General features: G+C 73.9%; 43 protein-coding genes and 1 pseudogene (2 of these 44 running past the window's edge). 19 read left to right on the top strand and 25 right to left on the bottom strand.

Annotation, left to right across the window (positions count from 1 at the left end; translation table 11 throughout):
• A protein-coding gene (locus NQZ70_RS19125; RefSeq protein ID WP_165374043.1) for an AraC family transcriptional regulator crosses the window boundary here: on the top strand, positions 1-600 show its 3' portion. The gene continues 477 nt to the left of window position 1, outside the view; only the last 600 of its 1077 coding nucleotides appear in the window; the start codon falls outside the window, past its left edge; the stop codon is at positions 598-600.
• 84 nt (positions 601-684) lie between these two features.
• Positions 685-1839: a hypothetical protein gene (locus NQZ70_RS19120; RefSeq protein ID WP_129575491.1), complete on the top strand. Its 1155-nt coding sequence runs from the start codon at positions 685-687 to the stop codon at positions 1837-1839.
• A 43-nt stretch (positions 1840-1882) separates the two neighbouring features.
• Here the strand turns inward: NQZ70_RS19120 and NQZ70_RS19115 are convergent, their stop codons facing one another.
• The 4 genes from NQZ70_RS19115 to NQZ70_RS19100 all read right to left on the bottom strand — a co-directional run bounded on the left by NQZ70_RS19115 (position 1883) and on the right by NQZ70_RS19100 (position 6575).
• Entirely contained in the window at positions 1883-3916 is a 2034-nt protein-coding gene (locus tag NQZ70_RS19115) for a rhamnogalacturonan lyase (protein WP_129575490.1), read from the bottom strand.
• A 246-nt stretch (positions 3917-4162) separates the two neighbouring features.
• On the bottom strand, positions 4163-4498 hold the full coding sequence (locus tag NQZ70_RS19110) for a ferredoxin family protein (RefSeq protein ID WP_129575489.1): 336 nt from the start codon (positions 4496-4498) through the stop codon (positions 4163-4165).
• Positions 4495-6156, bottom strand: a complete 1662-nt coding sequence (locus NQZ70_RS19105) for an FAD-binding protein (protein ID WP_272828754.1) — start codon at positions 6154-6156, stop codon at positions 4495-4497. The genes NQZ70_RS19110 and NQZ70_RS19105 overlap by 4 nt, the downstream gene beginning before the upstream one ends.
• A 272-nt stretch (positions 6157-6428) precedes the next feature.
• Positions 6429-6575, bottom strand: a complete 147-nt coding sequence (locus tag NQZ70_RS19100; protein ID WP_165374042.1) for a hypothetical protein — start codon at positions 6573-6575, stop codon at positions 6429-6431.
• A 227-nt stretch (positions 6576-6802) separates the two neighbouring features.
• Here NQZ70_RS19100 and NQZ70_RS19095 point away from each other — a divergent pair, with 227 nt between their 5' ends.
• From NQZ70_RS19095 to NQZ70_RS19080, 4 genes are all read left to right on the top strand, one after another.
• A complete protein-coding gene (locus NQZ70_RS19095; protein ID WP_129575488.1) occupies positions 6803-7528 on the top strand; it encodes an alpha/beta hydrolase in 726 nt (241 codons plus the stop codon).
• Between the two features lie 38 nt (positions 7529-7566).
• Positions 7567-8511, top strand: coding sequence for a hypothetical protein (locus NQZ70_RS19090; protein ID WP_129575487.1), 945 nt, complete (start codon positions 7567-7569; stop codon positions 8509-8511).
• A gap of 383 nt (positions 8512-8894) precedes the next feature.
• Positions 8895-9614, top strand: a complete 720-nt coding sequence (locus NQZ70_RS19085; protein ID WP_165374041.1) for a hypothetical protein — start codon at positions 8895-8897, stop codon at positions 9612-9614.
• On the top strand, positions 9608-11020 hold the full coding sequence (locus NQZ70_RS19080; protein ID WP_129575485.1) for a hypothetical protein: 1413 nt from the start codon (positions 9608-9610) through the stop codon (positions 11018-11020). The genes NQZ70_RS19085 and NQZ70_RS19080 overlap by 7 nt, the downstream gene beginning before the upstream one ends.
• Before the next feature lie 59 nt (positions 11021-11079).
• Here the strand turns inward: NQZ70_RS19080 and aroA are convergent, their stop codons facing one another.
• On the bottom strand, positions 11080-12363 hold the full coding sequence (aroA, locus tag NQZ70_RS19075; protein WP_237245429.1) for a 3-phosphoshikimate 1-carboxyvinyltransferase: 1284 nt from the start codon (positions 12361-12363) through the stop codon (positions 11080-11082).
• 227 nt (positions 12364-12590) lie between these two features.
• Between aroA and NQZ70_RS19070 the strand changes: the two genes are divergently transcribed.
• The gene (locus NQZ70_RS19070; protein WP_129575483.1) at positions 12591-14420 is read left to right on the top strand and encodes a PEGA domain-containing protein; all 1830 of its coding nucleotides are present in this window, start codon (positions 12591-12593) and stop codon (positions 14418-14420) included.
• Between the two features lie 47 nt (positions 14421-14467).
• Complete coding sequence (locus NQZ70_RS19065; protein WP_129575482.1) at positions 14468-17647, top strand: kelch repeat-containing protein; 3180 nt, start codon at positions 14468-14470, stop codon at positions 17645-17647.
• Positions 17648-17837: 190 nt separating this feature from the next.
• Here NQZ70_RS19065 and NQZ70_RS19060 read toward each other — a convergent pair whose 3' ends face one another.
• The 3 genes from NQZ70_RS19060 to NQZ70_RS19050 all read right to left on the bottom strand — a co-directional run bounded on the left by NQZ70_RS19060 (position 17838) and on the right by NQZ70_RS19050 (position 20851).
• Positions 17838-18752 (bottom strand): isoaspartyl peptidase/L-asparaginase, encoded by a 915-nt coding sequence (locus tag NQZ70_RS19060; RefSeq protein WP_129581442.1) that lies wholly within the window; start codon positions 18750-18752, stop codon positions 17838-17840.
• A gap of 54 nt (positions 18753-18806) precedes the next feature.
• Entirely contained in the window at positions 18807-19370 is a 564-nt protein-coding gene (locus tag NQZ70_RS19055) for a hypothetical protein (protein ID WP_165374040.1), read from the bottom strand.
• Positions 19371-20350: 980 nt separating this feature from the next.
• The gene (locus tag NQZ70_RS19050; RefSeq protein WP_129575480.1) at positions 20351-20851 is read right to left on the bottom strand and encodes a hypothetical protein; all 501 of its coding nucleotides are present in this window, start codon (positions 20849-20851) and stop codon (positions 20351-20353) included.
• Between the two features lie 570 nt (positions 20852-21421).
• Here NQZ70_RS19050 and NQZ70_RS19045 point away from each other — a divergent pair.
• From NQZ70_RS19045 to NQZ70_RS19030, 4 genes and pseudogenes are all read left to right on the top strand, one after another.
• Positions 21422-23242, top strand: coding sequence for a hypothetical protein (locus NQZ70_RS19045; protein WP_129575479.1), 1821 nt, complete (start codon positions 21422-21424; stop codon positions 23240-23242).
• A gap of 80 nt (positions 23243-23322) precedes the next feature.
• Complete coding sequence (locus tag NQZ70_RS19040) at positions 23323-24699, top strand: pyridoxal phosphate-dependent aminotransferase (RefSeq protein ID WP_207217887.1); 1377 nt, start codon at positions 23323-23325, stop codon at positions 24697-24699.
• 70 nt (positions 24700-24769) lie between these two features.
• Positions 24770-25591, top strand: a pseudogene (locus tag NQZ70_RS53390) (serine/threonine protein kinase); the annotation flags it as partial.
• A 505-nt stretch (positions 25592-26096) separates the two neighbouring features.
• Positions 26097-26981: a hypothetical protein gene (locus NQZ70_RS19030; RefSeq protein ID WP_272828749.1), complete on the top strand. Its 885-nt coding sequence runs from the start codon at positions 26097-26099 to the stop codon at positions 26979-26981.
• 71 nt (positions 26982-27052) lie between these two features.
• Here the strand turns inward: NQZ70_RS19030 and NQZ70_RS19025 are convergent, their stop codons facing one another.
• The gene (locus tag NQZ70_RS19025) at positions 27053-27610 is read right to left on the bottom strand and encodes a response regulator (RefSeq protein WP_237245428.1); all 558 of its coding nucleotides are present in this window, start codon (positions 27608-27610) and stop codon (positions 27053-27055) included.
• 307 nt (positions 27611-27917) lie between these two features.
• On the opposite strand from NQZ70_RS19025, the gene NQZ70_RS19020 reads away from it, so the two are divergent.
• From NQZ70_RS19020 to NQZ70_RS19010, 3 genes are all read left to right on the top strand, one after another.
• Positions 27918-28424, top strand: coding sequence for a DUF2505 domain-containing protein (locus NQZ70_RS19020; protein WP_129575477.1), 507 nt, complete (start codon positions 27918-27920; stop codon positions 28422-28424).
• 218 nt (positions 28425-28642) lie between these two features.
• A complete protein-coding gene (locus NQZ70_RS19015) occupies positions 28643-29995 on the top strand; it encodes an NAD(P)/FAD-dependent oxidoreductase (protein ID WP_207217886.1) in 1353 nt (450 codons plus the stop codon).
• Positions 29996-30109: 114 nt separating this feature from the next.
• On the top strand, positions 30110-30832 hold the full coding sequence (locus tag NQZ70_RS19010) for a hypothetical protein (RefSeq protein WP_207217885.1): 723 nt from the start codon (positions 30110-30112) through the stop codon (positions 30830-30832).
• A 24-nt stretch (positions 30833-30856) separates the two neighbouring features.
• Here the strand turns inward: NQZ70_RS19010 and NQZ70_RS19005 are convergent, their stop codons facing one another.
• The 3 genes from NQZ70_RS19005 to NQZ70_RS18995 all read right to left on the bottom strand — a co-directional run bounded on the left by NQZ70_RS19005 (position 30857) and on the right by NQZ70_RS18995 (position 35294).
• Positions 30857-32347: a tetratricopeptide repeat protein gene (locus NQZ70_RS19005; protein ID WP_129575476.1), complete on the bottom strand. Its 1491-nt coding sequence runs from the start codon at positions 32345-32347 to the stop codon at positions 30857-30859.
• A 77-nt stretch (positions 32348-32424) separates the two neighbouring features.
• Positions 32425-34593: a serine/threonine-protein kinase gene (locus tag NQZ70_RS19000; RefSeq protein WP_129575475.1), complete on the bottom strand. Its 2169-nt coding sequence runs from the start codon at positions 34591-34593 to the stop codon at positions 32425-32427.
• Positions 34594-34637: 44 nt separating this feature from the next.
• Positions 34638-35294 (bottom strand): hypothetical protein, encoded by a 657-nt coding sequence (locus NQZ70_RS18995; protein WP_020735607.1) that lies wholly within the window; start codon positions 35292-35294, stop codon positions 34638-34640.
• 151 nt (positions 35295-35445) lie between these two features.
• Between NQZ70_RS18995 and NQZ70_RS18990 the strand changes: the two genes are divergently transcribed.
• Positions 35446-36678: a lipin/Ned1/Smp2 family protein gene (locus NQZ70_RS18990; RefSeq protein ID WP_207217884.1), complete on the top strand. Its 1233-nt coding sequence runs from the start codon at positions 35446-35448 to the stop codon at positions 36676-36678.
• 9 nt (positions 36679-36687) lie between these two features.
• On the opposite strand, the gene NQZ70_RS18985 is transcribed toward NQZ70_RS18990, so the two are convergent.
• Positions 36688-37506, bottom strand: a complete 819-nt coding sequence (locus NQZ70_RS18985) for a 1-acyl-sn-glycerol-3-phosphate acyltransferase (protein WP_129575472.1) — start codon at positions 37504-37506, stop codon at positions 36688-36690.
• 216 nt (positions 37507-37722) lie between these two features.
• The gene (locus NQZ70_RS18980) at positions 37723-38784 is read right to left on the bottom strand and encodes a hypothetical protein (protein ID WP_129575471.1); all 1062 of its coding nucleotides are present in this window, start codon (positions 38782-38784) and stop codon (positions 37723-37725) included.
• A gap of 182 nt (positions 38785-38966) precedes the next feature.
• Between NQZ70_RS18980 and NQZ70_RS18975 the strand changes: the two genes are divergently transcribed.
• Positions 38967-39404, top strand: coding sequence for a thioesterase family protein (locus NQZ70_RS18975; RefSeq protein WP_129575470.1), 438 nt, complete (start codon positions 38967-38969; stop codon positions 39402-39404).
• Positions 39405-39441: 37 nt separating this feature from the next.
• Here NQZ70_RS18975 and NQZ70_RS18970 read toward each other — a convergent pair whose 3' ends face one another.
• From NQZ70_RS18970 to NQZ70_RS18930, 9 genes are all read right to left on the bottom strand, one after another.
• Entirely contained in the window at positions 39442-40983 is a 1542-nt protein-coding gene (locus NQZ70_RS18970) for an AMP-binding protein (RefSeq protein ID WP_129575469.1), read from the bottom strand.
• Positions 40971-41981, bottom strand: coding sequence for a mandelate racemase/muconate lactonizing enzyme family protein (locus tag NQZ70_RS18965; RefSeq protein WP_237245427.1), 1011 nt, complete (start codon positions 41979-41981; stop codon positions 40971-40973). Before NQZ70_RS18965 ends, NQZ70_RS18970 begins: the two co-directional genes overlap by 13 nt.
• Positions 41982-42040: 59 nt before the next feature.
• Complete coding sequence (locus tag NQZ70_RS18960; protein WP_237245426.1) at positions 42041-42982, bottom strand: 1,4-dihydroxy-2-naphthoate polyprenyltransferase; 942 nt, start codon at positions 42980-42982, stop codon at positions 42041-42043.
• Positions 42983-43168: 186 nt separating this feature from the next.
• Positions 43169-45013: a 2-succinyl-5-enolpyruvyl-6-hydroxy-3-cyclohexene-1-carboxylic-acid synthase gene (gene menD / locus NQZ70_RS18955; RefSeq protein WP_129575466.1), complete on the bottom strand. Its 1845-nt coding sequence runs from the start codon at positions 45011-45013 to the stop codon at positions 43169-43171.
• A 33-nt stretch (positions 45014-45046) separates the two neighbouring features.
• Positions 45047-45778, bottom strand: a complete 732-nt coding sequence (ubiE, locus tag NQZ70_RS18950; protein ID WP_129575465.1) for a bifunctional demethylmenaquinone methyltransferase/2-methoxy-6-polyprenyl-1,4-benzoquinol methylase UbiE — start codon at positions 45776-45778, stop codon at positions 45047-45049.
• Positions 45775-47049, bottom strand: a complete 1275-nt coding sequence (locus NQZ70_RS18945; RefSeq protein ID WP_129575464.1) for a hydroxymethylglutaryl-CoA reductase, degradative — start codon at positions 47047-47049, stop codon at positions 45775-45777. Before NQZ70_RS18945 ends, ubiE begins: the two co-directional genes overlap by 4 nt.
• A gap of 80 nt (positions 47050-47129) precedes the next feature.
• Positions 47130-48206 (bottom strand): polyprenyl synthetase family protein, encoded by a 1077-nt coding sequence (locus NQZ70_RS18940; protein WP_237245425.1) that lies wholly within the window; start codon positions 48204-48206, stop codon positions 47130-47132.
• Between the two features lie 89 nt (positions 48207-48295).
• Positions 48296-48853: a GbsR/MarR family transcriptional regulator gene (locus tag NQZ70_RS18935; RefSeq protein ID WP_129575463.1), complete on the bottom strand. Its 558-nt coding sequence runs from the start codon at positions 48851-48853 to the stop codon at positions 48296-48298.
• Between the two features lie 209 nt (positions 48854-49062).
• Positions 49063-50811, bottom strand: coding sequence for a phosphoenolpyruvate carboxykinase (GTP) (locus NQZ70_RS18930; protein WP_129575462.1), 1749 nt, complete (start codon positions 50809-50811; stop codon positions 49063-49065).
• Between the two features lie 178 nt (positions 50812-50989).
• Between NQZ70_RS18930 and NQZ70_RS18925 the strand changes: the two genes are divergently transcribed.
• The gene (locus NQZ70_RS18925) at positions 50990-51847 is read left to right on the top strand and encodes a metallophosphoesterase (RefSeq protein WP_237245424.1); all 858 of its coding nucleotides are present in this window, start codon (positions 50990-50992) and stop codon (positions 51845-51847) included.
• A gap of 53 nt (positions 51848-51900) precedes the next feature.
• Here NQZ70_RS18925 and NQZ70_RS18920 read toward each other — a convergent pair whose 3' ends face one another.
• Both NQZ70_RS18920 and NQZ70_RS18915 read right to left on the bottom strand, forming a co-directional pair.
• The gene (locus tag NQZ70_RS18920) at positions 51901-53892 is read right to left on the bottom strand and encodes an FTR1 family protein (protein WP_129575461.1); all 1992 of its coding nucleotides are present in this window, start codon (positions 53890-53892) and stop codon (positions 51901-51903) included.
• 92 nt (positions 53893-53984) lie between these two features.
• Complete coding sequence (locus NQZ70_RS18915; protein ID WP_272828743.1) at positions 53985-55172, bottom strand: aminotransferase class V-fold PLP-dependent enzyme; 1188 nt, start codon at positions 55170-55172, stop codon at positions 53985-53987.
• A 496-nt stretch (positions 55173-55668) separates the two neighbouring features.
• Here NQZ70_RS18915 and NQZ70_RS18910 point away from each other — a divergent pair, with 496 nt between their 5' ends.
• Positions 55669-57671 carry the 5' portion of a serine/threonine-protein kinase gene (locus NQZ70_RS18910; RefSeq protein WP_129575459.1) on the top strand. The gene runs 1552 nt beyond the window's last position, so only the first 2003 of its 3555 coding nucleotides appear in the window; the start codon lies at positions 55669-55671; its stop codon lies beyond the right edge, outside the window.

The raw sequence follows: 57671 nt of genomic DNA, 5'->3' as shown, positions 1-57671 counted from the left end.
CTGACCGCGATGCTGCGCCAGTCGCGCGAGTTCACCGGCCAGCACGTCGTGCCCCGCCTCGTGCGCCTCGCCCACCCCCGCCCGCCCGACGTCGGCGAGATCGAGCGCTGGTTCGGCGCGGAGCTCTGCTTCGACAGCGGCGAGAACGCGCTCGTCGTCAGCGAGGCCGTCATGGCCCTGCCCCAGGTGGCCGCCGACGGCGCCCTGCTCGCGGTGCTCGACCAGCACGCCACGCGCATGCTCGACGAGCGCGCCCAGCGCCCCGACGACTTCCTCGCCCGGGTGCGCCGCAGCGTCCGCGAGAACCTGACCCACTCCGAGGCGCTCTTGCCGCGCGTCGCGTCGCTCCTGTCGTCGAGCCCGCGCACGCTCCAGCGCGAGCTGACCGCGCGCGGCACCTCGTTCCGGCGCGTGGTCGACGAGGTGCGGGCCGAGGCCGCCCGCGCCTACGCCGCCGAGGGCGAGCTCGGTGTCGGCGAGATGGCCTTCCTGCTCGGATACGCCGACACGCCGAGCTTCGTCCGCGCCTTCCGCCGCTGGACGGGCCAGACCGTCGGCGATTACCGGCGCGACGCCGCGCCCGCCGCCCCGCCGCGCTGAGGCTCCGCGGCGAGCTCGCTTGCAGTATCCTACGGGCGAGAGGCAGGGGGTCATTCGCCCCGGGTCTCCTCGGGAGGACTCGACATGCAGCATCGCCGCTTCGCCGCGTGGGCTCTCGCCGCCTCCGGCGGTTTGACCGCCATCGGCGCTTCCAGCCCGAGCTCCGCCTGCACGCCTCTGCCAGGGATTTACATCTCGGACGTCCCGTCGGCCGTGCCGCTCGACGGGGTCATCGTGGCCCGGGTGTACTGCGGCGTGGCCTGTCCGACGGGGCCCGTGCTCGTGGTGAAGGACAAGGAGGCGGGCGCGGTGATCGCCGGCGCTCAGGAGGTGTTCTCCTTCGAGCCGGTCGGCGCTGGCGAGCGCTTGCTCGTCTTTCGGCCCGCCGCGCCGCTCATCGAGGGTCACACGTACACGGTCGCCACCGCGGACCAGGACATGCACCTTCCGGTGTGGGAGCTCGTGGCGAGCGCCGATCTCGACATGGATGTAGGCGCCATCCCCGTCGAGGTCATCGTCACCGTGCACGCGCGCTGGCACGGGGAGCCGATCTGCTGCACCCTCGCTGCGGCGCCGGGCAGCTGCGGTCCACAGGAGTCCTGCGTGGCAGAGGAAGAGGAGCGCTACGCTGCCCTCGACCTCCGTGTCGCTGCGCAGGCGGTCCACGGGATAGAGCAGTACGTGCAGATCGTGACCTTCTCGCTCCCGAACGGGACGGAGCTCAGCTCGAGGACGGTCTGGGGCGGGAACGTGTTCGAAGGCTTCGACGTGGCGGCTCCGGAGTACTGCTACCAGCTCACGTACAGGAGCCTCGCCGACGGTACGACGATCGAGAAGGAGCGCAGCTGCATTCCGCACGGCGGCGCGGACACCGCCGGCGTGTTCCCGATCGACGCGGAGAGGCTCCGCCGCGCGATCGTCGCGTGCGCCGCCCCGCCCGAGGGCTTCGAGCGGATCTGGTGCGCCGCCAAGGAGGAGCGCTGCACGGAGGACGCCGACGCCTGCATCGACGATGACCTGAGCCTGTGCGAATCCATCGAGACGGGGGCTGGCGGCTCCGATGGCTCGGGCGAGGGCGGCAGCGGCGGTGGCGCCCCTGCGGAGCCGGTGGGCGAGTACGTGATCGAGGGTTGCTCGGTCAGCACGGGTCGCCGCGTCTCATCGGGCTGGACGCTCTCCGCGGTCGGGCTCGCGCTCGCCGCAGCGATCCGCGCGGGGCGGCGCCGTGGCCGCTGCTGAGCTGAGTCGTTGAGCGCCGCGACCCGCGCGCGCCCGGGGCGTGTCAGCGGACGTGGATGTCCGGCTTCGGCACCGGGGCCATCCCCTCCCCGATGTGGAAGCTCGGGTGAGGCGGCTGGTTGTAGGCGCCGTTTTGCCACGAGATGGCCACGCGGTACTGCGGATCGTGCATCAGCGTGTGGATCCGGTTCTTCGCGACCTGGTTCGTCGTGAAGATGCGAATCGAGTCGCCGCACCGGAAGATCACCTCTTCGCGCCAGTCGCCCAGGATGTCGGCGCTGAGCGTCGGGGTGCTCTTCGTGCCGTTGTTCGCGGCGCACCCGTTCGCCGTGAAGCCCGCGCCCTCGCCGTCGTACTGCTGGACTTTGTTGCCGTCGAGGAGCTCGCGGCTGAGATCCGCGTCCCACCAGATGAGGAAGTTGGACGACGAGGGGCGATTGCCGGCAGCGCCTCCGTCCGCGCCCCGCAAGAGCTGGCTGTTATTGACCCACGCCTCGCTCCCGGGGCTCCGCGGATCGATGTCCGCCGCCACGCCCCGGCCGGGGCCCTCCTCGCCGCCGTTGCCCGGCCCCTTCCAGATCACCTCGCACGTGCGGGCGTCGCGCATCGCGTACGCGGGCGACTCCCCGCCCTCGTACGGCATGAACACCTCGAGGCCGGGGCGGGACGGGATGTGATCCGTCACGTGCAGCGCGTCGCCGTGAGCGTAGTAGTCCACCGCGCAGAGGCCCTTGCCGTCGTTGTCGAACGTCGCGCCGCCGTTGATGATCTCCTGCTGCGGATCGTCGTCCACGTTCGCCACGCTGATGGAGTGCGCCCCCTTGCCGCCGTACGCCCCGTTCTCGCGGCTCGAGCTGGAGTCGAACGTCCAGAGGTTCGTGAGCGCGCCGTCGCGGTAGTTCCAGGCCGAGAGCGTGGTGCGCGCGTAGTAGCCCCGGCCGAACACCGCGCTCGGCCGGCCGGTGTCGTCGAGGAACGCGATCGTGCCGACGAAGCGGTCGACCCGGTTGCCGTAACACTCGTTGTTGCCCCAGCTGCACGGGTCGCCGCGCCCCACCTTGAACTCCGTCGTGGCGAGCTCGGCGCCGGTCTCTCCGGAGAACACGGTGAGATACTCCGGGCCGGTGAGGATGTACCCGTCGTTGTTGCGGTAATCTTTGGAGTCGTCGTCGGCGGCCGCGGGCCCCAGGCTGAGCGGCTCGCCCCTGCCGTCGCGCGTCCCCGGCGCGGTCTTGACCGCCACCTCCGCCTTCCCGTCGCCGTCGAGATCGTAGACGAGGAACGGCGAATAGTGCGCCCCGGCCCGGATGTTCACGCCGAGATCGATCCGCCACAGCCGCTTGCCTTCGAGCGTGTACGCGTCCAGGTAGGTCTTGCCGGTGCGGCCAGCCTTCGAGTTGTCCTGGAGGTTCGACGGATCCCACTTGACGACGATCTCGTATCGCCCGTCGCCGTCCAGATCTCCCACGCTGCCGTCGCCGCTCGAGTAGGTGTAGCCGTCCCCGGCCGGCGGCGGCGTCGTCGGGATGGACAGGGATCCATCCTTCCACACGGCCACGGGCTTCGACTCGCCTTGCTCGACGCCGCCGACGACCGGACGCACGCTGTAGACCGAGCTCGGGGAGCCGCCGCGGTCCACGAAGTTCGTGGAGTCCGTGATCGGCGCGTCGTTGACCTTGGTGCCGTCCCGGTAGACGTTGAAGGCGATGTCGTCGGGATCGTAGCCGAACAGGCGAAAGCCCACGTAGATGCCGCCGTCCGTGGGAACGGCCACGACGCCGCGGTCGAGGTCCTCCATCTGCGCGAACCCGGTCGGCGCGGGCACGCCCCCGCCGCCTCCCGCGCCGGCGCCCGCGCCGCCGCTGCCCGACGCAGGACCGCCGCCGGGGCCCGTGCTGGTCGCGTTGCCGCCGGAGGCCGTGCCGGTCGCGCCGCCGCCGGAGCCCGTGCCGGCCGCGTTGCCGCCGCCCGTGCCGGGTTCGCCGCCGCCGTCGCCGCCAGCGCCGGTTTCGCCTGAACCGCAGGCCACGAGCCCAGAAGCGAGCGAGAAACAGATCAAGAAAACAGGGGACCTCATCGGCGTACCTCGCGTTGCCGCTCCTCCTCCGGTCGGCGGCTCGCCCCCGGCCGTCAGCGGCATGGTGAGTTGGTTGCTCGCCTAGGTTGCGACACCAGCGCAGAACCAGTCACCTTCAGCGCGAAAGTCGTGCATTTTCTGGATGGACTGGAATTTTGATGCTCCACAGGAGAGCACATCGTTCGATGCCGGTGGGCTCGTCGGCCCGGCCGGCCGCGGGAGGAGATCGCGGCGGCGAGGCGGGCCTCAGCCCCGGCGCGCGGCCTCGAGGACGCGGAACGTCTGGTCGACCTCGGCGCCCGGCCTGCGCCGGCTCCCCCACCCGACCGCGGCCCGGTAGCTGCCGAGGAGCCCGGACGTCGAGAGCTGCTCCTCGTCGACCTGGACCGGTCGCTCGGCCTCCGGCGCCACGTAGAGCGCGTCCACCGGGCAGTAGGCCTCGCACATGAAGCACGTCTGGCAGTCGCGCTGCCGGGCGATCACCGGCGCGCCGCCCGGGACGCGATCGAACACGTTGGTGGGGCAGACCTCGACGCAGAGATCGCACCCGATGCACCGGACATCGCTGACGAGCTCGATCATGGCGCGTGCGCCTCCGCCGCAGCCGGGCTGACCGATGCCATCGGCGGCGATTCGGGGCGCACCCACACGCGATCGAGCCCGCCGGTGATCAGCCGCCGCTGCTGCGCCGGATCGAGCCCCGGGTGGTCCGTGTGCTTGTGCATCCCGCGCGTCTCGGTGCGCGCGCGCGCCGCGTTGAACATCCAGCGCGCCGTGGCCACCATGGCCGCGCCCTCGCGCGCCCGCACCGCCTCGCGCACCTCCGCCGTCGGCCGGGCCTGCCGCACGTCGCGCCACAGCGCGTCGAGCCGGTCGAGCGAGACCGCGAGCCCCCGCTCGGTGCGGAACAGGTTCTTGTCGTACGGGAACACCTCGTCCTGCACCGACCGGATCACCGCCTCCGCGTCGAGCTGCCGCGTGCCGCCCGCCGCCGGGAGCGCGGCGCGGCCGGCCCCCCGGGCGGCCCGCTGGCCGGCGCGGGGGCCGAGGCTGCGCGCGAACGCGGCGGCGCCCTCGCCGGCCCACTGCCCCGACGAGATGGCCCACGCGGCGTTGTGGCTGCCGCCGCCCGTGAACCCGCCGCAGATGAGCTCTCGCGTGGCGGCGTCCCCGGCGGCGTAGAGCCCCGGCGTCGACGTGGCGCAGCTGTGGCTCGTGATGCGGATGCCACCCGTGCCGCGCACGGTGCCCTCGAGCCGCAGCGTGACGGGGAACCGCTGCCGGAACGGGTCGATGCCGGCGCGGTCGAAGGGCAGGAAGAAGTTCGGCTGGGCCTTGCGCATCCAGGCCTCCAGTGCCTCGTCGGCCTTGTCGAGCTGGGCGTAGACCGGCTGCGTGAGCAGCGTCTGCGCGATCACGGAGCGGCCGCGCTGCGAGCCGGCGCCCTCGATGACGCGCCCGTCCTCGTAATAGAAGGTCGCCCAGTTGTAGAAGAGGGTCTTCGTGACCGACGCGAAGGCCGGGGCGATGGCGTAGGCGTTCGAGAACTCCATCCCCGACATCTCGGCGCCTGCCTCGGCGGCCATGAGGCCGCCGTCGCCGGTGAGCACGTTGGTGCCGAGGGCCTTGCTGAGGAACGCGCAGCCGCCGGTGGCGATGACCACGGCCCCGGCCTTCACCACCCAGCGCTGCCCGAGCTGCCGGCAGACGCCGGCCGCGCCGGCGACCACGCCGTCCGCGTCGACCAGGAGCTCGAGCGCGGGGCTGTGATCGAGGATGCGGACGCCCGCGAGCTTCACCTGCTTGCGCATGAGCCGCATGTACTCGGGCCCTTGCAGGCTGCGGCGGACGGGCTGCCCGCCGTCGTCGACCGGAAACGGATATCCCCAGGTCACGAGGTCGTTCACGCTGGACCACGTCCGGTCGAGCACGCGGTCCATCCAGCCCCGGTCGGCGAGGTAGCCGCCGAGCCCTTCCCGGCTGGCCTTGGCGGCCTCGCGCGCCTCGGGGGTCGGGGGCACGTACCACACGCCGACCCCGGACGGCGCGGTGGCGCCGCTGCTGCCGCAATAGCCCTTGTCGGCGAGCACCACGCGCGCGCCCTGCGCCGCCGCGGCGAGCGCCGCCCACGTCCCGGCGGGCCCGCCGCCCAGCACCAGGACGTCGGCCTCCAGCGCCAGCGTGTCGCTCCCGTCGAGGACGCGCCCGACCTCTCCCTCTGGCTCCCGTACCTCGCTCATGATTGGACGACTCCCTTGCTCAGGTCAGCTGCTCTGCCGAACGCTCGGCCGAGCGCCCGGCCCATCGCTCGCCGAGCGCCCGGCCCACCGCGCTTGCGGAGGCTCGGCCGTTCTCTTTGGATTGCAGCCGACATGCCACGGCCGGTTTTTCGGCCGCGATCTCGCGGGTGGCGCCCTCCCGTTGCTGGCGGCGCACCAGGGGCTGCTGCTCGGGTGCTGCTCCGCGCGCACCGGCGCGCCGCGCGCGGGCGCGCGACGGCCCGGCGCCCGGGCTACTGCAGCCGGAACCCCATCGCCGAGAGGGCCGCGCGCAGCCGGTCGCGCCCGCGCAGCGCCTGGGCCGACGCGACGCGCGCGGCCGAGTGGCGGCTCCAGCTGCCCTGCACGCCCATGCGCTCCCTGGCGTAGAAGCGCTCCATGATCCCAGCCTCGACCCGGCGGCGCCCCAGGGGCTGCCGGCGAGCCCAGCGGCGCGGCGCGCGAGGCGCGACGCTCATGGCCTCGGGTCAGCCGACCTCATCCAATAAAACGGATGATTATTCCGCTTCAACAGACATGTCAACCGCTTCGCGGTGGGCCGCTTGCGGTCGGCCGGCCCTGGCACCACGCCAGATTTATGAAGAATTCCGCTGTAGCTCTAGCAGGGTTGAGCCTCGCCGTGCTTGCGGCGGGGTGTGGCAAGGAGGAGCGTGCGCTCGCGGAGGAGCGCCCGGCGGAGCCGGCGGCGGTGGCCGCGCCGGAGCCGGCGGATCCGCCGCTCGTGGCGACCGAGATGGCCGTGCCCGGCGATCTGCCGGCGTTCGTGGTCACCGGGCGCGGCGGCGCGTGCCCGCGGATGGTGTTCCTCCACGGCATGTGCGGGCACGGGCTCGGCTACGTGCAGGCCATGCAGGGTGCGGCGCGCGAGCACGGCGGGGTGCTCGGGCTCCAGGGCGACGTGCCTTGCGGCGACGGCCCGTTCAGCAAGTACTCGCCCGACCCCGGGGAGCAGGAGCGGCGCATCCGGAGCGCGCTCGCGGCGTGCGGCGGCGAGGCCGAGGATCTCGTGGTCATCGGTTACTCGCAGGGGGCGTACATCGCGGAGCGGCTCGCGGAGCGCTGGCCGGAGCGATACTCGCGGCTCGTGCTGATCGGCGCGCCCACGACGCCCACCGCCGCGCGCCTCCGGGGCATCCGGGGGGCGGTGATGATCAGCGGCGAGCTCGACGCGAAGTACCGCATGAAGGAGGGCGCGGGCGGCCTCATGGCGGCGCGGATCCCGGCGCTCTATCGGGAGATGCCCGGCGCGCGCCACGGGGAGATGCCGGAGGCCGAGCGGGTGATGGATGAGGCGCTCGACTGGCTCGACGCGAACGCGCGGCCGCTCCCCTGACGCGGGCTCGGGCACGCGTGCTATGGAGCTCGCGACCCATGGTCGAGCGCGCGTCCTCCGCCGGGGCGCCGCGGGAGGTGAGCGCCGCGTTGGCCCCCACCGATCCGCTCGGCGCCCTCAACCAGGCCTTCCTCGACGCGTACGCCGCGCGCCGGGAGGCGGTCCTCGCCGGCATCGAGCCGATCATCGCCCAGATCGACGACAGCCTCATCCTGCGGCGCGGCGGCCGGCGGTTCGAGGGGCCGGCGCGCACCCGGCGCTACCACGAGCTCAAGGTGGTCGCGCACGCTCCGCTCGCGGTTCATGCGCTGCTCTCGGGCCGGCGCGGCGCGCTCGACGGCGCGGCGCGGGGCCGGCTGGCCGAGCTCCGACAGCGCATCGCCGCGGCCGCGGCCGACCTCGACGGCCGCGGCTTCACCCCGGAGCAGCTCGCCCGCCAGCGCCGGATCCTGGGCGCGTCGCTCGCGCTCCTCGACGAGGCGAGCGCGGCGGGCGGTGTCGCGCCCGAGGCGCTGTCCGCCTTCACCCGCGCGCAGACGCCGGATGTCCTCCTCAACGCCGAGGACGCGGCGCGCGACCAGATCGAGACGATGCACGCCACGGTCGAGGCCTGGAAGCGCGACATGACCCCGGACGAGCGCGAGCGACTCCGGGCCGTGGTCGCGGTCTCGCACATGGCCCGCCCGGGGAACGTGGCCGCGCAGTACTTCTCGATCACGCTGGGCGAGACCTGGCAGGGCCGCTTCGACCAGGAGGATCTCCGGCCGGGAAAGCGCGTGCTGACCGCCGAGGCGACGTTCGACGAGGCGGAGGCGTTCGCGCTCCTCGCGACGCACGCGCTCGACGCGGGGGTGGCGACGCGGTTCTTCGGCGAGGAGACCCGGCTGTCGCGCGACATCCTGGCCGACGCGGCGGAGCGGATCCTCGCGGGGATGTTTCACAAGGAGCCGGAGCCGCCGGGGGAGGCTGGCGCCGGAGGGTGACCGGAGCGGGGCGAGAAGAGCTGCTGGCTGCCGTATCCCCTCTGTCGTCTGCCGTCTCCCCTCTGCCGTCTCCCCTCTGCCGTCTCCCTCTCTGCCATCTCCCCTCTCCATGCGCGTGCGCGCTGACGCCGTGGAATCGCGCACGCGCACGCGCACGAAGGACGAGCACGGAAGACGGAAGACGGAAGAGGGGAGACGACAGAGGGCAGACGGAAGACGGAATGATCGGTCAACCATCCGTCAACCCTCCGCCATCCATTCGTCGCTCGCCATCCCCCACTCCGCCGAGCGAAAGCACCGCTCGATCCATTGCAAGGCCCGCCGGAATCCTGCGCATCGCTCCATTCGATTCCTCTTTCGACTAGGGTGCCGCGCCGCTCGGGATGACCTTCACGACGCCCGTATCCTCCGCACGCTTCTCCGCTCCGCTGGGCGCGCTCGCGCTCGCGGCGCTGTCGCTATGGCCAGCGGCGGCCCGCGCACAGCCCGTGGCGCCCATGCACGGCGCGCACTCCGTCCCCGCCCCCGGCGGCGCGAGCGGCCCGCCGCAGGTCGAGGCGGCGCCTGCCATCCTGTCCGCGCCGAAGCTCCCGGCCACAAGCGGCCCGCGCGCGCTCGCTGGCTTGGCCTGGATCCGCGCCGCGGTGCTCGGGGTTCGCCTCGATGTCGGCTGGCAGCTGCCGTTGACGAACGTCATCGCGCTGCGCGGGTACCTCGCGTCGATGTATTCCTACGATTCGGTGTCCCTCCCGGACCTCGGCGGGCTGATGCCAGAAGGAGAGCTGGAGATCCACGAGCTCGCGCTCCTCGCGACCGCCGATATCGACGCCGCGATCTTCTCCACCGAGCAGGGCCGCCTCGCGGCCGGCGGCGGGCTCGGGATGGGGCCCTCGTTCGCATGGGTGAGGATGCCCGACATGCCGTTTCAGCCCGGCGAGTGGGCGCACGCGAGCGCGGTGATCGGGCGGCTGTCCGGGCACCTCGAGTACCGCTTCCCGTCGGGCTGGGTGCTCCGCGGCCAGCCGTTCGGGCTCCTCTTCTCCGGACAGGAAAACGCGGATACGGCCTACGAGATGGCCTTCATGGGAGGGTACCAATGGTGAGGCGAGGCGCGGATGGCTTCGCGCTCGGGTGGCTCGGCGCGCTGCTCTGCGCGGGCCTCGCGGCGGTGGCCTGGGGGCCCCTCGGGTGCAGCGCGCGCTGGGAGCCAGCCCCGGACTGCGGGCGCCAGGGCGACACCTGCAGCGAGCACGGCGACTGCTGCTCGTTCGGTTGCATCGCGGGCAGCTGCGCGTGCGCGCCCGCCGGCATGGCCTGCCACACGGACGCCGCCTGCTGCTCGGGCGCGCGCTGCGAGTCCGGCCATTGCCGGCCGGGGTGTCGCGCGGCGGGCGCCGAGTGCGCCCGCGACGGCGACTGCTGCGACGGGCTCGCGTGCGAGGCGGGCCGCTGCGGCGAGCCGCGCTGCAACCGCGCCGACGAGCCGTGCAGCGACGACGGCGCTTGCTGCGAGGGCCTGACCTGCCTGCCGTCGAGCGACGGGAGCTCGTCGTTCGGCACCTGCAGCTCGAGCTGCGCGGCGCAGGGAGAGAGCTGCCGCGACGGGGTGGCCTGCTGCAACGGCCTGGTCTGCAACTCCGCCACGTGCGTCCAAGCCTGCCGCCAGCGGGAGCAAGGGTGCTCCGACGAGGCGCCCTGCTGCGCCGGGCTCGAGTGCGCGGAGGGCAGCTGCCGCGCTTGCGCCGACGTCGGCTTCTCCTGCAGCGCGGCCGGCGACTGCTGCGGCGCGCTCGACTGCGTCGACGAGCGCTGCGCCTGCAAGGCGCCCGGGGAGAGCTGCGCGCGCCCGGACGACTGCTGCACCGGGGGCTGCTTCGACGGGATCTGCGCCTGCCACCAGACGGGCGGCGCCTGCCAGCGCGCCGACGACTGCTGCGACGGCTGGGCCTGCCGGAACGGGACGTGCGAGCCGGACGCGTGCTTCCGCTCAGGGCACGTCTGCGCGGTGGCCAGCGATTGCTGCGGCGGCGTCTGCGCGGACGAGGCGTGTTGCGCCGCCGAGGGCAAGGACTGCTCCGACAAGGACGACTGCTGCTCGGGGCTCGTGTGCCACCGGGAGACCGGCTGCGGCCCTTGCGGGGCCATCGGGACGAGCTGCGTGTTCGGCGACGAGTGCTGCGACGGGGCCTGTTACCTCGGCCAGTGCTGCGGCGGCGCGCAGGCGGCCTGCGATGCCGCGCGCCCGTGCTGCTACGGCCTCGAGTGCGGGGCCAGCGGGCGCTGCTGCTCGCGCAGCGGTGCGTGCGACGAGGGGGCGGACTGCTGCGACGGCTTCGAGTGCAAGGGCGGCTCCTGCGTAGTCGCGCCGGGCGGGCCCTGCGACGGCAGCTTCGACTGCCCCGCCCCGATGAGCTGCATCTCCGGGCGCTGCTGCCAGGACCGCCTGACGGCGTGCACGCTCGATACCCAGTGCTGCAGCGGCCGGTGCCACCTGAACGAGTGCCAGTAGGACGATGAGGTCGAGCACCGCGGCGGCAGGACGAGCCGCCAGATCGCCGCCGCCCGCGGTCACCCGCGCGACGCCGCGCCGCCGATCGCGGCGCGGCACCGCTCGACGTCCTCCCAGAACGTCGGATACGTCTTCGCGACGCAGGCCGGGTTCTCGATCGTGATCCCGGGCCGGCACAGCCCCAGGATCGCGAAGCTCATCGCCATGCGGTGGTCGCTGTAGCTGTGCACCACGGCGGGGGTCAGGGGGCGCGGCTCGATGCGGAGCCAGTCGTCGCCGTGGCTCACCTCCTGCCCCAGGCGGCGGAGCTCCGCGACCGTCGCGGCGAGGCGGTCCGTCTCCTTGATCCGGATGTTCGCCACGTTCCGGATCGTCGTCGGCCCCTCGAAGAGCGGCGCGATGGCCGCCAGGGTCATCACCGTGTCCGAGATGTGGTGCATGTCGACGTCGATGCCGCGCAGGCGCCCGTCGCTGCGCACCGTGGTGGCGTCCGCTTGCTTGCTCACGCGCGCGCCGGCCTGCTCCAGGAGCTCGACGAACCGGTAATCCCCTTGGAGCGCCCCCTCGCCGAGGCCGGGCACGGTGATGGCGCCGCCGGCGGCCGCGGCGAGCGCGAACGGGTAGCTCGCGGACGACGCATCGGGCTCGATCGGGTACCTCCTCGGGCGGTATCCGCTCGCGGGATGGATGGTGAAAGCGCCCGCGGCCTCGTCGATGAGGCCGCCGAAATCCGCGACCATGCGGCGCGTGATCTCGACGTAGGGGCGGCTCACCAGCTCGCCGGCGATGCGCAGATCGATGGCGGACTCGGCGAAGGGCCCGGCCATCATCACCGCCGAGAAGTACTGGCTGGAGCGGTCCCCGCGCATCGTCAACGTGCCGCCCTTCAGCCGGCCGCCCCGGATCCGGAGCGGCGGGCACCCGGTCGCGCACTCCACGTCCGCCCCGAGCTGCCGCAGGCCGTCGACCAGATCGGCGATCGGCCGCTTGGCCATGTGCTCGTCGCCGACCAGCACCACCTCGCCGGGCACGAGGCACGCGAGCGCGGCCAGGAAGCGCACCGTGGTCCCGCTGTTCCCGATGAACAGCTCGCGCTCCGGCGCGCGCAGCCGGTGCCGCCCCCCCTGCACGACCAGCGTCTGCGGCCCGGCGTCCTGGATCCCGATCCCCATCGCTTCCAGGGCGGACCGCATGTGGCGCGTGTCGTCGCTGTGGAGCACCCCTTCGAGCGTGCTCTCGCCGTCGGCCAGCGCCGCCAGCACGAGCGCGCGGTTCGTGATGCTCTTCGACCCGGGGACGCGCCAAGTCAGCTCCGGCGGCGAGGAGAGCGGTAGGATGGGCAAGGGACCGGCAGGGATCATGGGGGCGGCAGACTAGATCTTCGCGGCAGCGCTGGCTACGTGCGGCAGCACGGCCGTCCCGTTCCCCGCCGCGCGCCGCGCAGATCGCCGACGCTCCGCTGCGCTGAACGCCGTTGCTCAGGCGCGCATCGCAGCAGGAAGATCCCGGTCGTCACGACCACCCCTCGCCGTTCGCTCGACGGGACGACACGAACCGAATCCTTGCCGCGATGCCGCTCTTTCTTCCTCGCCGGGCCCAGCCCGAACGCCACGTCCGCGCTCGTCGCCGCTGTCTCGTCGCGGCGGGGCTCCTGCTCGCCGTGGCGAACGCGGCGATCGCCGCGCCCGCCGAGCCGGCGCCGCCCGCGGCAGAGCCGGCGCCGCCCGCGGCAGAGCCGGCGCCGCCCGCCGTCCCATCGGCGCGGGAGATGGCGGTCGACCGCTTCGTGAAGGCCCGGGCGTTCTACGAGCGGCGCGAGTGGTCCCGGGCGCTCGCCGAGTACCTCGCCGCACGACAGCTCTACGCCAGCTGGGCCGCGACCTCCGGCGCCGCGGTGTGCCTGAAGCAGCTCGGGCGCCACGACGAGGCGCTGGAGATGTTCGAGGAGCTGCTGCGCAGCTTCAGCCACCGGCTGCCCGCCGCCGCGAAGGAGGCGGCGCAGCTCCAGCTCGACGAGCTGCGCCAGCTGGTCGGCATCCTCGAGGTCGACGGGGCCGAGCCGGGCGCGCTCATCGCGATCGACGGGCGGCATCGCGGGGAAGCCCCGCTCCCCGGGCCGCTCCGGCTCACCTCCGGCAGCCACTGGGTGCGCGTGTTCAAGGAGGGGTTCGAGCCGTTCGAGCAGCGCATCGAGGTCGCGGGCGACCGGCTCGTGCGCGTGAGGGCGCGGCTCCGGCCGCTCGCGCGCATGGGGCGCCTGCGGGTGATGGAGCGGGAGGGCCGGCCGCTCGAGGTCGTGGTGGACGGCAGCGTCATGGCCATGGCGCCCTGGGAGGGGCTGCTCGCGCCCGGCGAGCACACGGTGGCGCTGCGCGGCGCGGGCCGCCTCGGCTCGCCGCCGGTGCAGGTCGACGTCGAGGCCGACGAGACCGTGCCGCTGACGCTCTCGGCCGAGGAGCTCGCCGCGTCGCTGCGCGTCGAGCCGGTGCCGGTGAACGCCAGCGTGGCGATCGACGGCGTGACCGTGGGCCGCGGCGTCTGGGAAGGGCGGCTGCGCGCGGGCGCGCACCGGGTGGAGGTCGCCGCGCCCGGGTTCCTGGCGGAGTCGCGCCGCGTGGTCCTCGCGCGCGACCAGACCGAGGTCGCGAGCGTGACGCTGGATCGCGACCCGAGCTCGCCCTTCTGGCGCCGGCCCGCGCGCCCGACGCGGTTCGTCGTCGAGGTCGTGACGGGCGCCGTGCTCGCGCCCAGCTTCGGCGGCGAGGTCGCGGGCACGTGCATCGGCGCCTGCGAGGCGGCGCTCGGGATCGGCAGCTCCGCCGTGCTCCACGCGGGTTACGAGGTCGGCGAGGGGTTCGGGTTCGGCGTCAGCGCCGGCTACCTCGCGCTGTCGCAGCGCCTCGACGGCCGCGCCACGGAGGTGATCCCGATCGGCCTGCCGCCCAATCGGGGCACGGTCGACGATCGGCTGGCGCTGCGCAGCGCGCTCATCGGCGGCTGGATCAGCTTCGCGCTGCCGCTGAGCGAGCGCCTCCCGCTGCACTTCCGCCTCGGCGTCGGGACCATGACCGGCGCGCTCGTCGACGAGCGCACGAACGGCGCGTTCCGGGCGAGCGGCGGGACGATGTACGAGCTCGACCTCTTCGCCCAGAAGCACCCGGCGCTCTTCTTCCACGTGACCCCCGAGGTGCGGATCGGCCTGCCGATCGGCCGGCAGCTCCAGCTGACCGCGGGCATCGCCGTTCCCGTGCTCGTCGACGTGGAGCGGCCCGCGTGGGACGCGGGGCAGGCCGTGCCCGCGGGGGAGGACGGCCGCGGCGCGTTTCTGGTCGAGAGGCTCGCCGGCCCCGTGCTCATCGCGGTCGCGCCCGGGATCGGCGCCCGTTACGAATTCCACTGACAGGGGCGCTCGTGCGGGCCCTGCAGACAAGGACAGAGGGATTCGATATGCCCATTGCTGGTTCGACGCGGCGACCTGGCCTGTGGACGCTGGCGTTCTTCTGGATCGTGACGCTGGCCCTGTTGCTCGGCTGCAGCGAGGTGGCCGATCCGATGGACGCGCGCTTCCTCAGGCGGCAGTTCCCCGAGCAGGCCGACGCCATCCTTCGAGGTCCCTTTGCCTTCGCCCTGGCGGACGACGGGTTCGAGGCCCCGCGCGCGCTCGACGTGCCCGCCGGCCGCGCCGGTGAGGGCGGGCCGCGCTCCCGGTTCCCGCGGGGCGGCGACGGCGTCGTCCGTTTCCTCCTGTCGGACGGCTCCGAGGCGCTGGTGAGGGAGCTCGGCGCCACGGGCGCCGGCGAGCTCGCGGAAGGCGCGGTGACCTATTCGCGGGCGGGCGGAGCGTCGTTCTGGACCGCCCTCGAAGACGGCTACGAGGAGTGGCTGCTGCTCGAGCCGCGCGCGGTGCGGCGCGATGCGCCCGTGGCCTCCTGGCAGGTCGACGGGGCCGCGCTGCGCCAGGACGGCGAGGCCGTGGAGCTGGCGGACGCGCGCGGCGCGACGCAGATCCGCGTGACGGCGCCCGAGGCCTACGCGGCGGGGGGGAGGCCCGTCGGCGCGCGGCTCACCGCGCGGGGGGAGCGGATCGAGCTGTGGGTGGAGGCCGAGGGCGAGACCGTGCTGGTGGATCCGCGGTGGAGGCTCGGCGGGAAGATGAGCGCCCCCCACTACAGGCACACGGCCACGCTGCTGCCGGACGGGCGGGTCCTCGTCGTCGGCGGCGGCTATCGTCTCGTGGACGCGAGCGACAGCGCCGAGATCTTCGACCCGGCCTCCGGCCGATGGTCGATCCACGGCTCGACGAACACCACGCGCGCCAATCACACGGCCACGCTGTTGCCGGACGGGCGGGTCCTCGTCGTCGGCGGCTACGCCGGTGTGGGCGCGCTCGACAGCACCGGGGTGTTTGACCCGACCTCCGGCCAGGGAGGCCGATGGTCCACCGGAAAACCCATGAGCGCTGCCCGCGCCGATCACACGGCGACGCTGCTGCAGGGTGGGCGGGTCCTCGTCGCCGGCGGCGAGGGTCCTGACGGCGCGCTCGACAGCGCCGAGCTGTTCGACCCGGAATCTGGCGCGTGGTCCGCGCTGCCTCCCATGCTCGCCGCCCGCACGGGCCCCACGGCGACGCTGCTGCCGGACGGACGGGTCCTCGTCGCCGGGGGTGTGGGTCCTGACGGCGCGCTCGACAGCGCCGAGCTGTTCGACCCGGCCGTGGGCGCGTGGTCCGCGCTGCCTCCCATGCTCACCGCCCGCGCGGCCCATACGGCAACGCTGCTGCCGAACGGGCGGGTCCTCGTCGCCGGGGGTGTGGGTCCTGACGGCGCGCTCGACAGCGCCGAGCTGTTCGACCCCACGTCGAGGACATGGCTCGCCGTCAGGAGCATGGCCGCCGCCCGGCGCGATCATGCCGCGACGCTGCTGCCGGACGGGCGGGTGCTCGTGACCGGCGGCGGCGGTCCCGGAGGCTCGCTCGACGGGGCCGAGGTGTTCGACCCGGGGGCGGGCAAGTGGCTATCGCTCCAGTCCATGCAGCGGTCCCGGGCCGAGCACACCGCGACGCTGCTGTCGGATGGGCAGGTGCTCGTCGCCGGCGGCTCGGAGCGCGATGCCGACGGCTCCTTGCGTGCAGCGATCGACGACGCCGAGCTGCTCGACCCGGACGCCGGCCTGTGGCGGTCCCTCGACCCCTTGCGCACGGCCCGGTACTCGCATACGGCGACGCTGCTGCCGGACGGGCGGGTGCTCGTCGCCGGCGGTGACGCCATCGGTGGCGGGGCGAGCCGTGGGCGGTTCCTCGACAGCGCCGAGGTGCTCGACCCGGACTCCGGCACATGGCGCGTCGTCGGCCTCATGGGCCAGGCCCGGGGCTCGCACACGGCGACGTTGCTGCAGGACGGGCGGGTGCTCGTCGCCGGCGGTGATGAGGACCTCGACGCATCATCGGGCGAGACGCGGTCGCTGAGCCACGCCGAGCTGTTCGACCCGGACTCCGGCACATGGCGCGTCGTCGGCCCCATGCACACCGCAAGGGACCAGCACACGGCGACGCTGCTGGACGATGGCAAGGTGCTCGTCGCCGGCGGCCGCGATGAGGGAAGAATTCTGGACAGCGCCGAGCTGTTCGACCCGGCTTCAGAGACGTGGGTGCTCGTCGCGCCCATGCGCGAGCCGCGATATGCGCACACGGCGACGCTGCTGCCGAACGGGCAGGTGCTCGTCGCCGGCGGGTCTGGCCCTGAGGGAGTGCTCCACGGCGCCGAGGTGTTCGACCCGGCCACAGGCGCGTGGCTGCCCCTCGGGCCCATGATGGCTGCGCGTGCGCGGCACACGGCGACGCGGCTGAAGGACGGCCGGGTCCTCGTCGCCGGCGGAGTCGACGCGGCGGGCGCGCTCGACAGCGCCGAGGTGTTCATCCCGGACTCCGGCAGGTGGATGCCGCTCGGGGCCATGCACGCCGGCCGCATCGCGCACACCGCCACGCTGCTGTCGGACGGGCGGGTGCTCGTCGTGGGCGGCGCCGACATGCAGGGCTCTGCGCTGCAGCCCGTCGAGGTGTTCGACCCGTCCTCCGGGACGTGGCTCCCTCTCGAGCCGCTGCCCATGGGACGGTACTGGCACACCGCCACGCGGCTGAACGATGGCCGGGTCCTCGTGGCTGGCGGCCTCGATGAAGGCGTGCTCGACAGCGTCTCCGTCTTCCGCCCGATGCCAGACGGCAGCCCCTGCGCGGCGGACGTCGAGTGCCACAGCGGCCACTGCACCGACGGCGTCTGCTGCGAACGGGTCTGCGACGTCTATCTCTGCGAAGCGTGCTCGGCGCTCCGGGGCGCCTCCGCCGACGGCGTATGCACGTCGCTGCACCCCGACTACCTGCCCTTCGCCTGCTCGCCGCAGACCGGGGAGCAAACGAAGCCCTGCCGGTCGGTCCACGATTGTGCTGACGGCTTCGTCTGCGACGCCGGCGGAGAGTGCGTCCTGCCGCCGCAGAGCACCAGCTATCTCGACAAGGGCGGCTGCCACCTCGCCATCGCGACGGCCGCGGAGCCGGCGGGCCGCGTGCCGGCGGAGCTCGGCCTGCTGACGCTCGCCGCCGCCTCCGCGGCGCTGCGCCGGCGCCGCAGGTGACGGCCTCGGCGACGCTGCGCCGGAGGCCGGTCCCTCGTCTCTCGTGCTCGTCCTTCGTGCGCGTGCACGTGCGCGATTCGCCGGAGTCCGCGCGCACGAAGGACGGAAGACGATTGACGAAGGACGGCGTATCAGCCCCAGCTGAAACCACTCAAGTCTAGATTGAGCAGAGAGCCCTTATAAAGCCACCTCACACACCGCTTTCCTCCCCCCAATCCCCCGCCGCCGCCCACGACATCGTCGCCGTCGATCGCGCCAGCCCGAACCGCCCGTTCCGGTCGACGGCGATGACGCCCCCCGTCACGTCGAGCCGCGCGGCCAGGTGCGCGATGATCTCCCTCGCCGCGTCGGCGGCGCTGCTGCCAGCGCGCATCCGCTCCACGGCGGAGTGCGCGGTCACCAGCCGGATCATCCCCTCGCCGTAGCCGGTCGTCGACACCGCGCCGGCATCGTCGTCTGCGTACGTCCCGGCCCCGATGAGCGGCGAGTCTCCGACCCGCCCGACCCGCTTGTTCGCCGTGCCGCCGGTGCTCGTCGCCGCGGCGGTGAGCCCGCTCGCGTCCCGCGCGACCGCGCCGACGGTGCTCCCCGCCCAGGAGGTCGCGCGGCGCGCGCCCTGCTGGGCCGCGGCGAGCGCCTCCCGCGCGGCCTCGGTGATGAGCGCCGCCTCGCCCACGGGCACGAACCCCTTCATCCGCGCGAACTTCGCGGCGCCGTGCGCGGCGTAGAGCACGTGCCGGCCGTCCTCCAGCGCCGCGCGCGCGATCGCGATCGGCTCGGCGAAATCCGACAGCGCGCAGACCGCGCCGGCGCGCAGCCCGCGGCCCTCCATGATCGACGCGTCGAGCTCGACGTGGCCCTCCTCGTTGAGGACCGCCCCCGTGCCCGCGTTGAAGAGCGGATCGTCCTCGAGGACGCGCACCGCGCGCTCGACCGCGTCGAGCGCGCTCCCGCCCTCGGCCAGCGCGCGCGCACCCGCGCGCGCGGCGAGGAGACACCCCGCCGCGTGCAGCGGCCGCCGCTCGGGGGCGACGTCGCCCGCGCCGCCGTGGACCACGATGCAGCGCTGCCCCCCGCGCCCGCCCAGTTGATGGATGACGTGCATCACGCTCGCGGCACCCTACCGCGGCGCGCGCCCCGAGGTCCACGCCCACCCCGCTCACTCGAGCGGGGGCCCGCTCCTCTTGGCGGCAAGCTCGTAGTCCATCCCGCACGGCAGCGCCGCGAACACCGGCGCGACGCTGAGCTCGCCGGCCACGAGATCCTCGCAGCGCGATCCCGCCGTGGGCGCGAACGTATAGGACAGCCTCGCCTTGAACCGCGCGACGTCGTCGCCCGCGTCGCCCAGCTCCCCGTGCGCCCGGTCGCGCCGCTCGACGGAGCACGGCGGCCCCGGCGGCCCGTCGCCGGCGCGCATGTCCACGACCACGCGCCCCTCGATCGAGAAGCTCACCTGGTCCTCGCCGAGGACGCCCTCGATGACGCTGGCGCCGTTGTCCCAGAACAGCGCGCCGTCGCCGCGCGCGAGCTCGACATCGAACTCCCACAGGCGCGTCGCCCCGAGCGCCCCTTCCCCGCACGTGTTCCCCGTCTGCGTCCCGACCACGTGGAACGTGCCGAGCGCGGTCCCCGGACCAGACGCCGCCTGGTCGCCGAAGGCCTCGACGCACGCCGGGAGCCCAGGCATCACCGACAAGAGCGACGCGAGCAGCAGCATCCGCATCGCCGCCGCGTACCAGACGGGCGCGGCGCAGGCAAAAAAGGCGCTCGCAGGCAACCTCGCGGGCAAGCTCGCGGGAAATGGAAAGAAAAAACGGGTCGGGTGCTTCGCTTGCACCCGACCCGTCCCGTGGGCCTCTACCGGAGGCCGTCTGGACCCCGCTTGATCCCGCCTGTGCGGCGCCTCCCCTGTCCCATCGCGACGAGCGATCGACCCCGGAGCACCGGTGAGAATCGTTCCCGGAAGACCTGAGTCTTCCCCGATTCCCTCTCTGCCGGCCTCGCGGAGGTCGCGATGGCGGTCAACAGGTTGTTAGGCACCGGACCTGGCCGAGCGCGGAGGCGTCTCGCAAGGCCCCGATGGCCCTGCGTCACGCTCCACGAGGGTCAGCTGTTCCCAGCCTCCGGTATAGAAGAGCCACTGGTACTGTGCATGGTGTCCATCCCTCCTCCGGCGTGCCGGCACCCCGCGCCGGATCGAAAGAGATCGTCCGGCATGGCAAGGGTGTTCGATTGCGGATCAGCGGAGAGCCCGCCGATCTGGTGTCGACCTCAGCACCGTGGTGCTCCACGGCAGGACCATCCTGGAGCTGATGCTCCGTCCGAGGCCGAGGACCAGCCTATCACCGCTGTTCAGGCGAGCAAGGGGCTCACGCACCGAAACATCGAAAGCAACTCGCTTCCATGCATTCCCGCCCTCCCGCGCTCCGCCCTCCCGCGCTCCGCCCTCCCGCGCTCCGCCCTGCCGCGCACGCACGCAGCCCTGCCGCGCGGGCACGCAGCGCGCCGCGCTCGAAGCGGCCCGACGGGACGACGCGCGCTCGGCGGCATGCGCGGCGCGCAACGGGCGCAGCGCGCCCGAGGACGGGAGCGCCTCCGACGGAGCGTGTCCGCGGCCGCGGAGCGGAACCGCGGCGAGCACGGCCGCGGCGGACCTCGGCGCGGCGAGCTCCGCCGGCGCTCGTCGACGCTTGCGCGCGCCGGCTACACGTGCACGAACCAGCTCGGCTCCTCGGCCTCGGGCAGCGCCGTGGCGAGGACCGCGAGCATCGCGTCGATCTCTTCCTTCGTGTGCACGCCGCTGCGCAGGATGGCCGCCGGCCCCTCGCCCGCCGGCACCACGACCGACTCGACGGCGAGCGCCGTCTCGACGCCGTAGCCGTAGGACGCCAGCGTCACGACCGCGGTGGCTTCCCGGTCGTCGAGCAGCCTGCGGATCGTCATCGTGCGCCTCACGCGCTCGCTGTCCTCGGCCCACGACGCGAGCCACGCGCGCGTCGCCTCGTCGAGGCCGACGAGCACGAGCTGTGCGGGGGGCATCGCTTCGGGATCGGCCGCGGCCACGGCGGCGCGGTGGAAGCCCCGCACCTCCCGGCACCAGAGCGGCGGCGCACCGTCGACCCGGACGAGGAAGCCGTACGGGCCACGAGCCCCCTCTCGCTCGGAGCCCCCCGAAGAAGCGGAAGAGAAACTGTCGTTCGACACGAAGGGAGACGATACACGAGCTCCGCTCGGCGGAGGAAGCCCGCTCAATTGCGCAGCACGTCGAACCGACAAGGCTCCGCCCAGGTCACACGCGGCCCTTGGGTGCGCTCGGCGCTTCCGTCCTCTCCCGTCGCCTTCCGTCTCCTTCCGTTGCCTTCCGTCTCCTTCCGTCTCCTTCCGTCCTCTCCCGTCGCCTTCTGTCACCTTCCGCCGCCTTCCGCCGCCTTCCGTCGCTTCCGATCTGTTCCGTTCGCCGCCCAAGCTTCTCGCGCTTCCCATGCTTCCCGTCGGTTTCCTGCGCTTTCCGCCGCGTCCACGGTCCCCACAACGAGAACGCCACACTCCTTGGATTTCGGCTAAGGTGGCGCCCGCCTCCCCCGTGGAGCCCGTCCGGGACGGGGTGCGTTCTGCACCTACGGCGTCGCCCCGGCCGACGGGCTCTGGCCCGCAGCGGCGGGTCGGGGCGGCGGCAGCAGCGCTCGCCGCCGGGCGCGCTGCCGCGGCAGGCCGGCGCAGGGGCCCGCCGGCGCGCCCCCACGTCACCTCGATCCCGATCCCGAACCGCAGGCCATGAAGCTCACGTCACAAGAAATCATCGAGATCGTCGCCGCGTTCTGCGCCTACTTCGGCGCCGCGTACGCGCTCAACTCCTTCGCCCCGCCGCGCCTTCGCTTGCTCGCGCGGTACGGCACGGTCGCCGCGGGCGTCGCGCTGTTCTTCTATGGCCTGCAGCGGTACATCGACGAGCACGCCCGCGCGGTGGACCTCGCGAAGGTGCTGATCGCGATGGGCGCCGCGTTCTGCGTCTTCTACGAGACGCAGCGCGAGGGGATGCGCCGGCCGGTCGCGGAGCGCTGGAAGCGGTTCGTCGGCGTGGCGCTCGGGGTCGCCGCCATCATCGCCTACTTCAACGGCTTCCGCTTCGGCTATCCCAAGTACTACCACCGCTGGGATCAGTTCCATTACTACATGGGGGCCAAGTACTTCCCCGAGATGGGGTACGACGGCCTCTACAAGTGCGCGCTGATCGCGCAGGACGAGCTCGGGCTCGTCACGTACACGAACGAGGACACCGGGCGGCCCGTCAAGCTCGACATGTCCAAGGAGGTCCGCCACCCGGACAAGAAGATCCGGAACCTCGGCGGCGACAACCTCCTCATGCCGGCGAGCGAGGTGCTCGACAAACCCGAGATCTGCAAGGCGCACTTCTCCCCCGAGCGCTGGGAGGCGTTCAAGGCCGACGTGCAGTTCTTCCGGACGGCCTCCGACAAGGGCTACTGGGAGGACATGCAGAAGGACCACGGCTACAACCCGCCGCCGGTCTGGACGATCATGGGCAAATTCTGGGCGGACCTGCAGCCGGCCAGCACCCGCTACCTCCAGTTCCTCGCCAGCTTCGATATTTTCTACCTGCTCGGCATGTTCGCCGCCCTCTACTGGGCCTTCGGGTGGCGGGTCTTCGCCGTCGCGGCGATCTTCTGGGGCTGCCAGTCGTCGGCGCCGTTCTACTGGACCGGCGGCGCGTTCCTCCGGCAGGACTGGCTCTTCTACCTCGTCCTCTCGGCCTGCCTCATCCGCAAGCGCTACTACAAGCTCGCGGGCGCGAGCATGGTGTACGCCGGCCTCCTGCGCATCTTCCCGGGCCTGCCCGTGATCGGCTGGCTGACCGTCGCCGGGATTTACCTCGCCCGCCACAAGCGGATGGCCCGGTCGCACGTGCAGGTCCTGATCGGCGGCGTCCTCGCCGCGGCCGTGCTCATCCCGGTGAGCCTCAAGGTCTCCGGCAAGGACTCGTACAGGCAGTTCTACGAGCACACCCTCAAGGTGCACGACCAGACGCCGCTGACGAACCACATGGGCCTCCGCGTGCTCGTCGCCCACAAGCCCGGGACCGGCGTCGAGTCCGGTCGGATGAAGTACACGAAGGACACGAAGCTCGTCGATCCGTTCGAGGTCTGGAAGCGGATGCGCAACGAGCGCTACGCGAAATACCGGTGGATCGCCTACGGGATCATCGCCGCCAGCTTCGCGGGCTTCGTCTACGTGTGCCGACGGATCCGCTCGCTGTGGGTGGCCCAGTGCCTGGCGCAGATCTTCGTCATTCTGCTCTCGCAGCTCACCTGTTATTATTATTCCTTCATGATCCTGAGCGCGCCGCTCACCCGGCTGAAACGGCAGATCGAGGTGCCCCTGTTCGGCCTGGCCGCCCTCAGCCAGTTCATCTGGATCACGTTCTACTATAACGACGATAAATACACGGCGCTCACCGCGGTCTCACTCGCCTTCTGCTATTACCTGCTCTGCCTCTTCTCGGGGAAGCCGGTGCCGTGGGCGCGGCGGCACGAGCCGGCGATCGCCGACGACGCGAAGCCGGCGGGCCAGCAGGCCTGAGGCGCCGCCCCGCCGCGCTTTCCCTCGACATCGCCCCCAACCACGCCCGGAGACGCCGGGAATCGAACGATGATCGAACGATGACGGACGTAGAGCGAGAGCATCCTGAAGAGCCTGGCGACCTCCACGGAGACGAGGGTCGTCCGAGCGACCCCGGTGCGCCGGTCCCCGCGCCGCCCCGGCGCGTCGAAGAGCGGGCGGTCCACGCCTTCCGGAAGGTCCCGCGGACCGGCGTCATCTACGTGACGACCGAGGCAGCGCGCCTCGGGTTCAAACCGGGCGCCGAGGGGGCCGACGGCTGGTGCAACCTCGGGCAAGGCCAGCCGGAGACCGGCCCGCTCCCGGGCGCGCCCGAGCGCTGCGCGGCCGTGGCGATCGCCGGCGACGACCAGGAGTACGCGCCGGTGGCGGGCCTGTGGGAGCTGCGCGAGGCGATCGCGTCGCTGTACAACCGCGCGTACCGGCGGGGCATGCCGTCGCGCTACACGGCCGAGAACGTCGCCGTGTCGGGCGGCGGCCGCATCGCCCTCACCCGCGCCGCGGCGGCGCTCGGGCAGATCAACCTCGGCCACTTCCTGCCCGACTACACCGCGTACGAGGAGCTGCTCGACGTCTTCCGGCTGTTCTCGCCGATCCCGATCCTGCTCGAGGGCGAGCGGGGCTACTCGTTCTCGGTCGGCGACCTCCGCCGCGAGATCCTCGGCCGCGGCCTGAGCGCGATCCTCGCGTCGAACCCCTGCAACCCGACCGGGAAGCACGTGCGCGGCGAGGAGCTCGCCGCGTGGGTGCGCACCGCGAAGGAGCTCGATTGCGCGCTCCTGCTCGACGAGTTCTACTCGCACTACGTCTACGGCATGGGCGACGTCGCCCCGATGGAGAGCGCCGCGCGGTACGTCGAGGAGGTCGACCGCGATCCGGTGGTGATCTTCGACGGCCTGACGAAGAACTGGCGCTACCCCGGCTGGCGCGTCACCTGGACCCTGGGGCCCCGCGAGGTCATCGAGGCGGTGGCGAGCGCCGGCAGCTTCCTCGACGGCGGCGGCTCGAAGCCGATGCAGCGTGCCGCGGCAGAGCTGCTCACCATCGAGCACACCCGCGCCGAGACGACGGCCATCCACCGCGCGTTCTCGCGGAAACGCGAGCTCATGCTGGACGGGCTGCGCAAGATCGGCGTTACCGTCGACGCGGCGCCCGAGGGCACGTTCTACGTCTGGGGCTCGGTCGCCGACCTGCCGCCGGGGCTGTCGGACGGCCACGGCTTCTTCCGGGCGGCGCTCGGGGAGCGGGTCATCGTCGTGCCGGGCGAGTTCTTCGACGTCAACCCGGGCAAGCGCCGGGCGGGGCGGCCGTCACGGTTCCGTCACCACGTCCGCTTTTCGTTCGGCCCGAGCGAGGACGTCCTCGTCCGGGCGCTCGGGCGGCTCGAGCGCATGGTAGGCGAGCGTCGCCGGGCCTGACACCGGCGGCGCAGCGGAGCGGTGAGGCGGGGCCGAGCGCCAGGTCTTGTCGCGCTGCACGTCTTCCGACATGGTGGGGGAGCGCGTGGCCAAAGATCCGTGGAGTGATTGGAACGACGACGACCCCGGTAACTTCCAGCCGGGCGATACGATCGGCCCCTACGAGCTGCTATTTCCTGCGGCCGTGGGCGGCATGGCCGCCGTTTGGGCCGCGCGGCTCAGGCGCCCCAACGGCACCGTCCAGATCGTCGCCGTCAAGCTGCTGTCGGACGCGATGCGGGGGGACGACGACGCGCGCGCGATGTTCCTCGACGAGGCGTGCACCGCGTCGCGCATCCTCCACCCGAACGTGGTGCACATCCTGGCGTACGGCGAGGTCCGCGATCGGCCGTACCTCGCCATGGAGTGGATCGACGGCGCCCCGATCGCGAAGATCTTCTCGAACCAGAAGGCGAAGCGCGCGCTCCTGCCGCTCGGCTGGGTGCTCCACGTGATGATCGACGCGTGCGCCGGCCTGCACGCGGCGCACGAGGTCCGCGACGACACGGGGGAGCTGCTCAACCTCATCCACCGCGACGTCACGCCGGAGAACGTGATGGTGACGTTCGACGGCATGGTCAAGGTCGTCGACTTCGGCGTCGCGAAGACGCGGGCGCGCGCGCAGATCAGCCGCGTCGGCGCGATCAAGGGCAAGACGGGGTATTTCTCGCCCGAGCAGGTGATGGGCGGGGCGCTCGACCGCCGGAGCGATCTCTTCTCCATGGGCGTGCTGCTCTACCTGCTCGTGACGGGCCACACGCCGTTCCGCGGCAAGGGCCCGCTCGAGGCGATGCAGCAGATCGCCAACCGCAACCCGCAGCCGCCGCGCGAGATCATGCCCGAGGTCCACCCGGAGCTCGATCGCATCATCATGCGGGCGCTCGCCAAGAACCCGAACGACCGGTACCAGACGGCCGCGGAGCTGCGCCGCGATCTCGAGCAGGTGAGCCTCGCGGTCGGCGAGAGCTACGGCGACAAGCAGGTGGGCCAGCTCGTCCGCGACCTGCTCCCCGGGGTCGCGGAGGCGCGCAAGGAGCGGATCGACCAGGCGATCGACGAGCTCGACCGCATCCTCGCCGAGCGCGCCCACCCGCACAAGCCGCAGGCCGCGCGCCCGGAGGACGCGACCGAGGTGATGCTCCGGCGCATCTCCATGCTGCCGATCCTGCAGGACGGGCCGGAGGCGTCGGAGGACGCGGCCGACGCGGCGCCGCCGTCCGCCGGCCCCGCGAGCTCGCGCATGTCGGGCCGCGAGCTCGCGCATGTCGGGGCCCGCGAGCTCGCGCATGTCGGGGCCCGCGAGCTCGCGCATGTCGGGGCCCGCGAGCTCGCGCATGTCGGGTCCGGCCAGCTCGCGCATGTCGGGTCCGGCCAGCTCGCGCCGGTCGAACCCCGATCCGACGCGCAAGTCGAACCCGGACGCGACCCGCAAGTCGCACCCGGACGCGACGAGCTCGCCGCTCGAGTTCGCCGCGGGGCTCTCGCCGCTGCCGCTGGGTCCGCCGCCGGTGCCTTCGGGCCGCCCGGCGGCGCACGCGGGTCCGGCGCACGCGAGCGGGCCTGCGGGCGCGGCCGCGTCGATGCCCGAGCAGCGACCGCGCCCGGCTCCGGCGAAGGGGGGCTGGTTCGTCCGCGTGGCGCTGCTGACGCTGATCGTCCTGGGCCTCGCGGCGGCGGCGTTCCTGCTGGTCCAGCGCTCCGGCGGCCTGCGGCTCGGTTCGCTGACGCTGCCCTTCGCGCGCCCCAGCGCGTCCGGGCCGGCGCTGGCTCCGCCCGACCCCTCTGCCGGCGCGACGGCGGCGCCGGAGGCGGCGGCGGCTGCGCCTGCGCCGGCCGTGACGCCGGTGAGCGGCGCCATCGCCGACGCCGCCGCCCCGACCGAGGCGGCCGAGCTGGCCGCCGCCCCGGCCGACGCGGTCGCCGACGCCGCGGCCCCTGCCGACGCCGCGGCCCCTGCCGACGCCGCGGCCCCTGCCGACGCCGCCGCGCCGTTCCCGAGCGGGCAGCCGGCGTATGGGCCCGGCGGCGCCGCGCCCGCGCCGGGGACGCCGTACCCGTCGCCTCCGGTCGTTCCCGTGCCGCGCGCCCCGGGGCCGTTGCCATCGCCGCCCGTCACCGGGTCGGCCGTGCAGCAGCCTCCGGCGCAGCCTGCATGGCGTTCGACCCCGCCCCGCCCCACGCAGCCTCCGCCGCGGCCGCCTGGGCCGGCCTCGCCGCCCCCCCTCGACCTGGCGCCACGGTAACGCCGCCCGACCGGGCGCGGCTCTGGCCTTCGCCAGCGCCGCGTACGCGCCCTTCGCCGCGGCGGGCGCGCTCAGTCCTTCTTCGGCTTGTCGGCCTGCGGCCTCTCGGGGATCGGCGTCGCGCGGGACGCAGGCTTGTCGGGGATCGGCGTCGCGCGGGACGCAGGCTTGTCGGGGATCGGCGTCGCGCGGGACGCAGGCTTGTCGGGGATCGGCGTCGCGCGGGACGCAGGCTTGTCGGGGATCGGCGTCGCGCGGGACGCGGCTTTCTTCAGGGACGACTCCGCGAGCGACACAAGCATTGCGAGGTTCACCGGCTTCGAGAGCAGGAAGATCGCGTGCCGCCGGAGCGCGCGGATGCGGGCCTGCTGCGACTCATCGGCGGTGACGACGAAGACGGGCGTGTCCCGGTTCAGCGCCCCCTTGGCCGAGAGCGACTCGAGCACGCTGAAGCCGTCGACCCCCGGCATGTGCAGGTCGAGCACCACGAGATCGAATTTGCGCGCGGCGAGCCGCCGCAGCGCCGGCGCCCCGCCGTTCGCCTCCTCGACGTCGCCGAGCGGGCGGAGCGCGCGGGCAAACATGCCTCGGATCGCGGTGTCGTCGTCGATGACGAGGATGCACGTCACAGCATGAAGATGTTTGCACGGATACGGAAGCGCCGGAAGCCCGCGGCCCGATCTCCGCACCGCGCGGCGCGAGCGTCCACAACGCCTCGCGCCGCGGGTGTGATTCGCGCGTCCGCCGCGCGCATCCTCATGAAAGCGCTCGGCCGTGCTCGCGCGCGGAGCCGCGGGCGCGACGTGCGCACGGCCAAGACGGACACACCGTCATCCCAGATCCAGGGCTCCATGGCCTCGGGCGAGGCGTGGACGCCACGGACGGGCTGCGGTAGACGCGGAGGAAGACCTCACCCGCACCGCAAAGGAACGATCCATGGGCAAGTTCACCATCACGAACGAGATCAACTGCAACGTCGACACCTTTTGGAAGCTGTTCCTGGACAAGACCTTCAACGAGGAGCTTTACCGGAAGGAGCTCGGATTTCCCGAGTACACCATCACGGAGCAGGTCGAGACGGAGACGGAGATCGTCCGGAGGTCGGCCGGGAAGCCGAAGATGAATTTGCCCGGTCCGGTGGAGAAGCTGCTCGGCTCCGGCTTCCGCTATACCGAGGAAGGCAAGCTGAACAAGGCCACCAAGGTGTGGACCTTCAAGCTGACGCCAAGCACCCTGGCCGACAAGATGCGCAACGAGGGCACGGTGCGCGTCGAGGCGATCGGCGACAACAAGGTGCGTCGGATCGCCGAGCTCGTCATCGAAGCGAAGGTGTTCGGTGTCGGCGGCCTGCTCGAGAGCAGCGCTGAAAAGGAGCTGCGGCAGGGGTGGGAAGAGAGCGCCGTCTTCATGAACAAGTGGATCGCTCAGGGCAGAGCGATCTAGCTCCTCGCGCCTGACGCGCCGAACGAGCCGCCCAGGCGCCGGCCGGTCCGCCGCAGCCCGCTGTCGCCGCCAGGCAGCCAGACGCAGGCGCCGCCGGCGAGCGATGCCCGCGAGCGGCCGCCCTCTCCGCCCACCCCGCGCCTGGGTGAACACGCGACCTGCACGTCCAGGGTCAAAGCGTGCGATCTTCTGTAGTGTATCTTGCTGAGGCAGCTTACATGAACCAGGGCCACGGCATGGTGCACGTGGTCATCATCGGTGCCGGCTTCGGCGGTCTCTACGCGGCGCAGGCGCTCCGGCGCGAGCCGGTGCGGGTGACCGTGATCGACCGGCGGAACCATCACACGTTCCAGCCCCTCCTGTATCAGGTCGCGACCGCGGGCCTGAACGCGAGCGACATCGCCGCGCCCATCCGGCGCGTGCTCCGCAAGCAGAAGAACACGAGCGTGCTCCTCGCCGAGGTGACGGCGATCGATCCGGCGCGCAAGCGGGTGATCTTCGAGGACGGCGAGCTCGGCTACGACAAGCTGATCGTGGCCGCCGGGGCGTCGCACTCCTATTTCGGGCACGACGAGTGGGCGCCGTTCGCGCCCGGGCTGAAGACCGTCGACGATGCGCTGGAGATACGGCGGCGCGTCCTCCTCGCCTTCGAGGCGGCCGAGCGCGAGCCCGATCCGGCGCGGCGGAAGGCCTGGATGACGTTCGTGGTGGTCGGCGCGGGCCCGACCGGCGTGGAGCTCGCCGGGGCGCTCTCGGAGCTCGCGCGGCACACGCTCGTGCGCGAGTTCCGGCACATCAACCCGCGCGACGCGCGCATCGTCGTCGTCGAGGGCGCCGGGCAGGTGCTGCCGTCGTACGTCCCCGAGCTCGGCGAGAAGGCGCACGCGCAGCTCGCGGGGCTCAACGTGGAGGTGCGGACGCGTTGCCTCGTCACCGGGATCGACGAGGACGGGGTGTCGATCGGCGACCAGCGGATCGAGGCCAAGACCGTGCTCTGGGGGGCCGGCGTGGCCGCCTCGCCCCTCGCCCGGAGCCTCGGGGTGCCGCTCGACCGGGCAGGGCGCGTGCTGGTGGAGCCGGACCTGACCGTGCCCGGCCACGAGGACATCTACGTCATCGGCGACCTCGCGTCGCTGAAGCAGGAGGACGGGACGCCGGTGCCAGGCGTGGCGCCGGCGGCGATCCAGGAAGGGCGCCACGCCGCGCGCAACATCGCGCGCGCCGTGCGGGGGCAGCCGCGGCTGCCGTTCCGGTACCGCGACAAGGGCTCGATGGCGACGATCGGGCGGGCCGCCGCGGTCGCCGACTTCGGCAAGGTGAAGCTCTCCGGGTTCCTGGCGTGGCTCGCGTGGCTCTTCGTCCACGTCCTGTTCCTCATCGGCTTCCGCAGCCGGTTCCTGGTGCTGTTCTCGTGGGCCCTGTCCTACCTGACCTACGAGCGCGCCTCGCGGCTGATCACGGGAGAGACCCCGCGGCTCGTCGAGGATCACCCCGCGCCGGCGCTCGAGCCGCGCCGGGACGCCGGCGCGCTCGGGGCCCAGCCGCTGGAGCACGCGCGCACGCGCGCCTAGGCGGCGCCCCGACGCGCCGCCGCGCGGCCCGCTCCGCCCGAGAGCGCGCGCCGAAGGGCGGCGTCCTGCGCGCGTCTGGACCTTTGCGCGCGAGCTGCGTTAGCGTCGTAGACCATGGACATCCATCCCGGACAGGGCGCCTCCGCGCACCCCTCGCGAGCCCTCCTCGCCAGCGCAGCATCCCTCGCCGCACTCCTGCTCGGCGCCCCCGCCGCCTTCGCGCAGTCGGCGGACGCAGCCGACCCTGCCGGCGCGCAGCCGCAGGCCGCGCCCTATGGCGCCCCCCCGCCGTACGGCGCACCTGCCCCCTACGGGCAGCAGCCCGGCTATTACCCGCCGCCCGGGTACGCCCCCCCTCCTGGATACGCCCCGCCGCCCGGATACGGCCAGACCCCCACCGGGTATGCGGTCGGCCCGCGGATCATGAACTACGAGGAGGGACAGGCCGTCCCCGAGGGCTACCACGTCGAGGAGAGGGCGCGCCGCGGCCTGGTCATCGGCGGCGCCGTGACGTTCGGCGTCACGTACCTCCTCTCGGCCATGGTCGGGCTCGTCGCCGAGAGCGCGGATCGCGCGAGCGGCGGCACCGGAGAGAGCTACATCCCGCTCTACATCCCCGTCGCCGGGCCCTTCATCACGATCGGCACCGCCGACGCGAAGGGCGGCGGGGTCTTCGTCCTCATGGTCGACGGGCTGGCCCAGGCCGCCGGCGTCGCCATGTTCATCGGCGGCCTCGCCGCGCCGGAGACGAAGCTCGTCCGCAACGACGTCTCCCTCTCCGTGAAGCCGATCGTCACCGGCGACACGCTCGGGCTCGGCGTCTCCGGCTCGCTCTGAGCGCGCGCCGCCGGCGCCCCGGCGTCACGTCGCGACCGGCGGCGTCTCGTCCATCGTCTTGACGGCGCGCTTGGCGCGGCGGCGCACGTCGACGTGCAGCGACTCGTCGAAGTTGATGGCCGAGAACGCGGCGCGCGCCTCGATGTTCTTGCCGAGGGCGGCGTAGGCCTCGGCCTCGTTCCAGCGCAGCTTCCAGTCGCGCTTCGCGAGATCCGAGAGCTTCGCGGCGTCGGCGATGATCTCCTCGTACCGCTGCTGCTTTCCGAGCTCGCTCCAGTACTCGGCCCGGAGGTCGTCGTCCCCGGGCGCGAGCGCGACGGCCGCGGCGAAGCCGGCGAGCGCGTCGTCGATCCGGCCCGCGACGAGCTCGGCGCGGGCGAGCGAGCGGCGCGCGCCCGCGCTCTCGGGGTGCGCGGCGACGAAGGCGGCGAGCGCGGGGAGCGCCGCGTTGACCTTCTGGATGTCGGCGGGGTCGCTCGGCCAGAACCGGAGCGAGAGGGCGGCGAGATCGCCGGGGTCGCTCTCGAGCGCGCGCTCGATCGCGGCGGGCGCCTCGTCGCCGCGGCCGGCCTTGGAGAGACATTTCGCGAGCTCGACCCACGCGCCCGACGACGACGGCGCCGTCTTCACGAACGCCTCGGCCGCGGCGAGCGCCTCGTCGGTGCGCCCGAGCGCGCGCAGGGCGGCGATCCGCGCGAGGTGCGCCCGCTCGACGCGGTCGCCCTCGCCCGCGACGGCGACGGCGCGGTCGGCGGCGCCCAGCGCGACGTCATGGCGGAGCTCGCGCTCGTGGTAGGCGAGCTGCTCGAGGTAGAAGGCGCTGTCGCGCGGCGCCGAGTCCCACTGGCCGGTCAGGTAGTCGAGCACCGCGTCGGAGCGCACGTAGACGAGCGAGGCCGCGTCGCGCGGGTTCTCGTAGATCGGCACGAGGACCCCGAGCTGCACCATCGCGTCGAGCGCCGGCTGGCAGTCGGGCTTCGCCTCGAGCGCGAGCACCATCTCGTCGAGGGCGGCGTCCTTCTTCTGCATCGCCAGGTGCACCTGCCCGACCGCCACGTGGTAGTCGGCGTCCCCCTGGAACGTCTTCCGGATCGCCTGGAAGCTCTTCAGCGCCGCGGGGTGGTCGCCCATGTTGGCCTGCGCCGAGGCGAGGTTCAGCCGCGCGGCGTGGTCGTCGGGGTCCATGGTGACGATGCGCTTGAGCGCCGAGATCGCCTTCTCGTAGTCGCGCTCGCCGAAGGCCTTCTGCGCGCGCTCCCAGACCGGCGCCTTGTCGAGGAAGGCCTCGAGCTGCGAGACGAGCGCGCTGTTCTGCTTGCGCCAGACGCCGCTCTTGCCGGCCTCGGAGCTCGTGAGAAAGTCCTTGATCCACTTGCGGGCGGCGTCGATGCTGAGCCCTTTGTCGGCGAGCCCCTCGAACTCGCCCCGGGGCACCGGCATGCGCGCGGGGATCCCCTGCCGGCGCGCCGTGTTCTCGTCGAGGCCGATCAGCACCCAGTCGCTTTGCTCGCTCATGATCCTAGGACGGTAGCCGCCGTGCCCCGCCGGGATCAAGCGACGTCTCGGCGCAGCGCGCCCGCGCAAGAGGCGCGTCAGGAGTAGAGCCAGGCCAGCAGCACGAACGCCATGAAGGCCGCCGCGGCGACCGCGAGGGCGAGCGCGCGCGGCACCCCGAGGAGCATCGGCCGGAGGCTGGCCTGGAACGCGACCGCCTCCACGGAGCTCGGCGGGTTCGGCGGCGTGTCAGGGCCGGACGCGCCGCCCGAGACGGCGACGGGAGCGGCCGGCGCGCCCGCAGCGCCGCCGCTCGCGCTGGCCGCCGTCGCGAGCGGCGAGGCCGCGACCGCGGGCGGCGCGACGGCCGGCGCCGCGACGGCGTCGAGGGGCGCCGCAGCGAGCCCGAGAGGGGGCGCGCCGAGGTCCGGGGGCCGCGGCGCCGCGGGGGACGCGAGGTGATCGAGGCCGAGCTGGGCGAGGATGGCTTGCAGCTCGTTGCCCCACGCGACCGGCAGCGCGGTCGCCTCGGGCGCGAGCGTGAGCGGCGCCGACATCGCCTTGTGCATCGCCCGCTCGAGCGCGAGCGCCTCGTCGAGGCGGCGCGACGCGCCCTCTGCGCCGGCGCTCGTGGAGAGGCGCAGCGCGTCGGCGGCCACCTCGGAGATGTGCGCCGCCACCTTGGCCAGCGCCAGCTTGCGCTCGGCCTGCGCCACGGCGAAGCGCGCCTCCTCGCGGAACCGGATCGCCTCGGTCGTGAGCCGGTCGACCTCGGCGTGGAGCTGCCTCGCGCCCTCCGGCGCGCCGCGTGCCGCAGGCGCGGCCCCGGCGTCGTGCTCCACGGAGAACGCGGCCGCGGCGGTGATCGAGGGGGGCGGCTCGGCGTACGTCGGCGTCGCCCCGGACATCGGGCGCGGCTCGGCGTCCTGCGCGGTGATGGAGCCGTACGAGGGCAGGCTGCCGCGCTGCCGCCCGCCGCTCGAGCTGCTGGACGCCGGATCGCCGCGCCCGCGGCCGTTGCTCCCGACGACGACGGTCTTCTCGTCGGCCGTCTCGGAGGGCAGCGCCCCGCGCCGCCGCGAGCTGCCGAACGCCGTGTCCGTCTCGCGCGAGCCGGGGATCGCCGTGAGCGGCGAGGGCGTGACGCCGTCGCGCGCCTCGATGTCGGTCGGGTCGTCCTCGCGGCCGAGCGCCGCGCCGTTCGGGCGGAGCCGGTCCCGCGCGGCGGCGGGCCGGCGCGGGATCGCCGTCGCGGCCGAGAGGGAGGGGCGCGGCGCCTTGGCCATCCCGGCGAAGCCGCCGGAGACGGCGCGCTCGAACCAGCGCATCTGCCTCATCGCGTTGCGCCGCACGAACCGGCCGAGCGCCTCCTCGTTCCCCTCGAGGTACCCGTGGCTGCGCAGCCAGCCCTCGAGCCGCGCGAAGATCTCGTCCGCGCTCTGGAAGCGCGAGGCCGGGTCCCGCTCGAGACAGCCCATGACGATCGCCACGAGCTCCTTGTCGATCTTCGGCCGGAGCTCCCGCAGGTCGGCCGCGGGCTGCGTCGTCATGTTGCGCAGGAGCTCGTAGTCGCTCGACGACGGCCACGGGTGCTTGCCCGAGAAGAGCTCGAACAGCACGACGCCGAGCGAGAACAGGTCGGAGCGCCTGTCGGCGGGGCCGCCGCGGGCCTGCTCCGGCGCCATGTACGTCGTCACGCGCCGGCGCGCCCCGACGGCCGTGGTCATCACGCGGAGCGACGATTTGGCGAGCCCGAAGTCGGCGATCTTCACCTCGCCCTGGAACCCGACGAGCACGTTGCCCGGCGTGAGATCGCGGTGCACGAGGTTGAGCAGCTCGCCGCTCGGCGCGCGGAGCTCGTGCGCCGCGCCGAGCCCGCGGCAGAGCGTCGCGCCGATGTAGACGACGAGCCGCTCGGAGAAGACCTCGCCCGTGTCGAAGACGGTCTTCATGAGCCGCGCGAGGCTCACGCCCTGCACGAGCTCGACGGCGAAATACGAGCCCTGCTCGTCGGTCCCCCAGCCGGCGACCTCGACGACGTTCGGGTGCTTGAGCGCCGCGGTCGTGCGCACCTCGTCGAAGAACCGGGTGGCCACCGTCGTGTCCCCGGCGTAGTGCGGGTGCAGCCGCTTCACGGCGAGCAGCTCCCCTGGCCGGTGCGGACCTACCGACCTGCAGAGATCAACGCGGGTGGTCGCTCCGGACGCGATCTCTGCAAGGAACTGAAGCGAGAGCGCAGCCGGCGCGGGCTCGGGGAGCCGAGACATGCACGGTGAAGTCTAGCGGGCGACAACCCCGACCGGAAAGGGCCTCAGACGCCGGCGCGCGCCGCGGCGATGGCGGCGGGGACCCCGGAGGGGGTTGCCTTGAGGTGCACGTCCAGGTGGTCATCCTTGGTCTTCAGCGCACGAACACCGAGCACCGGCGCGCAGATGCGCAGCGCCCGCGCGACCGTCGGATTGCCGCCCACGGCGGGAATCTTGAGCAGATCCAGGGTGATCCTGTCGTCCTTGCCGTCGATCAGCGCGGCGGGCCGGTTGGGGATGAAGGAGACGAGGTTGCCGGGCTTGTTGAGATCGATCGCCCCCGAGTTGATAAGCCCGGCGATCGGCGAGCTCTCGTCGCCCATCACGTGGAGCTTGAGGTCGGCGATCCGCAGGCCGACCCGGATGGCGTCCGCGCGCACGTCGAGCTCCTCGGCGTAGACGGCGAACGAGGCCCGGATCGGCGCGCCCATGGCCTTCACGGTGAGCGCGAGGCGCAGGCCGGGGGGCGCGGCCTCGATCACGATGTCCTTGGGCGCGCGCTTTCCGCCGCTGAGCTCCCGTGCCAGATAGCGCAGCGCATCGATCGGGACGCCGAAGCGCAGGCCCAGCGCGCCGCGCAGCGCCCTCACGATCTCCTCGGGGTGAGCCTTGAGGTAGTCACCGGCGTGGCGGAGCAGCACCTTCGGGTTGGGCTTTGGCATCGTTGGGGCAGCTACGATTGCCCGGAGTCAGCCCCGCGCGCAAGGGGCGAGCGCGATCCGCCGCGGGGCACCGACGGCCGGAGAGGCCGCTGTTCTAACGGGGCCGACTCGGTCACACTCGGGCGCGATGCAGACCAAGATCCTTCTTGTCATGGCGACAACAGCGCTCGCGATCGGCTGCGGATCGGCCGACGCGACGCTCGGGTGGACGCCGAGCGACGAGCCGCCGGGCGGCTCCTCGAGCGAGGGCGGCGGCGATGGCCAGGGCGGCGGCGACGACGGTGAGGGCGGCGGCGACGACGGTGAGGGCGGCGGCGACGACGGCGAGGGCGGCGGCGACGGCGGGGGCGACGATGGCCAGGGTGGTCGCGGCGGCGACCTCGCGAGCGGCGGTGGCGGCGGTTCATCGAGCGGCGGCGGGCTGCCGGGCCCCCTGTGCGATCCGCCTCCGCGGTGCGATGCCGAGCCGCCGGATCCGGGCGAGGAGCTCGCATGGGATCACGTGTCTTCGTACATCATCGCCGGAGCTGGGAGCCCCAACCACCGCGGGCGCGATCTCTTCCTGACCCCGGATGATCCGCAGTGGATCATCGGCAAGTTCGCCTACGGGATCACCGACAAGGATCTGAAGGGCGAGCGGGTCGACATCTACCTGCTCCGCGGCTGCGGCGGCGCGTGGGAGCGCCTCGGCTCGGCGACCACGACGGAAGCGGACTCGACGCACCCCGAGGTCGAGGGCGTGAGCGACGCCGGCGGTCGCGTCTACTTCCAGATCCCAGCGGCGCAGCGGCTCGGCGTGGGCAGGCACCGGATCCACATGGTCGTCCGCGGCGACCTGTCGAGCGCCGACCTCTTCATCGAGGTCGTCCCCCACGGCGCTCCGATGTTCGTGAGCGACGTCGACGGGACGCTGACCGGCACGGAGACGGAGGAGTTCACCTCGCTCCTGCTCGGCCGGCTGCCCGACGCGCACCCGCACGCCGCGGCGGCGTTCCACCGGCTCGTGGAGAAGGGCTACCGCCCGATGTACCTGACCGCGCGACCGGAGTGGCTCGTCCAGCGCACCCGCGATTTCCTCGACGCCTACGGCTTCCCGCCCGGCGTCGTGCACACCACGCTCGGCCTGACCGGCGCGATAGGCGATGCCGCAGCGAGGTACAAGACGGCGGAGCTGCAGCAGCTCTTCGAGCGGAGGGAAATGGTGCCCGCGTGGGCGTTCGGCAACACGGAGACCGACGCGGAGGCCTACCACAACGCGGGCGTCATGCCCCTCACGCGGCGCGTGTTCTACCGGTTCGACGACGACCTCCTCGGAGGCAGGCGCATCGACGACTACGGCGCGCTGCTCGCCGAGATCGACGAGGTCCCCAGCCTCTGCGACTGATCCGGCGCGTCAGCCGGGCGCCTGCTCGGTCCGGGCGCCGCCCGCCGGCGGCTCCGAGGCGGCCGCGGCGCCTGCCGGCGCCTCGACGCGACCGCCGATCGACCGGAGGAGCTCGCTCACCGCGGCGTGGGAGCGATCGCGCAGGTCGTTCACCCGCGCGCCCTCGCGCCCGTCCGGGCGCACGGCGATCGGCGCGCCGACCCGGACGCGGACGATCCGCATCGTGCCGTCGCCCGTGTCGATCGCCCCCTTCTTCATGAGCAGGTGCGTGCCGTCGATGGCGACGGGCACCACGGGCACGCCGGCGCGGACCGCGGCATAGAAGCCGCCGTTCTTGAACTGCCGGAGCACGCCGTCCTCGCTCCGCGTCCCCTCCGGGAACACGAGCAGCGGCTTGCCGTCCCGGAGCACCTGCTCGAACCGCGCGATCGCCTCGACCGCGGCGCGCGAGCCGACCGTGCGATCCACCGGCACGTGGCCCGCGAGCTTGAGGTGCCAGCCGAGGAACGGGATCTTCATGAGCGAGCGCTTGGCCGCCCACTTGAAGTCGCCCGGCAGCACCGCGCCGAGCACCAGGATGTCGAGAACGCTCTGGTGGTTCGAGCAGTAGACGAAGACCCCGGGAGGGACGTTCTCGAGGCCGCTCGTCTGGATCTCGATGTCGAGCCCGCGCGCGCTCGCCTGGCACCAGCGGCGCATCGCCCAGAGGCTCGCCGAGCGCTGCGGCGTGAGCGGGCCCAGCGTCAGCGACACCGTGCCGTAGGCCATGGTCCTGAGGGAGAAAGGGACCCACTGGCGCGTCGCCAGCCAGGCGCTCTTGAGATCCATACTACCGCGCTTACCACTCTCCATGTCGGGCGAAAACGCGTAGGGTGTTGCGCACCTGCGCCGCGCGCCGGTGTTTTCTGGCGGGGTTTCGGGCGCGCCTCCGGGCCCTTTTTTCCGCCGCTGTGCCGGACGAGGCGGGTGGCGCGCGGCGGCTCGCCGGTCCGGCCCGGGCTCGCGTCGCGGCCAGGGCGGCCGACCGAGCGGCGCCCTCGCGGCTCACCGTTCGAGCGGCGGCGTGAGCAGCCCCCAGCCCAGCGTGACCGGCCGCCCGGCGCGCTCGAACTTGACGGTGTACAGGCCCGTCTCCTCGGCGCTCTGCACCACCGCGGGGCGCAGCGCGCCGACCCACTCGGCCCAGACGCTCGCCCCGAGCTTGAGCCGCGGCTTGACCGGGATCGGGCGCAGCGCCGACTCGTCGGCGAGCAGGGCGGCGCCGCCGTAACCGAGGGCAAACCACCGCGCCGAGCTGCTGGGCAGCGACGTCAGGACGGCGCCCGAGTCCGCCGGGGGGCCGCCGAGCCGCGACACGAGGAGCACGTGGCGCCATGTGTCGCCGTCCTTCCATGCGGCGAAGTTGCCGGGTGCGAGCCCCTCGGTCTGCACGACGAAGCGGACGCCCTTGAGCTGCGCGAGCGGGGTCCGCGGATCCATGTCGGTGTAGCGGACCTCGATCTTGTCCTTCACGAAGCGGGTGACGACGGCGTGCTTCATCACCCCGTTCCACTCCGTGAGCACCGGATCGTGAGGCCGGAGGCGCGGCGTGTCGGGCACGGGGACGACGTAGCCCGGGTGGACCTTGTACGACGGCCCGCCCCGCCCCTCGACGATGAGATCGTCGCCCTCGAAGCCGACCACGGTGGCCGCGTAGAGCACGAGCGTCGACCCGAGCTTGGCCCCGGCGAGCATCCGCCCCGAGGCGGTGAAGACGCGGCGGCCTGGATCGAGCTTGATCGGCGACGCCGGGAGGCCGAGCGGGTTCGACGCGTGCGCCGCGCCGGTCGGCGCCTGGGGCTCTGCGACCGCGGGCCGCGGCAGCGCCGCGACCGGGGCGATGGGCGGGCTCTGGGAGGGCGTCGGCGCCGGGGGCGACGTCGGCGCAGGCTCGCACGCCGCCGCGAGGCCAGCGGCCAGGAGGCAAGCGAGCGCGCAGGCCGCGCCGCGGGCGCGCGGCGCCCCGGCCTCGCGGCGTCGCGCCGCGGTCCTGTCGCGATCCTTCGCGGCGGCGGGCCCCAGCCTGCGGGACCCGGCCCCGAGGCCGCCGGGACATCGGTCAGCCATCGGGGGCGAGCATGGACCGCGAAACGGGCGGCGGCGAGCAGAAAGGGACGATCCGTTCACGCGGCGCCGGGTCGGCGGTCCGCTCACGCGGCGCCGGGTCGGCGGTCCGCAGGAAAGGACGGTGGCGGCGCGGCGCTCTCCTCGTGACGCGCGCGGCGCGTCCTGCGCTAGCCTGCGGCGCGATGAAGCGCGCCTTCAGCGTCGATGAGCTCAAGCAGACCGCGCCCCGCCTCGCCGTGGAGCGCCGCGCCGTGCGCTTCCAGGACGTCGACGCGGCCGGGATCGTCTTCTACCCGCGGGTCCTCGAATACTTCAGCGACGCGTACATGATCGCGCTGAGGGAGCGGGGGATCGATCTGCCCGCCCTCATCGCCGGCGGCGCGCTCAAGCTGCCGCTGGTCCACGCCGAGGCCGACTACCTGCTTCCGCTCCGGTTCGGCGACGCGATCGAGGTCGAGGTGCTCGCCCCGAAGCTCGGCGACACCTCGTTCACCGTGGGCTACCGCGTGACGACCGCGGGCGGGATCGCCGCCGTCGGGCAGACGGTGCACGTGTGCATCGACGGCGCGCGCTTCGTCCCGTGCCCGCTCCCGGACGATCTGCGCCGCGCGCTCGGGTGACCGCGGCGAGCGCGGCTGCCGGCGCCGCGCGCCCTCGCTACCGCGCCGGGAAGGGCGCGAGCGCGGCCGCGAGCTGCGCCGCCGCGCCGAGGCGATCGAGCTTGCCGGCCGCGGTCAGCGGGAGCGCCGCGACGGCGCAGAGGCGCCGCGGGCGCTTGTGCGGGGCGAGCCGCGCCGCGACGACGGCCGCGAGGTCGTCGAGCAGCGCGGGCGAGAGCGCGGCGCCGCCCGGCGCGGCTTGGTCGGGGACGATCGCCGCCGCGACGACGTGGCCCCACCGCTCGTCCGGCACGCCGAACACCACCGCGCCCGCGACGCCGGCGCAGGACGCGAGGACCTGCTCCACCTCGGCGGGGTAGACGTTCTCGCCGCCGGTCACGATGAGGTCGCTCCGGCGCGCGGCGACGTGCAGCCGCCCGGCGGCGTCGAGCGCGCCGAGGTCGCCGGTGCCGAACCACCCGTCGCCGTCGACCAGGAGCTCCGGCGGGCGCCCCGGGCCGCGGTAGTAGCCGCGGAACAGCACCGGGCCGCGGATCTCGATGCGGCCGACGCCGTCGCCGCCGGCGCCCTCGACGCGCAGCTCGACGCCGGCGATCGGCGCGCCGGAGCCCGGCTCGCGGGCGCGCGGATCGCGCGGGCGCTGCGCGGTGACCTGCGAGCACGCCTCGGTGAGGCCGTAGGTGGTGAGCGCCGGGACCCCGCGGCGCGCGCACTCGTCGAGCGCCCGCTCCGGAGCGCCCGCGCCGCCGACGAGCACCGCGCGCAGCCGGGCGAGGACGTTGTCGCGATCGGCCTCGAGGAGCGCGAGCAGCATCGTCGGCACCACGGAGAGCAGCGTCGCGCGGTCGCGGACGATCGAGGCGAGCACCGACGCGGGGTCGAAGCGGGGCGCGAGGATGACGGCGCGCCGCGCGAGCAGGCAGCGCGTCACGATCGAGAGGCCGCCGACGTGGCAGAGCGGCAGGCAGAGCAGCCAGCGATCGTCGTCGCGCACGCCGAGGTTGGCCGCGCTCCCCGCGGCGGCGGCGAGGAACGCGCGGCGCGGCAGCACCGCGCCCTTGGGGCGCCCCGTGGTGCCCGAGGTGTAGACGATCGCGAGATCGCCGGAGGGGTCCGGCGGCAGGACGCCGGCGGCGCGCGGCCCGCGATCGCGGAGCGCGGCGAGCTCCGGCCCGGCGTCGCGGAGCAGCGCGGCGAGCGCGGGCTCGCGCAGCACGAGGTCGGGGCGCGCGTCGTCGACGAGGGCGCTCGCCTCGCCGTCCGTGAGCCGCGGGTGGATCGGGACGATGACGGCGCCGAGCGCGAGCAGCGCGTGGATGACCACGACGGTCCCGATCGCGTTCGGGGCGACGAGCGCCACGCGAGCGCCCTGCCCTACCCCGGCGCGGGCGAGCCGGGAGCACACGGCCGCGACCGCGGGCGCGAGGTCGCCGAAGCGGAGGGCGCCGCCGGGGCCGACGCCGAGATCGGGGATGTCGATCTCGCGCGGCGCGTCCGCCTCGGAGCCGCCGTGGACGAGCGCCGTCCGCGCGGCGACCGCGGGGTCGCGCGCGACCTCGAGGAGGCTCAGGCCGTCCATGGTCCGACGCCGAGCCCCGGCCGATCGCTGGCCGCGACCCGCCCGCCCTCGCGGAGCTGCGGGATCCGGATCGCGGGCCACGCCGCGAGGCCCGCGTGCGCGTCGAGGCCGCACGCGAGCGGCGGGCGCGGCAGCGCGAGCGCGAGCTCGCACGCGGCCGCGAGCGCGACGGGGCCGTCGAAGAGGTGCGTCACCACGGCGCCGAGGCCGCGCTCCTGCGCCCTCCGGCCGAGGTCGTGCGCGCGCAGGAGGCCGAGCATCGCCGGCTTCAGGATGAACGCGGCGCAGCCCTCCGCCTCGAGCAGGCGCTCCGGCATGCCCGGGGCGGCGAGCGACTCGTCGGCCGCCCACGGGACCGCTTGCGCGCCGAGGCGGTGGAGGAGCTCCGGCGCGACCGGCTGCTCCACGAAGCGGGGCTCGAGCGGCGCGAGGAGGGCGAGCCGGCGGGGCGCGTCCTCGAGCGACCAGGCCGCGTTCGCGTCGAGCCGGAGCTCGATCGACGGGTGCTCCCGCCGCAGGGCGCGCAGCGCCTCGAGATCGCGGGCGAACCCCTCGTCTCCGCGCGAGCGGAGCTTCACCTTGATCGCGCGGACGCCGCGCGCGACGAGCGCGCGAGCGCTCCCCAGCATCTCCGGCAGGGCAGCCGACGTCGCGAGCAGCCCGTTCACCTGGACCTCGGCGCGCCGGTGGCCGCCGAGGCACGCCGACGCCGGCAGCCCGAGGCGCTGACCGACCAGGTCGAGCAGCGCCGTCTCCAGGGCGAAGCGCGCCGCCGGCACGCCGCGGAGCCGCGACGACAGCGGCTCGAGCGCGCGCAGGATCGCGGGCGCCGCGGTCGACGTCGCCGCGTCCCCGCCCGGCAGGCCGATCGCGCCGAGCGCCCCGGGCAGCTCGGCGAGCGCGCGCTCGTCGTCGTCGGCCGTATCGGGCGAGAAGCCGGGGAGCGGCGTGGCCTCGCCCAGGCCGACGCGCCCCTCGTCGTCGGTGAGCGACAGCACGAGGCCCCGGCGCGCGCCTTCGAGGGCCCGTGGCGCAAGGCTGGCGGCGGCGACGCGCATCACCCATGCAGCTGGGCCGCGAGGCCCAGCGAGAAGAGCAGCGAGTAGGCGAGCAGCAGCTTCGCCGTCCCGGCGAGGCAGTCGTTGAGCGGCCGGCCGTCGGTGGTCGCCAGCACCCGGAGCAGGCGCACGGCGCGCGGGAACGTGGCGAAGACGAGGAGCGTCCACCGCCGGCCCTCGCCGACGGCGAGGGCGACCGGCACCGCGTAGGCGACCGCGAGGAGCATCGCGTACTCGAGGACGCCCGCCCTGCGGCCGAAGCGGACGGCGAGCGTGCGCTTGCCGGCGACGACGTCCGTGTCGCGATCGCGGACGTTGTTGACGACGAGCACGGCGGTGGCGATGGCGCCGACCGGCACGGCGGCCGCCCACGCGAGCGGCGGCACCGAGCCGAGCTGGACGAACGCCGTCCCGCAGACGGCGACGAGGCCGAAGAACACGAACACGAAGACGTCGCCGAGGCCGTGGTAGCCGAGCGGGTACGGGCCCCCGGTGTACGCGATCCCGGAGAGGATCGAGGCGACGCCGATCGCGACGATGGGCCACCCGCCCACGAGCGCGAGGTGCACCCCGAACGGCAACGCGAGGGCGATCGTGACGAGCAGCCCGACGCGCACCTGGCGCGGCGTGAGCAGCCCGGCCTGCACCGCGCGGGTGGGGCCGAGCCGCTCGTGCGTGTCGGCGCCCTTCTCGTGATCGAAGACGTCGTTCGCGAAGTTCGTGGCGATCTGGATCAGCATCGCGCCCGCGAGCGCTGAGAGCGCCGGGCCGATCCGCATGCCGCCGAGCGCGTAGGCGACCGCCGTCCCGACCATCACCGGCGCGAGCGCCGCGGTGAGGGTCGCCGGCCGGCACGCGAGGAGCCACGCCCGGAACGACCCGGGGCGCACGCCGCCCGCGGTCGCCGCGCCGGCCGCCTGCGAGGCCGCCGCCGCGCTCACGCTCCCCTCCCCTGCTCGACGGCGCCGCGCGCGCCCACGGGGGCGCGATCGCGCGAGCGCGGCGCGCTGTCCTCGCCGGGCGCCTCGCTCGCGCGAGGCTCGGGTGCGGGGCTTCTGTTCGCGTTGATCTGGCTCATGACCGTGGATCCCTCTCGGCAAGCTCGGGGTTCTCGGCGCGCGCGCCGCTCACGAAGGCTCGAGATCGGCCGCCGCCCCTTCCGCCGCCGGCGCGCTGCTCAGGGCGGCGACCTCGCGGCGGACGTCGGACCAGAGCCGCGCGACGCGGGCGGCGCCGTCGTGAGGCGGCACAACCGCCTCGATCAGCGTCGCGCCGGGCCGCTGGTGCGCGGCGGCGAGGGCGGCGGCGAGCCCGCTCGCGGTGCCGGCGCGCTCGTACGCGAGCCCGAACATCGCCGCCGCGGGCGCGAAGTCGAGGTGCTGCGGCATGGTGAAGCACCGATCGAGCAGCGCGGCGCCGCGCCTGGCGACGGGGAGGTGCTCGAAGATGCGGCCGCCGTCGTTCTGGACCACCACGACGACGAGGGGCGCGCCGCCGTCGCCCGCTGCCCGCGCGGCGAGGAGCAGCCCGGTCAGGTCGTGCAACAGGCTGAGATCCCCGAGCAGCAGCGTGACCGGCGCGTCCGCGACGGCGCGGGCGCCGGCCGCCCCCGACACGAGGCCGTCGATCCCGCTCGCCCCGCGCTGGTGCAGGACGCGCAGCGCGCGCGCCGACGGCGGGCAGTAGGTGTCGAGATCGCGCACCGGCATGCTGTTGCCGATCGCGAGCAGCGAGCCGTCCGGGCACGCGCTCGCCACCGCCCGGGCGACCGCGCCCTCCGTGAGCTCGTCCCCGGCGCACGCGCGCGCCGCCTGCGCCGCCGCGGCCTCGCCGGCGCGCGCGAACGTCGCGGCCCAGCCCCGCCGCCCGCGCCCGAGGTCCAGCGCCGCCCCGGCGAGGCGCGCCGCGAGCGCCTCGCACACGTCCGCGGGCTCGGCCATGACGAGGGCGGCCGCGGCGCTCGTCGGATCGTTCCAGCCGTGCGCGGCCACCACGAACCGGCGGCAGCCCGCGTGCTCGGCGATGTAGGTCGCGTACCCGGACGACGTCGGCGGGGCGCCGAGCTCGAGGATCAGGTCGGGCGCGTTCGCCGCGCGGAACTCGGGCGCGCGGAGGAACGCGTCGAACGAGGCGGGCATCACGACCCCCTCGGAGAGGCCGCCGAAGTAGATCTGGCTCGTGCCCTCGGCGAGCACCGGGAACCCGGTCGCCCGCGACAGCGCGAGCACCGCGCGGCGCGCGCGGGCGTCGTCCTCGCGGCTCGGGGCGGGGCCGCACACGATGAGCCCCCGCTCGGCGCGCGCGCACCGCGCCGCGATCTCCTCGATCGCGCGCGCGTCGACCCCGGCGCGCGCCGGCACGACCCGCGGCCCGGCGCGGCGCATCAGCGCCTCCCACTCGGCCTGCCACGGCTCGGGCCCGGCCATGTCGACCGGCTCGAGCGGCTTGCGGAAGCGCGCGTTGATGTGGACCGGGCCAGGCGTCGGGGCGAGCGCGCGCAGGGCCGCCTGCGCCGCGATGCGCGCCACGGCGCGCAGCGCGAGCGGCGACGGATCCGGCAGCCCGAGCTCGGCGAAGTGGCGCACGTGATCCCCGAAGAGCTTCATCTGATCGATGGTCTGCGAGGCCGCCGCGTCGGCGAGCTCCCACGGGCGGTCGGCCGTGATCGCGATGAGCGGCGTGAAGCTGTGGTGCGCCTCGATGATCGCCGGCAGCGCGTGGGCGCCGGCCGTGCCCGAGGTGCAGACGAAGGCGCTGGGCCGGCCGGTGACGCGCGCCTGCCCCAGCGCGAAGAACGCCGCGGCGCGCTCGTCGACGACGCTGTGGCAGCGCACCTCCTCGCTCTCCGTCGCCGCGATCGCGAGCGGCGTGGAGCGCGATCCCGGGCAGAGGACCACGTCGCGCACCCCGGCCTGCGAGAGCGCGCGGACGAACAGCTGCGCCCAGGCCGAGTGGAGGTTCGAGCCGCTCATCACCGCCTCCGCAGGCCCGCGCGCGCGCGCACCTCAGGCCCCCTCGGGCGTCGCGACGAACAGGCACACGACGCCCATCGTCAGCGGCTCCACGCGCAGCACGCGCAGCCCCGCGCCCCGCATCAGCTCCGCGAACTCGTCCGGCGGCGGGAACCTCGCGATCGAGTCCTGCAGGTACCGGTACTCCTCGCGCCCGGAGATCGCGCCGCCCACGTACGGCACGACCGTGTGGATGTGGAAGCGCGCGAGCTTGCTCATGATCCCGCCGCGCGGCTCGCTGAGCTCCAGGATCGCGATGCGCCCGCCGGGCCGCGTGACGCGCGCCATCTCGCGGAGCGCCCGGGCGCGGTCCGGGACGTTGCGGATCCCGAACGCCATCGAGATGGCGTCCAGGCTCGCGTCGCCGAACCGCAGCTGCTCTGCGTCGCCGACCTCGAGCTCGACCCGCCCGGCGAGCCCCGCGGCCTCCACCTTCCGGCGGCCCACGCCGAGCATCCCCTGCGACGGATCGATCCCGACGACCTTCACGTCGTGTGTCCGCGCGATCTCGATCGCGAGATCCGCGGTTCCGGTCGCCAGGTCGAGCACCGTCGCGCCGGGCGCGAGCTCGAGCGAGCGCACCGCGCGCCGCCGCCAGCCCTGGTCGAGCCCCAGCGAGATGATCCGGTTCAAGAGATCGTACCGCTCGGCGATCCCGTCGAACATCTCGCCGGTGCCGAACCGGCGCCCGCCGCGCGGCGCCTCGCCCTGATCCGTATGGCTCATGTCCCGCCCTCCGCCTGCTGCACCGTGCGCTGCGCCTCGGCCCGCTCGGGCGCGAACCGCTTGCCGTCGCCGGGCGGCGGCGCGACCGCCTCGCCGCCCCCCGGCGCCGTGACCGCGAGCGCGCGCTTCCGCTCGTGGAGCCGCATGTGGCCCCGCTGGATGCCCTCGCTCGCCAGCGCGCGCAGGGCCGCGAAGTTCGAGGCGAGCCCGACGGAGGCCAGCACCACGGCGAGCTCGCGCGCGCTCTTCGCGCCCACGAGCTGCAGCGCGGCGCGCACGCCGGCGTGCACCTCGGTCGAACCGCCCACCGTCCCGACGGCGAGCGGCAGCTCCGCGCGGCCCACGAGCCCGCCCGGGACGCGCTCCCACATGCTGATCGGCCGGTACCGGCCGCTCATCGACGCGTACGCGTGCGCGCCCGCCTCGATCGCCCGGAAGTCCTGCCCGAGCGCGACCGCGGCCGCGTCGAGCCCGTTCATGAAGCCCTTGTTGTGGGTCGCCGCCCGGTACGGATCGAGCTCCGCGAAGCGGCTCGCCCGCGCGATGCCGCTCGCCACGTCCGCGCCGCCGAGCGCGTCGTCGGCGACGGTGGCCGTCACCCGCACGAGGCGGCGGACGGTCAGGTTCGACAAGATCCGGAGGCCGATCGTCCCGCCCGCGATGCGCTGCACGAGCGGCGCCACCGCCTCGGCCACGGTGTCGACCAGGTTGGCGCCCATGGCGTCGCCGACCTCGACGTAGAGGTGCACCACGAGCACGCCGAGCTCCGCCGACAGCACGCGCACCTCGAGGTCGCGGCAGCCGCCGCCGCGCGCCACCATCCTCGGGATCGCCGCGTCGCCGGCGGCGAGCAGGCTCGCGCGCGCCGCCTCCAGCCGGCCCGCGGCCTCCTCGGGGTCGGGCACGTCGTCGAGCTGGACCTGCGCGGTCATGATCGGCGGGTCCGCCTCGCCGGAGAAGCCGCCCGACAGGCGGACCATGCGCGCCGCGTTCGACGCCGCGGCAATGACGCTCGGCTCCTCCACCGCCATCGGCACCAGCACGTCCCGCTGGTTCACGCGGAAGTTCAGCGCGAGGCCCAGCGGGAGCGCGTGCGTCGCGATGACGTTCTCGCACATCCGGTCGGCCACCGCCGTCGGCAGCCCGCCCCCGCTCGCGAGGTGCGCGAGCGCGTCCTCGTCGAGCAGCCCGAGCGCCTGGATCGCGCGGAGCCGGTCCTCCAGGCACCGCTTGTAGAACCCGCTGATCCGGCTGGACACGTTCTGGCTCATCGGCTGCCTCCGCGCGCCGCGCGCGCTCGCGGGAGCGGCGCGCGCCCTCCGCGTTGCATCGGGAAATCCGCCATCGCCGCTCACCGCCTCCGCCGGGGCGTCGACATCGCGACCCCCTCCAGCGCCGCCTTCGCCGGGCTGTCCGGGAGCGGCTCGATGCTCCGCACCGCGTCCCCGCAGAGCCGGGACGCGAGCTCCAGACAGTCGTCCACGACCCGCTTCTCGACCATGATCTGCGCGATGCGCCGGCTGAGCTCCGGCGGGGCCGCCGCCTCCTCCGACGCGCAGTGCGCCTCGAGGGCGGGCGTGAGCTCGCGCTCGCGCTCCATCGCGAGGAGCAGCGGGTACGTCATCTTGCCCTCGCGCAGATCCGTGAGCAGCGCCTTGCCGGTCGTCTCCGGATCGCCCGCGAAGTCGAGCACGTCGTCGACGAGCTGGAACGCGACCCCGAGGCTCGTGCCGAAGCCCTCGAGGGCCTTGCAGAGCGGCTCGCTCACGCCGCCCGCGCGCGCGCCGGCGAACATCGCCCAGCGGAACAGCGAGGCCGTCTTGCCGTCGACGATCTGGAAGTACTCGCTCGTGCTCGTGCGCACGCGGCCGCGCGACGCGAGCTGGAGCGCCTCGGCGACGACCATCTCCTTGACCACCTGGAGCACCCGCTCGAGCACGTCGGGCATGCCCACCGCCTGGATCTTGCAGAGCGCGTCGAGCAGGAGGTAGTCGCCGCCGAAGATCGAGGCGGCGTTGCCGTAGATGACGCGCGCCGCGTCGGCGCCGCGCCGGCGGTCGCCGAGGTCGACGACGTCGTCGTGGAGCAGCGTCGCGTTGTGGACGAGCTCGACCGCCACCGCGAAGGTCCGCGCCGCCTCGTTGAAGCCGCCGCCGATGTGGGCGGCCAGCGCGACGCAGATCGGCCGCAGCCGCTTGCCGCTCAGCCCGAGCAGGTGCCGCGCGCTCTGGTGCGCCGGCGTCTCGCCGTCCAGCCCGACCTTCGCGAGCTCGCGCTCCACGTCCGCGAGGTCCCCGTCGAGCAGGCGCCTCAGCTCCGCGAGGCGCGCGGCGAGCACGTCGAGCCCACGCCCAGCGCACATGCCTCCGAGGCTCGAGACGACATCGCTCCGCTGGACCGTCCCAGTAAACGTTGTTGTCGCAGTCATCCCATCTCCACCTGGAAGCACGAGCGCCCGCGCTCCCCGCACCGCGCGGGGCCCACGTGGCGTGCGAGCCCTCCGAAATCACGCGCCCGCTAGGCGCCTCGCCGGGACCGAACGGCCCGGATGGGGAACCGGACCAGGTCCCCGAACCGCGAAAAATCGACGGTCCTGCTCTTGATGAACCCGTCGAGCGCCGTCTGCGCGACGATCACGAACGAGAGGAGCCGCTCCACCCGGTCGAGGCTGAACCGGGTGGCGTCGGTGGGCGGCAGGCTCTCGAGCAACGCCGAGGCGCGCTCGAGGCGTTCCCTCACGGAGTCGGCGATGAGCCGCTCGCGCTCGGCGAACACTTTGGAAATCATCTTCCAGAAGTCCGTCTCGGCCTCGAAGAACTCCTTCCGCTCTCCCGGTTTCCATACCCTTCGTACTACACCCCACCTCTGCAATTCTGTCAGCGACATACTCATCGCGCCGGACGAAACTTGCAGCCGTTCGCCGATCTCCGCGGCGGACAGGGCGCCGCCGGCGATGAACAGGACGGTCCAGATCCGCCCGAGCACGCGGCGGAAGCCCCAGTGCTCGATGACGTCGCCGATCGCTTCCGCCGCGAGCAGCTCTGCCTGGCGCTGGATGTCGTTGGGAGGGCTCATGAAAGTTTCAAAATCCTTTGAAGGAACTGTGTGGGCCAACCTGCGGCGGCGTCAATACATTCCCGACCGTCCTCGGCACAGAACGGACGAGCCCGGCCGCGCGGCGGCGTGCTCGACGCCGCTCCAGACCTCGCGATGCGTGTGGGGGATGGGTGAACCGCTCGGGGGCGGTCGGCAGGTCGCGGCGCGGTCGCTGTCCGCGCGCTAGCTCACGCCTGCATCCGGGCCACGAGATCCCGGTTCTGCCGGAGCAGCGCCTCGGGGACGCGCGCGCCGAACGACTCCAGGAACGCCTCGCGATCGCGCGCCTCCTCCAGCCACGCGTCGCGGTCGATCGCGAAGAGCTCGCGCATCGCCTCCTCGGTCAGGTCGAGGCCGCTCGTGTCGAGCTCGCCGTCGGCAGGCATGATCCCGACCGGCGTCTCGCGCCCCTGCGCCTTCCCGTTCACGCGCGCGTGGATCCAGCGGAGGACGCGGAGGTTCTCCCCGAAGCCGGGCCAGAGGAACTTGCCCGACGCGCCCTGCCGGAACCAGTTCACGTGGAAGACCTTCGGGAACCCCGGGCGCCCGTGGCCGAGCTCGACCCAGTGCCGGAAGTAATCGCCCATGTTGTATCCGCAGAACGGGCGCATCGCCATCGGGTCGCGGCGGACGACCCCGACCTGGCCCGTGGCCGCGGCGGTCGTCTCCGAGGCCATCGTCGCGCCCAGGTAGACCCCGTGCGCCCAGTCGCGCGCCTCGCAGACGAGCGGCGCGAGCCGCGCGCGCCGGCCGCCGAAGACGATGGCCGAGATCGGCACGCCCGCCGCGGCGTCGAACGCCGGCGAGATGGACGGGCACTGGCGGGCCGGCGACGTGAACCGGCTGTTCGGGTGCGCCGCCGGCTCCTTGCTGTCCGGCGTCCACCGGCGGCCCCTCCAGTCGGTGAGCACCGGCGGCGCCGGGCCGTCGAAGCCCTCCCACCACGGCGTCCCGTCCGGCGTGAGCGCCACGTTCGTGAAGATCGAGTTCCGGGCCAGCGTCGCCAGGGCGTTCGGGTTCGTCCTCGAGCTCGTCCCGGGCGCCACGCCGAAGAAGCCGGCCTCGGGGTTGATCGCCCACAGCCGGCCGTCGGGGCCGATCCGGAGCCAGGCGATGTCGTCGCCGACCGTCCACACCTTCCAGCCCTTCTGCGACGCCGGCGGCACGAGCATGGCGAGGTTCGTCTTCCCGCACGCGCTCGGGAACGCCGCGCAGATGTACGTCACCCGGCCCTCGGGGTCCTCCAGGCCGAGGATGAGCATGTGCTCCGCGAACCAGCCCTCGTCGCGCGCCATCGTGCTCGCGATGCGCAGCGCGAAGCACTTCTTCCCGAGCAGCGCGTTGCCGCCGTACCCGGAGCCGATGCTCCAGATGAGCCGCTCCGCGGGGAAGTGGCAGACGAACCGGCGCTCCGGGCTCAGGTCGCCGAGCGAGTGCAGCCCGCGGCAGTAGTCCTCGGAGCCGCCGAGCGCCTCGAGCGCGACCCGGCCCATCCGGGTCATGATCCTCATGTTGGCGACCACGTACGGACTGTCGGTGATCTCGACTCCAACCTTCGCCGACGGCGACCCCACGGGGCCCATCAGGTACGGAACGACGAACATCGTCCGCCCCTTCATCGCCCCGTCGAACAGCCGCCCGACCCGCTGCGAGGCCTCCTCGGACGACATCCAGTTGTTCGTCGGGCCCGTATCCTCTCTATCCCGCGTGCAGATGAACGTGAGGTGCTCAGTCCGGGCGACGTCGGTCGGGTCGCTCCGGTGAAGATAGCAGTTGGGGTACTTCTCCTCGTTGAGCGCGATGAGCGTGCCGTCGCTCAGCATCCCCTGGATCAGCGTCCGGTTCTCCGACTCGGAGCCGTCGCACACGACGACGCGATCGGGCCGCGTCTGGCGCGCGACCTCGTCCACCCACGCTGAAAGATTCCGGTTTTGCATACAGCTCGGAGCCTAGCCCGAGCGAGATGCCCCGCCAAGGGACAGTGCCGCTGTAGTATTGCAACGAATCTGGACGATCTGGCGGATTGCAAGTGAATCAGCAACCGGCCGGCGTGGCCCGCCGCTCGCGCTCAGTTCGCGCGAGGCGAAGGCAGGGACGTTCGGCTATGCTGGAGACGTGCAGCGTGTCGTCGACCTCCCTGAGCGGGGCAGACTGATCGTCGCCACCGACTTTCAGGGCAATGTCGCGGATTTCGAGCGGATCGCCGAGATCTTCGAGCAGGCGGCGGCCGGCCCTGACGGCGCGGTGCTCGTCATTACGGGCGACCTGGTCCACGGACCCGAGCTCGACGAGGGTGAATGGCCCGACTACCTGGGTTCATTCTACCGAGGCGATTCCGTGACCTTGTTGAAAAAGGCGCGAAGCCTCGCGGATCGGCACCCGGGCAGGGTCCATTACCTCCTCGGCAACCACGAGCACGCGCACGTGGGGGGCCCGGTGGTGGCGAAGTTCTTTCCAGACGAGGCCCAGCGGCTCGAGGAGCTCCTCGGTCCGGAGGACACGCTGGCGATGCGGAGCTGGTTCCGCGGATGGCCGTTCGTCGCCGTCGCGCGCGCGGCCCGGCTGGTCATGCTCCACGCCGCGCCGCACGCCCGCATCCAGAGCCGCGAGGACCTGGACCGGCTCCCGCTCGACGGGTTCCTCGACGTGCCGCTGTCGGAGATGAGCCTGCAGGGGACGCTCGGCGCGCTGCTCTGGGCGCGGAGCACCTCGAGCGAGCGCGCCCACGCCTTTCTGCGCGCGCTCGACCCGGACGCTCGCGTGGCGGTCTTCGGGCACGACGTCGCGCGCTCCGGGTACGCGATCGAGCGCGAGCCGATGCTCTGCCTGTCGACGAGCTTCGGCTGCTACGACGGCGACAAGCTCTACCTGGAGTGGGATCTCGCCGAGCCCGCGGAGAGCGCGACCGACGTCGCGTGGCGCGGGCTCCGGTCGCTGTACCCCGAGGCGCCGCGCGTCCACAGCGACCCCTGAGCGCCCCGGCGAGGACGCCGCGGCGGCAGGCGACGCCGCCGCCGCGGCGACGGTCAGGCTGCGGGGCCGGGGGCGACCTGAGCAGGCGGCGCGGGAGGCTTCGGCGTGGCGTTCGCGTGGCGGCGGTCCGCGAGGATGCCGACGAGCGCGAGGATCAGCAGCACGAGCTGCGCTCCCAGCGTCTCGACGGTCGGGAAGATGCCGAGGGCGGGCACGCTGCCGAAGGGCAGCGCGTGGACAGGCAGCTTGCCGGCCATCTGGAGCGCGGCCACGCCCTGCCCGGCGAAGATGACCGCGAGCGCGTAGAGGAGGTAGCTGGAGATGCGGAAGAAGACCTGCGGGGGCGCGAACCTGCCGGCGCGCGTGTACGCCGCGACCAGCGCGACGAGCACCACCGCGCCGACCACGGCGCCCGCGACGGCCGCGCTCGCGGACGCGTTCGAGGCGAGCAGGGCCTGGTAGAAGAGCACCGTCTCGAACGCCTCGCGGTACGCGGCGAGCAGCGAGACGCCGAAGAGCGAGAGCGCCGCGCGCCGCGGCGAGATCTGCTGCTTCAGGAACCTCATCCAGCGGGCGACCTCGCGCTTCGCGAGGAGCGAGTAGCTCACGTAAAAGAGCACCGCCGTCGCGAGCAGCGCCGTCACCCCCTCGATGAGCTCGCGCTGCGCCCCGGAGATCGCGACGAGGCGGGCCGAGGCGATCCACGTGAGGAGCCCGAGCCCGATCGCGGTGATCCAGCCGAGGTGCACGAAGCGCCGCTTGTCCGCGAGCCCCGCCTGGGCGGCGAGGCCGAGGAGCGCGGCGATGAGGAGCGCGGCCTCGACCCCCTCGCGCAGGATGATGCCCGCGCTCGAGAGGGCCGTCGACGCGAAGCCCTTCGGCGCCGACGCGGGCGACAGGAGCGACTCGGCGCGGCCGACGTCGCGCAGCAGCGCGTCCATCGCGGCGCCCAGCTCGGCGGGGGACGCGCCCCGCTCGAGGTGGCCGCGGAGCTCCATGCTGCGGGCCTCGAGCGCCGCGGCGAGCGAGGCGTCGGCGGCGCGGAGCGGGGCCTCGATCGGCTCGATCCCCTCGAGGTAGGCGTCGATGAGGTGCCCGCGGGCCGCGTCGCGCTCGCCACGCGCGATCGCCTGCCGCGCGCGCTCGATCTTCACGCGCACGAGGCCCAGCGGGGAGCGGGCGGCGCGATCCTCGTACGGCGCGCGGAGCCGCAGATCCGCGAGCACCGCGGCCTCGGCGTCGGCCGGGACGCCGGCGCTTCGGAGCTCGTCGCGCAGATCGGCGTCCGTGCGCGCCGAGAGCTCGGCGAGCGTGAAGGCCGGCGCGACGCCCTCCGGCGCCGGCGCGACGCCCGCGTGGCGCAGGCCCGTCACGAAGAAGGCGAGATCCCAGCGGTCGGCGTCGGAGAGGAAGTTGAACGGGACCATCGCCGTCCCGTCGACGCCGAACCGGACCGTGCTCACGACGCGGTACGGGGCGATCGCCTCGCCGCGCTCGGGGTCGTGGAAGTTCACGGGGCGCGGCGTGAACGTAGCCGCGCGGGCGGTGTCGGCGCGCCCGGTCTCGCCGTGGCACGTCGCGCAGTGCTCCAGGTAGAGGCTCTTGCCCCGCGCCGCGTTCGGCGCGGCGCGCGGCGCCTCCTCGATCTGGAAGGCGCCGACGAGCTCGGCGCGCAGCCCGGCGATCAGGGCGACGACGTCCGAAGGCGGCGCCTTCCGATCGAGCAGCTCGCGGAGCTTCGCGATGCGCGCCGCGAGATCGAACTCGCGCCCGGCCGGGAGCGACGGCTGGATGCGCGCCGCGATCTTGGCGCCGTCCGCGGCGAGGGACAGCTGCTCGGCGTACTCGTCGGGCACCGTGACGACCCCGTTCGCGACGGATCCGCCGTAGTCGGCGCCGATGTAGCCGAGGATGTGCACGAGCCGTTGCGCCTCGACCTCGGGCGGATCGCCCTGATCCGCGCGGGCGAGCGGCGCGCGCAGCAGCACGGCAGCCAGGCACAGGACGGCGAGCGTCCACCGGCCGCGCGTGAACTTGATAGTCATATTCAGAAAAATACCGCGGCCTGTGCGGCGGGATCAAGGCGAAGGCGGGGCCGATGGGCTCGAGCCGAGACGAGCGTCCGTCGGCGGCGGAGCTAGCGGCCGAGCTCCTCGACCAGGGCGGCGACGCCGGCGTCGATCTCGGTGTCGGTGAGGTAGGGCGCCGGGCCGATGCGGACCACGTCGCGACGCGCGTCGACGAGCACACCCCGGGCGCGGAGGCGCTGCACGACGTCGCCCGCCCGAGCGGCGCGGACCGCGACGAAGCCGCCGCGCCGCTCGGGCTCGCGCGGCGAGACGACGTCGCCGCCGCGGCCCGCGGCGTCGAGGTGGCCGAGGATGCGCCCGGTCTGCCGCAGCGAGATCGCGCGCAGCCGCGGGACGGTGAGGCCGAAGCGATCCCAGTGCTCGAGCACGGCGGCGGCGCGGTAGAGCGCGCACGGGTCGAACGTGGAGCCCGCGAAGCGCGCGCCCCCCGGCGCGTACCCGACGCCGCCGCCGCCCGCGAGCGCGCCGAAGTCGGCGAACCAGCCGGTGAAGGCCGGGCGCAGCGCGCAGCCGCGCGGGACGCGCATCCAGCAGAGCCCCTCGCCCATCGCCGCGTACTTGTAGCCGCCTGCGACCGCGAAGACATGAGGCGCCGCGCTCCCCCAGGCGATCGGCACGACGTTGAAGGCGTGGTAGGCGTCCACGAGCGGCACGGCGCCGATCTCGGCCGCGCGCGCGACGATCTCGTCGAGGCGCGGCACCACCGTGGCGCTCTCGAAGAGCACGGCCGAGATGGCGAGCATCGAGGTGCCCGGCAAGAGCGCGGCGAGCAGCCGATCGGCGAGCGAACGGCGCGGCTCGACGCTCACCCACGCGACGTCGACGCCGTCCTCGCCGAGGCGCGCGAGCTGGCGCCGGAGCGAGTGGAACTCGCCGTCGGTGGTGACGATCCGCGGACGATCGCGCCGAGGGAGCGACGAGATCAGCCGGTAGACGAGCTCGTGCGTGTTCTGGCCGAAGGCGATGTCGTCGCCGCGATCGAAGCCCATCCGCTCCAGGATCGCCGCCCCGACCGCCGCGCGCTTCGGGAGCACCGCGTCGTCCCACTTGTCGTCGACGAGCCGCGCGGCGTCGTCGAAGCACGCGGCGAGCGCGTCGCGCGCCACGTCGGGCCACGCCTGATGGGAGTGGCCCGTGAGCAGGACGCGCGGCGCCGCGCCCTCGGCGGGCGCGAGGAAGCGCGAGTACGCCGCGCGGAGCGCGCCGAGATCGAACGAGAAGCCCTGCTGTTCCACGTCTCCCTGCATTCCAGCTCTTCGGCGCGGCACCCGCGCGACGGACGCGCAGGGCGGCGGGCTCCGCGCGCGGTCCCGCTTAACCCACTTCGAGGTTCACATCCACCGGTTCGATCCGCGTCGTCCCGCGCGCAGGTGGCGCCGAGCGCGCCCGTTGCGTCCTCGGCGAGCGCGCAGCGCGGGCCGGGCGCGCTGTCGCGCCCGCCAGCGGCCCAGGCGGCCGGGCCCGAGAGGCCGCGGGCCGCCCGCGCGTCGCGCGACGACGGCGAGGGCGCGTCGGCCTCGTCCACAACGTGGTCACCCCGGGCGGCGCAGCGGAAAGCGCGGCGAGGGCGCGCCCCCGGCCGGTCCGATCATCGTAGGGGGAGGTGGCTCAACCGGAGCCGGCGGAGCGCACGCGCTCCGGATCGAGGTGGGAGGTTCCATGACGCGCGAGGATTGCGGCGGCGTGGGAGGGGGGCCGGCGCGCCGTCGCGCTAGACTGCGCCACCTGTCGATGCGACCGCGCGCGGAATACCTCGAAGGGCTCGTCGATCTCACGTCCCACGACGACCCGAACGTCCGGCGCGCGCTCTTCCGGCAGACGATCGCCTCGCTCGCCCTCGTCGACGCGCTCGACGGCTCGACCCCGCTCGACACCCTCAGCCCGGATGGCCTGCTCCGGAGCGTCCAGACCGCCATGGCCGACGGGCTGCTCGACGATCTGAGCTGGCTCGCGCCGGCCGCCGCGAGCGTGGCGCTCTACGAGATCGCCGGAGCGCTCCCGCTCGGGCCCGAGCGGCGGGAGCTCGGCCGGCGCGTGCTCAACCAGCTCTACGCCGGCAACGCGGCGACGTTCGTCGCCCTCGCCACGCGCATGGCGGCCGGCTCGGCCCGCGGCCTCTCCGGGGCGGGCATCCGCGCCCGCGTGATGCTCTCGCTCTGGCTCCCCGCGGGCACGGACATCCCGGTCGATCCGCTCGCGCTGCTGCTCGCCTCGCGGCGCGAGCTGTCGCGCGACTGGATCGCGGCGCCCTCGACCGGCTCCCTGCCGGAGCGGCGCCTCGCCGCGCGCCTCCTCGAGCGCGCCGCCCGCGAGGCGACCCGCCGGGCCATGCAGGGCGACGACCTCCCGCTCCGGCTCTTCCGCAACGTGAGCGATGGGCGCCGGCGCGATCTCGACCGCAGCGCCGACGGCATCGCGCTCGCGTGGCAGACGCTCCTCGCCGATCGCGAGCCGCTCGTGTGGCGCCACGTCGCCGCGGCGCGCGGCCTGCTCGCGGGGGTGCTGCCCGACTTCGCCGAGGAGGTGCGCGCCCTGCTCGCCCAGGATCTCTCCCCCACCGAGTGGCGGCGCGGCGCCGCGTCGCTCGCCGCGAGCGTCGCCGTGGATCCGGACGGCGCGCTCGGCCGCGCCGTCGAGCTCCTCCGCGGCCCGCTGCTCGCGCAGGACCCGGGCATCGCCACGGCGATGGTGTGGGGGCTCCCCGTCGCGGCCGACGCGGAGCCCGAGGCCGCCGACGCGCTGCTCGACGAGATCGCGCGCGCGGCCCCGATGGCGACGGCCGAGGCGATCGTCGAGCTCCGGCGCGACCTGCGCGGCGTGACGAGCCGCGGGGAGCCGTTCGGCGCCCGCGCGGCGGCGCGGTGCGCCCGCGCGCTCGAGGACGCGATCGAGGCGCCGCCCAGCGCGCACGTCCGCGACGACGGCCTCGCGGCGCTCGCGCGCGTCGTCCAGCGCGATCTCTCGATGGACGGCGCCGGGGTCGCGCTGCTGCGCGGCGCGCTCGACGGCGCCGTCGCGGCGTTCGTCGAGACCGGGCCGCGCGAGGCGCACGGCCGCGCGCTGGAGGCGTACGCCCTCGCGGCCGAGGTCGTGGGCGCGCTCGAGGAGATCGAGCTCTGCGATCTCGACGACGCGCAGAGCGCCGCGGCGCGCAGGGCCGCGGTGGGGCTCGTGCGCGAGCTCGACGCCGAGCTGCTCGGCTCCGGCCTGCTGAAGGGCCTCCTGCTCCTGAGCCGCCGGCCGAGCGAGGACTCGACCGGCGTCGCCTCGCTGGACGACCTCGACGAGCGGCTGGCGCGGTGGCTGCTCCGCGCCGAGGGGTCCGCCGCGCGGCCCGGCGCGAGCGCGTCGCCGCCGCTGCACGTGACCGTGCACCAGCGCAACCTCCGCGCGCTCATCCACCTGATCGACGGCGAGAGCACCGATTTCGGCGGCGAGCCGGAGCTCAAGGCGCGCGTGCTCTCCCGCTGGACCGGCGCCATCGGCGCGCTGCTCGACCGGCTGCGCGCCGACCGCGGCTCGTCGCTCCGCCGCGCCATCGCCGCGTCCGTCGCCCGCGGCCTCGACGCGCTCGTGCGCGAGGGCGCGGCCGACGCGGCCGACATCTTCCTGCACGCCGCGATGCGCGGCGGCGACCCCGACGATCTCGACGTGCTCGGCCAGGCGAGCATGCACCCGGACGTCGCCCAGCTCCTGCGCGCCTACGCGCGGTTCGCGCGCGGCGGGCGCGAGGG

The sequence above is a fragment of the Sorangium sp. So ce836 genome, assembly GCF_028553905.1.
GTDB classification, from domain to species: domain Bacteria; phylum Myxococcota_A; class Polyangia; order Polyangiales; family Polyangiaceae; genus Sorangium; species Sorangium cellulosum_D.
Note: the sequence above shows the minus strand (reverse complement) of the source record. Positions and strands in the feature narration are given on the sequence as shown.

Bases quoted from the DNA above. Each gene is read 5' to 3' on its own strand.
- NQZ70_RS19120 (WP_129575491.1), top strand. From the start codon at position 685: ATGCAGCATCGCCGCTTCGCCGCGTGGGCTCTCGCCGCCTCCGGCGGT.
- NQZ70_RS19115 (WP_129575490.1), bottom strand. From the start codon at position 3,916: ATGAGGTCCCCTGTTTTCTTGATCTGTTTCTCGCTCGCTTCTGGGCTC.
- NQZ70_RS19110 (WP_129575489.1), bottom strand. From the start codon at position 4,498: ATGATCGAGCTCGTCAGCGATGTCCGGTGCATCGGGTGCGATCTCTGC.
- NQZ70_RS19105 (WP_272828754.1), bottom strand. From the start codon at position 6,156: ATGAGCGAGGTACGGGAGCCAGAGGGAGAGGTCGGGCGCGTCCTCGAC.
- NQZ70_RS19100 (WP_165374042.1), bottom strand. From the start codon at position 6,575: ATGGAGCGCTTCTACGCCAGGGAGCGCATGGGCGTGCAGGGCAGCTGG.
- NQZ70_RS19090 (WP_129575487.1), top strand. From the start codon at position 7,567: ATGGTCGAGCGCGCGTCCTCCGCCGGGGCGCCGCGGGAGGTGAGCGCC.
- NQZ70_RS19085 (WP_165374041.1), top strand. From the start codon at position 8,895: ATGACCTTCACGACGCCCGTATCCTCCGCACGCTTCTCCGCTCCGCTG.
- NQZ70_RS19080 (WP_129575485.1), top strand. From the start codon at position 9,608: ATGGTGAGGCGAGGCGCGGATGGCTTCGCGCTCGGGTGGCTCGGCGCG.
- NQZ70_RS19070 (WP_129575483.1), top strand. From the start codon at position 12,591: ATGCCGCTCTTTCTTCCTCGCCGGGCCCAGCCCGAACGCCACGTCCGC.
- NQZ70_RS19065 (WP_129575482.1), top strand. From the start codon at position 14,468: ATGCCCATTGCTGGTTCGACGCGGCGACCTGGCCTGTGGACGCTGGCG.
- NQZ70_RS19060 (WP_129581442.1), bottom strand. From the start codon at position 18,752: ATGCACGTCATCCATCAACTGGGCGGGCGCGGGGGGCAGCGCTGCATC.
- NQZ70_RS19055 (WP_165374040.1), bottom strand. From the start codon at position 19,370: ATGCGGATGCTGCTGCTCGCGTCGCTCTTGTCGGTGATGCCTGGGCTC.
- NQZ70_RS19045 (WP_129575479.1), top strand. From the start codon at position 21,422: ATGAAGCTCACGTCACAAGAAATCATCGAGATCGTCGCCGCGTTCTGC.
- NQZ70_RS19040 (WP_207217887.1), top strand. From the start codon at position 23,323: ATGACGGACGTAGAGCGAGAGCATCCTGAAGAGCCTGGCGACCTCCAC.
- NQZ70_RS19030 (WP_272828749.1), top strand. From the start codon at position 26,097: ATGTCGGGTCCGGCCAGCTCGCGCCGGTCGAACCCCGATCCGACGCGC.
- NQZ70_RS19020 (WP_129575477.1), top strand. From the start codon at position 27,918: ATGGGCAAGTTCACCATCACGAACGAGATCAACTGCAACGTCGACACC.
- NQZ70_RS19015 (WP_207217886.1), top strand. From the start codon at position 28,643: ATGAACCAGGGCCACGGCATGGTGCACGTGGTCATCATCGGTGCCGGC.
- NQZ70_RS19010 (WP_207217885.1), top strand. From the start codon at position 30,110: ATGGACATCCATCCCGGACAGGGCGCCTCCGCGCACCCCTCGCGAGCC.
- NQZ70_RS19005 (WP_129575476.1), bottom strand. From the start codon at position 32,347: ATGAGCGAGCAAAGCGACTGGGTGCTGATCGGCCTCGACGAGAACACG.
- NQZ70_RS19000 (WP_129575475.1), bottom strand. From the start codon at position 34,593: ATGTCTCGGCTCCCCGAGCCCGCGCCGGCTGCGCTCTCGCTTCAGTTC.
- NQZ70_RS18995 (WP_020735607.1), bottom strand. From the start codon at position 35,294: ATGCCAAAGCCCAACCCGAAGGTGCTGCTCCGCCACGCCGGTGACTAC.
- NQZ70_RS18990 (WP_207217884.1), top strand. From the start codon at position 35,446: ATGGCGACAACAGCGCTCGCGATCGGCTGCGGATCGGCCGACGCGACG.
- NQZ70_RS18985 (WP_129575472.1), bottom strand. From the start codon at position 37,506: ATGGATCTCAAGAGCGCCTGGCTGGCGACGCGCCAGTGGGTCCCTTTC.
- NQZ70_RS18980 (WP_129575471.1), bottom strand. From the start codon at position 38,784: ATGGCTGACCGATGTCCCGGCGGCCTCGGGGCCGGGTCCCGCAGGCTG.
- NQZ70_RS18975 (WP_129575470.1), top strand. From the start codon at position 38,967: ATGAAGCGCGCCTTCAGCGTCGATGAGCTCAAGCAGACCGCGCCCCGC.
- NQZ70_RS18970 (WP_129575469.1), bottom strand. From the start codon at position 40,983: ATGGACGGCCTGAGCCTCCTCGAGGTCGCGCGCGACCCCGCGGTCGCC.
- menD (WP_129575466.1), bottom strand. From the start codon at position 45,013: ATGAGCGGCTCGAACCTCCACTCGGCCTGGGCGCAGCTGTTCGTCCGC.
- ubiE (WP_129575465.1), bottom strand. From the start codon at position 45,778: ATGAGCCATACGGATCAGGGCGAGGCGCCGCGCGGCGGGCGCCGGTTC.
- NQZ70_RS18945 (WP_129575464.1), bottom strand. From the start codon at position 47,049: ATGAGCCAGAACGTGTCCAGCCGGATCAGCGGGTTCTACAAGCGGTGC.
- NQZ70_RS18940 (WP_237245425.1), bottom strand. From the start codon at position 48,206: ATGACTGCGACAACAACGTTTACTGGGACGGTCCAGCGGAGCGATGTC.
- NQZ70_RS18935 (WP_129575463.1), bottom strand. From the start codon at position 48,853: ATGAGCCCTCCCAACGACATCCAGCGCCAGGCAGAGCTGCTCGCGGCG.
- NQZ70_RS18930 (WP_129575462.1), bottom strand. From the start codon at position 50,811: ATGCAAAACCGGAATCTTTCAGCGTGGGTGGACGAGGTCGCGCGCCAG.
- NQZ70_RS18920 (WP_129575461.1), bottom strand. From the start codon at position 53,892: ATGACTATCAAGTTCACGCGCGGCCGGTGGACGCTCGCCGTCCTGTGC.